This window comes from Dermabacter sp. p3-SID358 (assembly GCF_025147465.1).
Classification (GTDB): domain Bacteria; phylum Actinomycetota; class Actinomycetes; order Actinomycetales; family Dermabacteraceae; genus Dermabacter.
In genome coordinates, this window is the sequence record NZ_JALXOZ010000012.1 from 1 (window position 1) to 57671 (window position 57671).

Genomic DNA, 57671 nt, shown 5'->3' on the forward strand with positions numbered 1-57671 from the left:
TCCGGGGCGCTTTTCTTTAACTCTGCAGGCTATGCAGCGTCAGATCACTTGATGATCTTGGTGACGCGGCCCGAGCCAACGGTGCGGCCACCCTCACGGATAGCGAAGCCGAGGCCCTCTTCCATAGCGATCGGCTGGATGAGCTCAACGGTCATCTCGGTCGAGTCGCCAGGCATGACCATCTCGGTGCCCTCGGGAAGGGTGATCACGCCGGTCACGTCGGTGGTGCGGAAGTAGAACTGCGGGCGGTAGTTCGAGTAGAACGGGTTGTGGCGGCCCCCCTCGTCCTTCGAAAGGATGTAGACCTGGCCCTCGAAGTCGGTGTGCGGGGTGATCGAACCCGGCTTCACGACAACCTGGCCGCGCTCCACGTCTTCACGCTTGGTACCACGGAGAAGGAGACCACAGTTCTCGCCTGCCCAAGCCTCGTCCATCTGCTTGTGGAACATCTCGATACCGGTAACGGTGGTCTTCTGAGCCTCGCGGATACCCACGATCTCAACCTCCGAGTTGATGGCAAGCTTGCCACGCTCGACCTTACCGGTCACAACGGTGCCACGGCCGGTAATGGTGAAGACGTCCTCGATAGGCATGAGGAACGGCTTGTCCATGTCACGAACCGGATCCGGGATCGACTCGTCGACAGCGGCCATGAGGTCCTGAACCGACTTAACCCACTTCTCGTCGCCCTCGAGCGCCTTGAACGCCGAAACGCGGACAACGGGGGCGTCCTCGTCGAATTCCTGCGAAGCGAGAAGCTCGCGAACCTCCATCTCGACGAGCTCGAGGATTTCCTCATCGTCGACCATGTCGCACTTATTGAGTGCAACGAGGAGGTAGGGAACGCCAACCTGGCGAGCGAGAAGAACGTGCTCGCGGGTCTGCGCCATGGGGCCGTCGGTAGCGGCAACCACGAGGATTGCGCCGTCCATCTGAGCAGCGCCGGTAATCATGTTCTTGATGTAGTCGGCGTGGCCGGGAGCGTCAACGTGAGCGTAGTGACGCTTGTCGGTCTGGTACTCGATGTGGGAGATGTTGATCGTAATGCCGCGCTGCTTTTCCTCAGGGGCGTTGTCGATCGTATCGAAGTTACGCTGCTCGTTGAGGTCGGGGTACTGATCGTACAGAACCTTCGAGATGGCAGCGGTAAGCGTGGTCTTGCCGTGGTCAACGTGACCGATGGTGCCGATGTTGACGTGCGGCTTGCTACGCTCGAACTTGGCCTTAGCCATAGTGTGTCCTCCTAGGACTTTTGGTTGGGTGTACTTCTTTAGAACGGGTGGGGTGCCCCGAAGGGGACAACCCGAGCGGTCCGAGAACTAGCGAACAGATCCACTCTACCCGCTAATCCTCATAAGGCTTACTCGCCCCGCGTCTTCGCGATGATCTCTTCCGAAATGTTCTTCGGGACCTCCGCGTAGCTGTCGAACTGCATCGTGTACATCGCGCGGCCCTGCGTGAAAGAACGCAGATCGCCAATGTACCCGAACATTTCGGACAGCGGGACGAGAGCACGGATAATCTTCACACCGCTCGCGTCCTCCATCGACGAAACTGAACCGCGTCGCTTGTTCAGGTCGCCGATGACATCTCCCATGTACTCCTCGGGAGTACGAACCTCAACGTTCATGATCGGCTCGAGGAGGATCGGGTGGGCCTTCTTGAGTGCCTCACGCGTCGCCATCGAACCGGCGATCTTGAACGCCATTTCCGAGGAGTCCACGTCGTGGTAAGCACCGTCGATAAGCGATGCCTTGACGTTCACCACCGGGTAACCGGCGAGAACGCCGGACTGAAGCGCATCCTGAATACCCGCGTCAACACTCGGGATGTATTCGCGCGGGATACGGCCACCGGTGACGAGGTTTTCGAATTCGTAGAACACGCCGTCTTCGGCGTCGGTAAGGGGCTCGTACGTGATCTGAACCTTACCGAACTGACCGGAACCGCCGGTCTGCTTCTTGTGGGTGTAATCGAACTTCTCAACGGTCTTCTTGATCGACTCGCGGTAGGCCACCTGCGGTGAGCCCACGTTGGCCTCGACCTTGAACTCACGGCGCATACGATCCACGAGCACGTCGAGCTGGAGCTCGCCCATGCCTCTGATGACCGTCTGGCCAGTTTCCTCGTCAAGCTGAACCTGGAACGTCGGGTCTTCCTTCGCGAGGCGCTGAATAGCGATACCGAGCTTCTCCTGGTCGCCCTTGGTCTTCGGCTCGATAGCCATCGAGATCACGGGCTCGGGGAAGGACATCGACTCGAGAGCGATCGGGTGCTGCGCATCGCACAGCGTGTCGCCCGTGGTCGTGTCCTTGAGGCCGATGAACGCGTAGATGTGCCCGGCGAACGCCTCCTCGACGGGGTTCTCCTGGTTGGAGTGCATCTGGAAAAGCTTGCCGACGCGCTCTTTCTTGCCCGTGTTGGCGTTGAGCACCTGAGCACCGGTCTCGACGTGGCCGGAGTACACGCGCACATAGGTAAGCGAACCGAAGAACGGGTGCGACGCCACCTTGAAGGCAAGCGCCGAGAACGGCTCGTCCGTCGAGGGCTTACGGGTGAGCTCCTTCTCCTCGTCGTTGACGTCATGACCGATCATCGGTGGAACGTCGAGCGGCGACGGGAGGAAGTCGATCACGGCATTGAGCATGGGCTGCACGCCCTTGTTCTTGAATGCCGAACCACAGAACACCGGGTACGCCTGCGAGTTGATCGTGAGCTCACGGATGCCCTTCTTAAGGTCCTCAATCGAGAGGTCGCCTTCTTCGAGGTATTTTTCCATGAGCTCTTCGGTCGCCTCGGCGACGTCCTCAACGAGCTTCTCGCGATACTCCTCAGCCTTGGCCTGAAGGTCTTCCGGAATCGGAATTTCCTTCTGGAACTGACCGAGCGCGGCATCGCCCTTCTTCTTGTTGAACTCAGGGGCGTCCTCTTCGAATGCTTCCGGCCATTCGTAGGCCTTCATCTCGAGGAGATCGATAACGCCGCGGAAGTCGGCCTCGGCACCAATCGGCACCTGCATGACGAGCGGCTTTGCCTTGAGGCGGTCAACAATGGTGCCGACGGTGAAGAAGAAGTCCGCACCCATCTTGTCCATCTTGTTGACGAAGCAGATGCGCGGCACGTTGTACTTATCGGCCTGGCGCCACACGGTCTCCGACTGCGGCTCGACACCTTCCTTGCCGTCGAACACGGCAACGGCACCGTCGAGAACGCGCAGCGAGCGCTCCACCTCAACGGTGAAGTCGACGTGGCCGGGCGTGTCGATGATGTTGATCTGGTTGTCGTGCCAGTAGCAGGTCGTCGCCGCGGACGTGATGGTGATACCGCGTTCCTTTTCCTGCTCCATCCAGTCCATGGTGCCGGCACCATCGTGGGTTTCGCCAAGCTTGTAGTTGACGCCGGTGTAGTACAGGATGCGCTCGGTAGTGGTGGTCTTACCAGCATCGATGTGAGCCATGATGCCGATGTTGCGAACCTTCTTGAGGTCCTTAAGCACTGCAAGTGCCACGGGCTATGCCTTTCTGCGCTTCGGTTCGAGGACCGCCGGCGATTACCAGCGGTAGTGAGCGAAGGCCTTGTTGGACTCCGCCATCTTGTGGGTGTCTTCGCGGCGCTTCACAGCGGCACCGAGGCCGTTCGAAGCGTCGAGGATCTCGTTCATCAGACGCTCGGTCATCGTGTGCTCACGGCGAGCACGCGAGTAACCGACGAGCCAGCGCAGCGCGAGGGTCGTCGAACGACCGGCACGCACCTCGACGGGCACCTGATAGGTGGCGCCACCAACGCGGCGGGAGCGAACCTCGAGCGAAGGGCGAATGTTGTCCAGAGCCTTCTTGAGGGTCGCAACCGGGTCCTGACCGTTCTTTTCACGGCAGCCCTCGAGCGCACCGTAAACGATGCGCTCGGCGACGGTCTTCTTACCGTCGAGGAGGACCTTGTTGATGAGCTGAGTGACGATGGGCGAGCCGTAAACCGGGTCGACCACGAGCTGACGCTTGGGAGCTGCACCTTTACGTGGCATTACTTCTTCTCCTTCTTCGCGCCGTACCGCGAACGCGCCTGCTGGCGGCCCTTCACGGCCTGGGTATCGAGCGAACCACGAACGACCTTGTAGCGGACGCCCGGGAGGTCCTTCACACGGCCGCCGCGAACGAGGACGATCGAGTGCTCCTGGAGGTTGTGGCCTTCACCGGGAATGTAGGCCGTAACTTCGACACCGGAGGAGAGGCGAACGCGCGCGATCTTGCGGAGCGCCGAGTTCGGCTTTTTGGGAGTGGTGGTGTACACACGGGTGCACACGCCGCGGCGCTGGGGCGAGCCCTTGAGCGCGGGCGTGCTCGAGGCGACAGGCTTGTCCTGGCGACCCTTGCGCACCAACTGCTGAATAGTAGGCACTTGTTCTCTTTCTGTCGCTAGCCGCGCTCTTCACGCGGCCAGATCACCTTCTTTGCCCACAGGCGCCGAAGCACCGGTTCCACGGGCGTGGAGTGGGCCGCGACCCAAGACCGACCCCCGCGTTCGGGTGTGTCGATCTCGACCCGCACGAGCCTCGGATGAGGCCCGGTGGCTGAAGTACCGTACCCCCGCTCATTGCACTCGCACTAAGCGATACCGCGAGAGGGCATAGGGCACCCAGGCACAGTTCCTCAGTCTACGTTGCGCGATTTATTTCGGTCAAAGGGGTGAGCATAGTTCGTTGTACATCACATGCTCGGATACTTTGAGGTGTCGCGCAGGCAACATCAAAGAAAACGGGCCGACGGTTGCGCAGTACCGTCGGCCCGAATTGCACGAGTGATGACCTACTCGACAATCTGCCAGTCGACGCGCGCCACACCGGAGCTCACGCCGCCGATGCTCTTCATCGCCGCATAGGAGAGGTCAAGGCAGCGACCCCCCACGTAGGGTCCACGGTCGTTAATGCGTACAACAACGCTGCGACCGTTTGCCTTGTTGGTGACACGCACGCGCGTGCCGAACGGGAGACTCTTGTGCGCTGCGGTGTACGCGTGCGTATTGAAACGCTCGCCGCTCGCAGTGGGGCCGCCGTCAGTTCCATCGCCGTTACCGTAGAACGACGCGCCGCACGAGCGCACGCCACTCACAGCCTTGCCCCCCTGGGACTCGGATTTGTTTGCGGCCTTATCATTCGACTCGTTGCCGCCCGACTTTTTCCCGTCGTTCGACCTCTTGGACTCGCCCTCGTTTTTATCCGCGGATTCATTCTCTCCAGAAGCAGAATTCTCGCGCTTCTTCGTTCCCTTTGCCACGACCTGCTTGACCGGTTCTTTCGTGACTTCTTCTTTCACGACCTCTTCGCCCACGGCCTTGCCATCAGTGGTCGTGATTTTCTTGATGATCGTCTTTTCGCCCTTTTCACCCTTCGTGACCACGCGTGTTTCGCCTTCGTAGATCGAGTCATCCTCACGGGTCTCGGTCTCGTAGTCGATCGCCACCTTTTCCGTCTTCTCCTCGGAATTGTGGCGCACAAGGTGAATGGTGTCGCCGTCCTTGAGCACCGTGTCACGAGCGGGCGTGACCTCGTCATCGGCATCGACCGAATCGGCGAAATACTTATCGAGAAGGTCCTGCACCGTGCGAGTAGTCGTACCCTCCGCAACCCAGGAACCGTTCATGCCGGTCACGGTGATGTCCTTAGCGCTCGTGACGTTCACGGCGCCGTCGAGCTCCTCGAGCTTGGTTTCGGGCGCGGGGCTAATCTCAGCACCCTCGACATTCACTCCAGCTTTCTCGAGTGCGTCAGCAACGGTGTCGCCATCCACGAGAACGGTCTTCTCGTCACCGTCCACGTTGATCTTGACCTCGCTACGCTCAACGACGACGATCTTGTCACCCGAGTCGATTGTTTCGCCAAGGCCGGGCTTGACGAGATCGGTGTGGGTAACATCCACGCCGTGCGCCTGAAGGATGTCGGATACCTGCGAATCGAAAGTGCGGAAAGTTGCCACGCGACCGTAGGCGTTCACGGTCACCTCGCTCGACATCGCGTAGGCAGCGCCACCTCCACCGCCCGCAAAAACGGTCGCGAGGGCGGCTGCGGCAATGATCGGAGTCTTCTTCTTCACGAGTTTCCTTCGCATTGACGAGTGCACGGGAAGTGTCGCGCGCGGGTGGCGCGAGTGCGAGTTTCGGATGTGTCCATCTTGGCGCGCTCTTCTTTGCATTCGGGCGCCCAAAACCAACCCTTAAGGCAAGAAAAACCGCGACTTTGCCATTGCTTGACGTTCGTCGCGGCGTGCTTCACAGGGCTATCGCACGCTTGGGAACGACATCACTTCACGCGCGTGGCACGCACAGCGGCGCATGCTTTTCCCGGTTGCGACACGACGGAGGGCCGATTCTCCCACGCGGGGAAAATCGGCCCTCCAGTTGGGCGCCTTGGGCGCGAGCCTCAGTGGCGAATCAGTGGAAGTCCGTGTTGAACGGATCCGAGTAGCTGAAGTCGTCGAGGTTCAGATTGGAACCGGCGCCGCTGAAGTCGGCGAGACCGAAGTCGTCATAACCGGGAACCGTGTACATCTGCGCCTTGGCCTCGTCAGTCGGCTCCACATCGAAGTTGCGGAAGCGGGGAAGGCCCGTGCCCGCGGGGATGAGCTTACCGATGATGACGTTCTCCTTGAGACCCATGAGCTTGTCACTCTTCGAGCTGAGCGCAGCCTCGGTGAGCACTCGAGTTGTCTCCTGGAACGACGCAGCTGAAAGCCACGATTCGGTCGCAAGCGACGCCTTGGTGATGCCCATAAGCTCGGGGCGACCCTGTGCAGGCTCCCCACCTTCGGCAAGGACAGCACGGTTCGCTTCGATGAACGCGGCGTTCTCCACGAGATCGCCCGGGAGGAGCTTCGTGTCACCCGAGGCCACGATAGTCACGCGGCGCAGCATCTGACGCACGATGACCTCGATGTGCTTCGCGTGAATGTCCACACCCTGGCTCACGTACACCTTCTGAACTTCGTCCACGAGGTGCTTTTGCACGGCGCGCGGGCCGAGGATGCGAAGCACCTGCTTCGGGTCCACAGAGCCTGGCGAGAGCTGCTGGCCAACCTCGACGTGGTCGCCGTCAAACACAAGCGGGCTCACGCGGCGCGAGAGCGTGTAGGTCACGGGCTCGCTGCCGTCATCAGGGGTGACGGTGAGCTTGCGCTGCTTGTCGGTCTCGTCGATGCTCACGCGGCCCGCAATCTCGGTGATCGGAGCGAAGCCAGCCGGGGTGCGAGCTTCGAAGAGCTCCTGCACACGCGGAAGACCGTGCGTGATGTCGCCCTCTGCCGAAGCGACACCGCCGGAGTGGAAGGTACGCATCGTGAGCTGGGTACCGGGCTCGCCGATCGACTGGGCTGCGACGATGCCGACGGCCTCGCCGATGTCAACGAGCTGGCCGGTTGCGAGCGAGCGCCCGTAGCACTGCGCACACGTCCCCACGGCGGAGTCACACGTGAGTACCGAGCGAACCTTGACCTCGGTGACACCCGCGGCAATGAGCTTCTCGATGAGCACGTCACCGACGTCCTCGCCGGCGGAGGCCAGTACGGTGCCGTCTTCGCCAGCGACGTCCTGCGCGAGGGTACGACCGTAGGCCGTGATCTCGACGTTGTCGGCGGGAACGATGGTGCCGTCGATGTCCTCCTGGCCGATCGCCATTGTGAATCCCTTGGAGGTTCCACAATCGCCCTCGCGGACGATGACATCCTGGGAAACATCCACGAGACGACGCGTCAGGTAACCCGACTGCGCGGTCTTAAGCGCGGTATCGGCAAGGCCCTTACGCGAACCGTGCGACGCGATGAAGTACTCGAGCACCGAAAGACCCTCGCGATAGTTCGAGAGGATCGGGCGAGGAATGATCTCGCCCTTCGGGTTGTTCACGAGACCACGCATACCGGCGATCTGACGGATCTGCATCCAGTTACCGCGAGCGCCCGAGTGAACCATGCGATAAATGGTGTTGTCGAGCGGGAAGTTCGCCTTCATCGCCTCGGCAACCTCGTTGGTCGCCTCGGTCCAAATATCGATGAGCTCGCTGCTGCGCTCAGCCTCTGACACGAGACCGAGGTCGCGGTTCTCCTCGACCTGTGCGGCCTTCGCCTCGTACTTCTGGATGATCTCGGCCTTGTTCGGCGGAGCAACGACGTCGCTGAACGCGAACGTCACACCCGAATAGGTCGACCACGAGAAGCCGTACGACTTGAGCGCGTCGAGCGAGGCCGAAACCTGACCCTTGTCGTAGCGCTCGGCGAGCGCATTGACAATCCCACCGAGACGCTTCTTGCCGACCTGGCCTTCAACGTACGGGAAATCCTCGGGGAGGGTCTCGTTGAAGTAGTAGGCACCGAGCGTGGTTTCGAGCGTGATCGGGTCACCCTCGCTCCAGCCCTCGGGAGCCTTCCAGTCCGACGGCGGCACAACATCGGTGAAGCGCACGTTGATCGGTGCGTTCAGATCGACCTCGTTGTTGTCGTAGGCCATGATCGCCTCGGCAATCGAGGAGAACGTGCGGCCGTGGCCGAGCGCTTCGGGCTTCGGAGTTGTCAGGTGGTAGAGGCCGATGACCATGTCCTGCGCGGGCATCGTCACGGGACGGCCGTCCGAAGGCTTGAGAATGTTGTTCGAGGAGAGCATGAGGATGCGCGCCTCAGCCTGCGCCTCGGGCGAAAGCGGGAGGTGCACAGCCATCTGGTCACCGTCGAAGTCGGCGTTGAAGGCGCCACACACGAGCGGGTGCAAGTGAATGGCCTTACCTTCGACGAGCTTCGGCTCAAACGCCTGAATACCGAGGCGGTGGAGCGTAGGTGCACGGTTGAGCAGCACGGGATGCTCGGTGATGACCTCTTCGAGGACGTCCCACACTTCTGGGCGCGAACGCTCGACCATGCGCTTGGCGGCCTTGACGTTCTGCGCGAGCGAGAGGTCCACGAGGCGCTTCATGACGAACGGCTTGAACAGCTCGAGCGCCATCCCCTTCGGGAGGCCACACTGGTGGAGGTGAAGTTCCGGACCGTTCACGATGACCGAGCGGCCCGAGTAGTCCACGCGCTTACCGAGCAGGTTCGCACGGAAGCGGCCCTGCTTGCCCTTGAGCATGTCGGAAAGCGACTTGAGCGGGCGATTTCCGGGGCCCGTCACGGGACGACCGCGGCGGCCGTTGTCGAACAGCGAGTCCACCGATTCCTGGAGCATGCGCTTTTCGTTGTTCACGATGATCTCGGGAGCGCCGAGATCAATGAGGCGCTTGAGGCGGTTGTTGCGGTTGATCACGCGGCGGTAGAGGTCGTTGAGGTCGGAGGTCGCGAAGCGGCCACCGTCGAGCTGCACCATGGGGCGAAGATCCGGCGGAATGACGGGGATGCAGTCAAGCACCATGCCCGCGGGCGAGTTCGTCGTCTGCTGGAACGCCGACACGACCTTGAGGCGCTTGAGGGCACGGGCTTTCCTCTGGCCCTTGCCGTTCGCGATCACATCGCGAAGCTTCTCCGCCTCCGAGTCGAGGTCGAAGTCGAGCAGGCGCTGCTGCACGGCCTCGGCACCCATACCGCCCTCGAAGTAGTGGCCGTAGCGGAGCTTCATCGCACGGTAAAGCTGCTCATCGCCCTCGAGGTCGGCAACCTCGAGATTCTTGAAGCGCTCCCACACGTTCTGCACGCGCGTGATCTCCGCGTCGTACTTCTTGCGAATCTGGGCTTGCTCACGCTCTGCGGAGTCGCGAACTTTGCGTTTTGCGTCGGCCTTCGCGCCTTCTTCCTCGAGCTGCGCGAGGTCCTTTTCCGCCGTGACTGCGCGGTCATTGATCGCGGCGTCACGCTCGTTCTCGAGTTCACGAATCTCGAGGTCGTGGCGGCTCTGGAGCTCGGGCATGTCGGCGTGACGTGCCTCGTCGTCGACCTTCGTGATCATGTATGCCGCGAAGTAGATGACCTTTTCGAGGTCCTTCGGCGCAAGGTCGAGCAGGTAGCCGAGCCGGCTCGGCACGCCCTTGAAGTACCAGATGTGGGTCACGGGAGCGGCAAGCTCAATGTGTCCCATGCGCTCACGGCGCACGGAGGATTTGGTGACCTCCACGCCACAGCGCTCACACACGATTCCCTTGAATCGCACGCGCTTGTACTTGCCGCAGTAGCACTCCCAGTCGCGGGTCGGGCCGAAGATGCGCTCACAGAAGAGGCCGTCCATCTCGGGCTTGAGGGTGCGATAGTTGATGGTTTCGGGCTTCTTTACTTCCCCGAATGACCAGGAACGGATGTCGTCGGCCGTGGCGAGGCCGATCTTGAGCTCGTCAAAGTGGTTGACGTCGAGCACGTGTGTCCTTCTCTCGTCTAGAAAGTCGTCAAGGTCTGAATGAGTGGGGCTGAGATCTCCGGGGCGAGAGGGTCCGACGGTCGCTCGGCAAGCGTCGGCCCCTCCCCCGATGATCGATCAGACCTCTTCGATGTTGATCGCGCCCTCGTTCGGGCGGCTCGACAGGTTGATTCCAAGTTCCTCCGCGCTGCGGAAGATGTCCTCGTCGCGGTCGCGCACCTCGAGGTTCTGGCCGTCGGCGCCGAGCACTTCGACGTTCAGGCACAGAGACTGCATTTCCTTGAGGAGCACGCGGAACGACTCGGGGATGCCCGGTTCGGGAATGTTGTCGCCCTTGACGATCGCCTCGTAGACCTTCACGCGTCCCGTGATGTCATCCGACTTGATCGTGAGGAGCTCCTGGAGAGCGTAGGCGGCACCGTAGGCTTCGAGCGCCCACACCTCCATCTCGCCGAAGCGCTGGCCACCGAACTGCGCCTTACCACCGAGCGGCTGCTGGGTGATCATCGAGTACGGGCCGGTCGAACGCGCGTGAAGCTTGTCGTCAACGAGGTGGTGCAGCTTGAGGATGTACATGTAGCCGACCGAGATCTCGTGCGGGAACGGCTCGCCGGAGCGGCCGTCGAACAGACGCGCTTTGCCGTTCGGGCGGATCATTCGATCACCGTCACGGTTCGGCGTGTAATTCTCGACGAGGGCACCGAGCTCGGTATCGCTCAGACCATCGAACACTGGAACGGCAACGGGGGTGCCGGGTTCGCCGTGCAGTGCTTCCTTCGGGAGGTCTTTCGCGGCGGGGTTCGATGCCTCGATATCCCAACCAGATTTCGCGACCCAGCCGAGGTGGGTTTCCATCACCTGGCCGATATTCATACGGCCCGGCACGCCCATCGGGTTGAGGATGATGTCGATCGGGGTACCGTCCTCGAGGAACGGCATATCCTCGACGGGCAGGATCTTCGCGATGACACCCTTGTTGCCGTGGCGGCCGGCGAGCTTGTCGCCGTCGGTGATCTTACGCTTCTGCGCAATGTACACGCGCACCATCTCGTTGACGCCGGTCGGAAGAATATCGGAATCCTCTTCCGAGTCGAACACACGAACTCCGATCACGGTGCCGGATTCGCCGTGGGGAACGCGCAGCGAAGTGTCGCGTACTTCGCGTGCCTTCTCACCGAAGATCGCGCGAAGGAGGCGCTCCTCCGGGGTCAGTTCGGTCTCGCCCTTCGGGGTGACCTTGCCGACGAGGATGTCACCGGGAACAACCTCGGCGCCGATGCGAATAATGCCGCGCTCATCGAGGTCGGCGAGGACATCTTCGCCTACGTTCGGGATGTCGCGCGTGATCTCTTCCTTACCGAGCTTCGTGTCACGGGCGTCGACCTCGTGCTCCTCAATGTGGATCGACGTGAGCACGTCATCCTGGACGAGGCGCGAGGAGAGGATGATGCCGTCCTCGTAGTTATGGCCGTGCCACGACATGAACGCCACGAGAAGGTTCTTGCCGAGCGAGAGCTCGCCGTCGTCGGTCGAGGGGCCATCGGCGAGAACCGAGCCCGCCTCGACGCGATCGCCCTCGTCGAAGAGCACGCGGTGGTTGTAGCAGTTACCGGCGTTCGAACGCTGGAACTTATCGATGCGGTATGTCTGGTTCGTGCCGTCGTCCGCAGCAACCGTGATGAGGTCGGCAGAAAGCTCGGTGATCACACCGGCCTTCTCCGCAACGACGACGTCGCCGGCATCGACAGCCGCACGGCGCTCCATGCCGGTGCCAACGAGCGGCATCTCGGTGCGCAGAAGCGGAACGGCCTGGCGCTGCATGTTCGATCCCATGAGCGCACGGTTGGCATCGTCGTGCTCGAGGAACGGAATCATCGCGGTCGCAACCGACACCATCTGACGCGCAGAGACGTCCATGTAGGTCACGTCGCTCGGGTCAATGAGTTCAGGCTCGCCGCCCGGCATACGCGAGAGCACCTGCTCCTCAAGGAACTTGCCGTTCTCATCAATCTTCGCGTTCGCCTGGGCGATGATGTGGCGGTCTTCGTCGTCAGCCGTGAGGTAGACGATCTCGTCGGTCACGACGCCAGCCTCAACCTTGCGGTACGGGGTCTCGACGAAGCCGAACGGGTTGATGCGCGCGAACGTTGCGAGCGAGCCGATAAGGCCGATGTTTGGACCCTCGGGGGTCTCGATCGGGCACATGCGGCCGTAGTGTGACGGGTGAACGTCACGAACTTCCATACCCGCGCGGTCGCGCGAGAGACCACCCGGGCCGAGCGCCGAGAGGCGGCGCTTGTGGGTCAGGCCCGAAAGTGGGTTGTTCTGGTCCATGAACTGCGAGAGCTGCGACGTTCCGAAGAACTCCTTGATCGCCGCGGTCACAGGGCGGATGTTGATGAGCGTGAGCGGCGTGATCGCTTCGACGTCCTGGGTCGTCATGCGCTCGCGCACGACGCGCTCCATGCGCGAAAGGCCCGTGCGTACCTGGTTCTGAATGAGCTCACCCACAGCACGGATGCGACGGTTGCCGAAGTGGTCGATATCGTCGGTCTCGACGCGAATCTCGGTACCGAAGCTGTTCTCCATGCTGTCCATGCCTGCGTGGAGCGCAACGATGTACTTGATCGTCGCGATGACGTCCTCGAGGTTGAGCACGCTTTCGCTGAGCGGACCTTCGAGACCAAGCTTCTTGTTGATCTTGTAGCGACCAACCTTCGCGAGGTCGTAACGCTTGTCGTTGAAGTAGAGGTTGTTGAGCATCGTCTCGCCGGCATCGCGGCTGGGCGGCTCGCCCGGGCGCTGCTTGCGGTAGATATCCATGAGCGCCTCGTCCTGCGACTCAATCTTGTCCTTCTCGAGCGTGGCGCGCATCGATTCGAATTCGCCAAACTCTTCGAGGATGTCGCTCTTGGACATGCCGAGAGCCTGAAGGAGCGTCGTCACGGACTGCTTGCGCTTGCGGTCGATGCGCACGCCAACCTGATCGCGCTTGTCAACCTCGAACTCGAGCCATGCACCGCGCGAGGGAATGACCTTAGCGCTGAAGACGTGCTTATCGCTCGTCTTGTCGATGCTCTCTTCGAAATACACGCCGGGCGAACGCACGAGCTGCGACACGACGACACGCTCGGTGCCGTTGATAATGAACGTGCCCTTTTCGGTCATGAGCGGGAAGTCACCCATGAAGACCGTCTGGGTCTTGATCTCGCCGGTGTCGTTGTTCATGAATTCCGCCGTGACGTACAGCGGCGCGGCGTAGGTGAGGTCCTTTTCCTTGCACTCCTCAACCGAGTAGTTCGGCTCTTCGAAGGAGTGGTTCCTAAAGGACAGCGACATGTTGCCACCGAGATCCTCGATCGGAGAGATCTCTTCGAAAATGTCGGCGAGGCCGGAGGTTTGCGGGACGTCTTCGCGGCCAGCTGCTTCCGCTTCAGCGGCGCGCTCTTGCCAGCGCTCGTTGCCGAGTAGCCAGTCGAACGAGCTTGTTTGCAGCGAGAGAAGGTCCGGAACTTCGAGTGGGTCGCCAAGCTTCGCGAAGGTGACGCGGGGCGAGGCGGTGCGCAGTGCGGTGGTGTGAGAATCGGTGCTCGAGGCAGCCAAGGGTAATCCTTCCACGGGATGAGGACTCGTACACGCTTCGATAGACTCGATGTGCTTCGCGCCCTCAATCACGACCAACCCCGCTATATGAGTCGAATGAGTTGAAAAAGGGCGCACGAAACACGGGCGCTAAGTTTCAAGAGTATGCGAGAGCGGCTGCACCCTCAAGACCTCGAAAGAAAAAACTGGCGAGACTGTGGTCACGTCAGCAGTCGAACCGTCCCGCGCGGGCAAGTCGTATCGACTCGACAACCGCGCACCTCGCCTCGGTGGAACATTTCGCCCGGATGCACGTGCGGGGTTCCTTACGCCGCTTCACGCTTTAGTTTTTCGATCTGCGCTTTGATGAACGGAGCACTGCCCGGAGCGTCGATGCTCTCGGCCCGAATGAGAATATGGCTCTTTCCTTGGGACACCACGCCGATGTAGGAGGTCACATGCATATCTTCAGCATCGGAAAAGTGCATGTACACATACGTGTCGAAATCTTCGCCGCCGGGGTGATGCATTCGTAGAAGCTCGGCCTATCCCCTCGCTCGTCGGAACTTCCCCACTGGACGCGAAAGACCTCCATGATGCTCGCGTCCTCGTCGGTCTGGAACGCGATGACCCGAGCCTTCGGGGTTCACCCATACTCTCTTGACAGTCGAGGTCTATCGCATTCTCAGCCGTCACGCCTATGTGCACGCCCGTTTGCGGCGCCTGCATCGCTTCCACCGCCGCTTTGCATTCTTTTCGATAGCCGGAATCAAAGTAGCCCGGGTCGGAGATTTCAATAGGGAAAGTTGCTTGCTTATCAGTTGGCCGCGCCGCCTTAATCTCGACCTCGGTAAGGATCATCAACTCGCCCGCATCCTCTGGCGTGAGAAGCCACTTGACGGGGGCTCACCCAACGGCTCTTCGGGAGACTCTTGGTCCGACGGCTGCGAGCTCAACAGGACGCTCGTGGGCGCAGTTTGAGCATCTTTTCCCGCGCACCCAAAGTCGGCACGTCACGTACCTACCCGGCAGAGCCCACTGATCGGTCGAAAAGGTCCACCTGAGCCTTGATGAAGGCGACCGCTTGGGATTCTTCGACGCCCTGAACATAGAGGAATAGTTGCGCTTTGCCGGCGGAGCGCCCGCCTATGTAAAAGTGTTTGCCAACGGCCTCGATATGAACAACGTCAAGGTCATAGACCTGCTCGACGCTCACGTCAAATTTCCCGCCGATATCGCCGCACGCTTTCGCCGCCTCGCTATAAAGCGTCATCACGTCAGTCTCCTCGTCAAGGATGACCGCTGCGGCATTGATTTTCACGTCCTCACCGGGTGTCACAGGATCGATGTCACCCTTATACGTCGCGACCGCACCTTGAGCGATTGTGCCGTGAAAGCTGTCAATTTTCTGCGAAACTTCGGCGCACTCAGGGATCTGTGCGGCTTCGTCTCCGAGTGCAAATTGCAGAGTGAAGTCTCGATCGCTTGAGTCTTCAATCGAGGTCTTGAGGTCGTAATCGTCGACGCCATCGATGAAAGTGTTTTCGGGCCTCAGAATCCACGTCGCGGGATCGTTCACGTCTCCCGTCTCTTGCTCACCGGGTCTCCCGGCTGGGGCCTTGCCCGTTCCGCCCCTGCTGGAGGAACCGGGGTTTTCTGCGCCCGCCGAAGAGTCAGCGGAAGTGGAGGAAGCGTCGGACTTTTCCTGTTCCCTCGCACTGAGCGCGCCGCACCCGCCCAGAGCGCCCACAAGGGCAAGTGCGGCGAGGCCCGAAACCCACGTGCGCGGGCGGAACAGGGGAACAGTCGAGGTTGGACGGGTCATGAGCGCTCCTGGAGACTATCAGGTGGCGTTTGCCACGGAACGGTTGAACAGGTCGATTTGGGCGTCCATGTACGTCTTTGCCTGTGCGGGATCGACGTTCGCGAGGATCATCCAAATGTGGCGGTTGCCGTGAGATTTGCCTGCGATGATCAAATCTGCGTTTCCAAGCTGAACATGGATGCCCTCGTGATCGGGAAGCTTTTCGACGACCGCTTTTGGCTCTCCGGGGGTATTCGCACATTGGGCGAGAATGTCGTTGTACTTGTCCATGAGGTTGAAATCCTCATTGCTGCGCACCGCAGCTGCCTGGATCGTTGGGTCCGCCAACGAAGGATCGATTGCCTTGAAACTTCCTTCGTATTTCGCCACCGACATTTGTTGGATGGGAATCTCAGCCTCATTGAGTGCGGTCACGGCGTCCTTACACCCTTGCGAAGCATTCGGGTGGTCGAACGTGAAACTCAACGTAAAGGTGTTTCCGGAGGGAGAGCCTCCATGCACGCCTTCGACGCTCACGCTGTCGATGCCCTCAAGGGGAACGTACGGGGTGTTCGCGAGCCAGGTTGCCGGAGCATCTGGTTCGCCTGCTGGCTGCTCCTCCCCCTTGGCTGCCGGGGTCGTTTCCTCGGAACCGGGCGAAGCGGAAGTATCGGTGCTCGGCGTCGGGCTCGCCGCGTCGCTCGCCTCGCCAGTGGACTCACTATCGCCCGGGCCAGACGTCTCACCGCTCGAAGCTGAAGTGGTGGCGGAAGGCGATGCGCTTTCGCGTTCCTTTGAGCCCGCGCTGCTGAGTGCACCGCAACCCGCAAGCGAGGCAGCGAAAAGAAGTGCGGTTACGCCACTCGCGACGCGGGTAAGTATGGGGCGTGTGTGCGTCATAATAGGTCCTCGCGGGAGTGGGGTCAGGAACGTCGCACACCATACCAAGTGCTATTGAGAGGCGCCTCACACCAGCAGAGAGGTAGCGAAAAGGCCGCCCCAATCGGGACGACCTTCTCGGCAATGAAGTGCGCTTAGAGCGCCAAAATCACTTGAGGGTGACGGTCGCGCCAGCGCCCTCGAGCTGCTCCTTGGCCTTCTCGGCGTCTTCCTTCGAGGCAGCCTCGAGAACCGGCTTCGGAGCGCCATCAACGAGGTCCTTCGCCTCCTTGAGGCCGAGACCCGTGAGAGCGCGCACCTCCTTGATGACGGCGATCTTGGCCGAACCGACCGATTCGAGGATGACGTCGAATTCGTCCTTCTCCTCAGCGGCGGGGGCATCGCCACCGGCAGCGCCGCCAGCAGCGGCAACGGCAACGGGGGCAGCAGCGGTCACGTCGAAGACCTCTTCGAACTGCTTCACGAACTCGGAGAGCTCGATGAGGGTCATTTCCTTGAAAGCTTCAATGAGCTCGTCGTTGGTGAGCTTAGCCATGGGGCTAGTCCTTCCTGTCAAGCGGCACCCACGGGTGCCTGGCGCACATGCGCCGGGTGTATGTGTAAAAGGTTGTGCCGAGCGCGTGCATCACGCCTCGGGATGAGACTCGACGCCTCAGCCCTCGTTCTTGGCACGCAGGGCGTCCACGGTGCGCGCAGCCTTGGTGAGCGGCGCAGCGAGAACGAAAACAGCCTTCGACATCGATGCCTTGATGACACCGGCAGTCTTGGCAAGAAGAACCTCGCGCGATTCGAGATCGGCAAGCTTCTCAACGTCGTCAGCCGTGAGGGGGCTGCCCTCAAAGTAACCGGACTTGACGACCAGCATGGGGTTGTCCTTGGCAAAGTCACGCAGGGCCTTGGCCGGCTCAACCGGCTCCCCCTTAATGAACGCAATCGCGGTGGGGCCGTTCAGATCACCCTCAAGGGAGTCAATCCCGGCTTCCTTAGCCGCGATGGCGGCAAGCGTGTTCTTTACCACGGCGTAGGTAGTATCGGCACCGAGCGAACGACGCAGCGTCTTGAGCTGATCAACGCTCAGCCCGCGGTACTCGGTCAGAATTGCCGCGTTCGACTCACGGAACAGTTCCGTGAGTTCGGCAACGGCAGCTGCCTTGTCAGGCCTCGCCATGGCCCTCCTTCCAGAGGTCTCGAGGCCGGCCTGAAAACTTCCGCCATGAAAAAAGCCCTGACCGCAGGGGTCAAGGCTTGAACGCGCAAACGTGCGCGTATCGTTTCTTGAGCACCTGCGCAGGTCGCTTCACCACGGTGAAAGCTTTCGGTCCCCCTGATGGCAGGGCGACGACCGGCGGTCTTCGGTGACACCAACTCTACTCTCGCGCTCCCCGCGGGGAAACCCCGGAAGTGGTGATCCCTCCCACAGAGACGCGAGCGATAACGGGCACGTGAATCAGGCCACACTTGCGAAAAGGGGACCAATATCCCCGCAGCAGGCGTCGGATCCCGAAAGCCCTGTTACCAAGGCGCCAATCTCACCTTCACGCACTCCCCCGAAGTCCAACTTTTCCCAGGATTTATGGTCTCAACAAAGGTGCAGGTCAAACGAGGACCTTATACCCCTAGGGCGCTAGACTCAGTCTTGTGACTGAGCCCGACGCTCGTCACGCCACCCCGGATACAATCCCGCAAGCCAAGCATTCGTCAAGCGATACGAATCCGCTTTGACCAGCAGTTTTACCGAATCTTGATTCGTATCGACCACGGTTGAGTGCCTCACATTGGCCACATAAGTTTGAGTCACAACGACGTACTTGACCTATTCACTCCACCCGCCAGAAAAGGATGGACACGCTCATGGCCGATGCCCAAGCTACGCCCGACGTCGACACGCAAGCGATGATCGACGCCCTCGCCGACAAAGGCGCTACCGCGCTCAAGGAGTTCCGCGACTTCACTCAGGAGCAGGTCGACCACATCGTGCACCAGGCAGCACTCGCCGCGCTCGATCAGCACATGGCGATCGCCAAGCACGCTGTCGACGAAACCGGTCGCGGTGTGTACGAAGACAAGATCATCAAGAACATTTTCGCTTCCGAATACATCTGGAACTCGATCAAGCACAACAAGACTGTTGGCATCCTCCACGAAGACAAGACTCGCGGCGTGATCGAAGTTGCCGAGCCCGTGGGCGTGATCGCGGGTGTGACCCCGACGACCAACCCCACCTCGACCACGATCTTCAAGTCGCTCATTGCGCTCAAGACCCGCAACCCGATCATCTTCGCGTTCCACCCGAGCGCGCAGGAAAGCTCCGCCCACGCCGCGCGCGTGGTTTACGAGGCAGCGATCGAGGCCGGCGCCCCCGAGAATTGCGTGCAGTGGATCGAAACTCCTTCGCTTGAAGCGACGGGCCTGCTCATGAACCACGACAAGGTCGCCCTCGTGCTCGCGACCGGTGGCTCGGGCATGGTCAAGGCAGCGTACTCAACGGGAAAGCCCGCCCTCGGTGTGGGTCCCGGTAACGTTCCCGTGTACGTAGACAAGACCGCGAAGATCTCGCGCACCGTCAACGACCTTCTCCTCTCGAAGACGTTCGACTCGGGCATGATCTGCGCTTCTGAGCAGACCGTGCTTGTGCACGCCGAGGCCAACAAGGAATTCGTCGCTGAGTTCGAAAAGTACGGCGGCTACTTCCTGAACAAGACCGAGCGCACGAAGCTCGAGAAGTACATGATCACCGACAAGGGCGGCGTGAACCCCACACTCGTTGGCTCGAGCGCTCTCAAGATCGCGGAAGGGGCCGGCCTCAAGGTTCCCGCCTACACGAAGGTGCTCCTCGTGCCGATCGACGGCGTGGGCAAGGACCACCCCTTTAGCCAGGAAAAACTCATGCCGGTTCTCGGCTACAAGGTCGTGAAAAACGCCGACGAAGGCTTCGACCTCGCCGATCAGCTCCTCGAGCACGGCGGCCTCGGCCACACGGCCGTGATCCACACAAGCGATGAGAAGCAAGAACGCGAATACGGTATCGCCATGCGCGCGTGCCGCATCGTCGTGAACTCCCCGAGCTCGCAGGGCGGCATCGGCGACATTTACAACGGCCTCATTCCCTCGCTCACCCTCGGCTGCGGTTCCTACGGCCACAACTCGGTGTCGCGAAACGTGTCGGCCATCGATCTCATCAACATCAAGCGAATTGCGGAGCGTCGTAACAACATGCAGTGGTTCAAGGTTCCGAAGACCTACTTCGAGCGCTACTCCACCCAGTACTTGCGCGACATGGAAGGTATCAACCGCGCCTTCATCGTGACCGACCCGGGTATGGTGCAGTTCGGCTACGTCGACATCGTTCTCGAGCAGCTCCGCGAGCGCCGCAACCCCATCCAGTACCAAATCTTCTCGGATGTGGAGCCGAACCCGAGCTCTGACACCGTGTTCCGCGGCGTCGAGCAGATGAACCAGTTCAAGCCCGACACGATCATCGCGCTTGGCGGCGGCTCGGCCATGGACGCCGCGAAGGGCATGTGGATGTTCTACGAGGATGGCAATGCCTCCTACTTCGGCATGAAGCAGAAGTTCCTCGATATTCGCAAGCGCACCTACACGTTCCCGAAGCTCGGCGAAAAGGCTCGCTTCGTGGCGATCCCGACCACCTCGGGCACCGGCTCGGAGTGCACGCCGTTTGCTGTCATCACCGACTCCGAAAACCACGTGAAGTACCCGATCGCCGACTACGCGATCCTTCCCGACATCGCGATCGCCGACGCGCAATTCGTTGACACCGTTCCCGCGCGAACCGCCGCGGACTCGGGCATGGACGCGCTTACCCACGCGATCGAGTCGTACGTTTCGACCATGGCCTCGGACTACACGAAGGGGCTCTCGCTGCGTGCGATCCAGATGATCTTCGCGAACCTCCGCAAGTCTGTTCTCGAGAACGACCGCGAGGCCAAGGAGAATATGCACAATGCCTCGACGATGGCAGGCATCGCGTTCGCGAACGCGTTCCTCGGCATCGTGCACTCGCTCTCTCACAAGGTCGGCGCGGAGTTCAACCTCGCGCACGGCCGCACGAACGCGATCTTCCTCCCGCACGTCATCAACTACAACGCGAAAAAGCCCGTCAAGCACGCGCTCTTCCCGAAGTACGAGTCTTTCCGTGCCGACGAGGACTTCGCCGAGATCGCTCGCGCGCTCAACCTCCCGGCAAAGACCACGGAGGAAGGTGTCGCCTCGCTCGTCAAGGCCGTGACCGAGCTCGCTGAGGACATCGGCATCGACATGTCCCTCAAGGCAAACGGTGCGACGCTCGAGCACCTCGAGGAGACGATCGATACCCTCGCCGATCGCGCTTACGAGGATCAGTGCACGACCGCCAACCCGAAGCAGCCGCTCGTGAGCGAACTCAAGGCGCTCATCCGCGACGCCTTCGAAGGCGAGGTCGACTACAGCGAGAAAAACGCGAAGTAAGGCAGACTCACTGTCTTGAGCGCGAAGGGAGCGGCTCCGTACAGCGGAGGCGCTCCCTTGCTCTATGGGGGTCTTGTGCCCTAAGCCTGGCCCGAATCAAAGTACGCGCGTAGCCCCGCGGGCACGGGAGGAACCTCCATCATTCGGCCATTCGCGCGGATCGAAAGGGCGCCGTAGACGCCCGTGGCAACTGCCTCGCGAGCGGCGATCACGGACACATCGGTGCGACCCCCGTTACGGGCGAACTCGAGAAACTCCTTGACTAATCGCGGGTCGGCTCCCCCGTGGCCGCCGTCGGCTCTGCGGATCACCTCTACCTCATCCGGGCGGCCCGCGCCCGAGCGGCGAGAATTCCACAGGTAGATCTGGTCTCCGGCGCTATCGCCCATGTTTTCGATGCGCCCCTCGTCCCCGATGACCGTGTAATTGCGCCAATAGTCAGGGGTGAAGTGGCACTGCTGGTACGAGGCGTACACTCCGTTATCGAGGGTCATCTGCACCATCGAAATGTCCTCGACGTCGATCACGGGATTCAGTTCCCTTTGCTTCGACGGTGGGAAGACATCCGCATCGAACCAATCCCACATGAGCCGGTCTGAATTGTCTCGCCGATCCGGGATATCGCCGTACACCTCAAGGCCCCCGATGCCCGATACCCGGCGAGTGTACCCGCCAGCGAGCCAGTGGATGACGTCGATATCGTGCGCACCCTTTTGCAAAAGAAGCGAGAATGCGCGTTCGCGTTCGGCATGCCAATCCTTGAAGTAGAAGTCGCCGCCGGATCCCACGAAGTGTCGACACCAAATGGCACGCACGCGACCAATTTTGCCTGCGTCAATCATGCTTTTCATTTGGCGAATGACCGGCATGTGGCGCATGTTGTGGCCAACGTACAGGCGCGTGCGCTTTTCGAAGGCGAGGCTCAACATCGCATCCGCATCCTCAACCGAAATCGCCATCGGTTTCTCCGTAAATGTCGGGATGCCAGCCGCAAGCGTTGTGCGGGCAATCGATGCGTGCATGTCGTCGGGCGCGAGGATCATGACGGCATCCACATCACAACCTTCGAGAAGTTCCTCGACCGAGTCGACTGTACGGACATCCTCGCCAATGACTTCTCTGGCCCTGCGCTTCCCCCGTTCGGTGGGATCCGCGACGATCGTGACGGCGGCCCCCTCCCCCGGTTTGTGCGCGTGACGCGCGAGACCCCCTCGAGCGCCGAACCCGACGACTCCCACGCGAAGATCAGCTTTCTCGGTCATCGCCTTATCCTTTCAATTCCGCAACGTGGGGCGACCCACTCACGCTCCGCGGTCACCCTGTTGTTCCGGTTCATCCGATCATATGAACATGATGTGGCATGGGTTCAGCGCTGTGCCCACGGTTGCTTCAGCTCTTGGCCGTCAGTCTTCCGTGCCCTAGGTCCCTACTCCTCTTACCGATCCGGACAACCGGATCGGTAGTTGCCGCGATCACGTTTTCACTGATTTCTGACCCCGGTGTGGGCACCCGAGGTCTGATGTCATGGATGAAACGAGGCGCCCACCCCGCGCCAGCCCCGGCCACCACCCGTGCGCCGGTCATCCCTCACCCGCTATACGCGGATTAAAGGAACGACACAGCAAGGATTCATCGATGACGACCAATCCGCCAGCACAAGACTCAGCTCTATACAAATACCGACCCGCGCAATTGCGCACGGGCCCTTCCAAGAATGATAAATCCTTCATCGGCCATCCGGGAGGGCTGCCCTGGATGCTTCAGGTCGAGATGTGGGAGCGCTTCAGCTGGTTCGGCATGCGCGCCATCCTGCTGTACTTCCTCACCGATGTTGCCGCGAACCAAGGCCTCGGCCTTTCCGACACCGCGGGCCAGGTCGTCGTTTCCGCCTACGGTGCCGCGGTTCTCCTCATGACGATCCCGGGCGGCATCATCGCCGACCGTATCCTTGGACCGTGGATCTCGGGCCTCATCGGAGGCTCGGTCATCATGTTCGGCCACGTCCTACTCGCGTTTCCCGCCGCGATTACATCGTGGTCGGGCCTCATATGCATTGCGATTGGTACGGGCCTCATCAAGCCTAACCTCGCAACGATCGTCGGTGGCCTCTACGATGAGGATGATCCGCGGCGTGACGCGGGCTTCCAGTACTTCTACATGTCGGTCAACGTCGGCTCTCTCATCGCCCCGCTCGTCGTGGGCTTCCTCCGCAACCACTTCGGCTACCACGTGGGTTTCCTCGCCGCTGCGATCGGCATGGCGCTCGCCCTCGTCTCGTTCTTCTACGGCCGCCACAAGCTCGGAGAGTTCGCCTATCGCATTCCGAACCCACTCCAGAAGGGCGAGGGGACGCGGCTCGCACTTGGCGGCGTTGGTGTTGCCGTGATCGCGACTCTCCTCGTTCTCGGCTTCAACGCGCTTCTCGGTCAGCTCACCTCGGCGATCGCCTACTCGCTTTTCGCCTTCGCCCTCGCGATGAGCGCCTACTACTTCTTCACGATGTTCAAGAGCCCCAAGGTCACCGCGCAAGAACGCACACACCTCGGCGCGTTCCTGCCGCTGTGGGTTGGTCAGGTTCTCTTCGTCGTCATTTTCGAGCAGGCCGCGGGCAAAATGGCCTTCTTTGCCGAAAACAATACGGACCGCTCAATCGGCGGTCTGCACCTTTCCCCCGAGTTTTACCAGTCGATCAACCCCGCCGCGGTGCTTCTGCTCTCGCCCGTGATCGCGTGGATCTTCACTCGCAGGAAGGGCAAGTTCCCGAACACTGCCTCAAAGTTCGCACTTTCGCTCGTCATCATCGCTCTTTCGGCAATGCTCATGGGCTATGGCTTTGGGACGTGGCCGGGGGCAAAGCTTCTCGCCCCGTTCTGGTACCTCGGTCTCGTGTTTGTTGTGCAGACGGTTGCCGAGCTTTGCATGAACCCCGTGGGGCTTTCGGTGACCACGAAGCTCGCACCCAAGCAGTTTGCTTCGCAGACCATGACCCTGTGGTACCTCGCCCCGAGCGTGGGCATGGGCCTCACGTCGGTCATCATCGACCAGGTTGACAAGGCCAATCTTGGCGACTCGGTGTACTACTACGGCCTCGGAGCCGTGACCATCGTGGTGGCGGTCGTCATGTTCCTGATCGCGCCGTGGGTCCAGTCAAAGATGGACGACGTCGACCAGCGCGAACTCAGCGGCGCACGCGAGGTCGGCGTCAAGGTCGCCAAGTAAGACACGCAACCGCATAGAAAAATCGGGCCCCGCTTCGTGCGGGGCCCGATTTTTATGCTGTCCCTTCCGGGAGCCGTGAGGCTCAGGCCTCGTCGGTTTCCTCGGTGAGATTACGCGTACGGTTCACGTCGATCGGGACGCCAGGACCGAAGGTCGTGGACATCGTGATCTTCGAGATGTAGCGGCCCTTCGAGCTCGCCGGCTTGAGGCGCAGGATCTCTTCGAGCGCTGCGACGTAGTTCTCGACGAGCTGCTGCTCGCTGAACGACGCCTTGCCGATGATGAAGTGAAGGTTTGCGGCGCGGTCAACACGGAAGTCAATCTTGCCGCCCTTAATGTCACCAACAGCCTTCGCAGTGTCCATCGTGACGGTGCCGGTCTTGGGGTTAGGCATGAGGCCACGGGGACCGAGTACACGACCGAGGCGGCCCACCTTACCCATGAGGTTCGGGGTTGCAACGGCGGTGTCGAAGTCAGTCCAGCCGCTGGCGACCTTCTCGATGAGGTCGTCGTCGCCAACCTCGTCGGCACCTGCGGCACGTGCGGCCTCGGCCTGCGGGCCGGTGGCGAACACGATGACGCGAGCGGTCTTACCGGTTCCGTGCGGGAGGTTAACGGTGCCGCGCACCATCTGATCCGCCTTGCGGGGATCAACGCTCAGACGCATCGCGACCTCGACGGTCGAGTCGGTCTTCTTGGAGCCGGACTTCTTGACAATGCGCACGGCGTCGAGAGGCGCGTAGAAACGGCCTTCCTCGATGAGTGCTGCGGCGTCCTTGAATGCCTTGGATTTCGTTGCCATGTTGGATCAGCCCTCCACCGTGATGCCCATGGAACGCGCGGTTCCAGCCACGATTTTCGCGGCGGCGTCAATATCGTTTGCGTTGAGATCGGGCATCTTGGTCTGCGCGATCTCCTTAACCTGCTCCATGGTCACCTTGCCCACCTTCTGGGTGTGGGGCACGGGCGAACCCTTGTCAAGGCCTGCGGCCTTGAGGAGGAGGCGTGCGGCGGGCGGGGTCTTCGTGATGAACGTGAACGAGCGGTCCTCGTACACGGTGATCTCAACCGGGATGATGTTGCCGCGCTGGCTTTCGGTAGCGGCGTTGTAGGCCTTGGTGAACTCAACGATGTTCACACCGGCGGCACCGAGTGCCGGGCCGATCGGCGGAGCAGGCGTTGCCTGTCCGGCCTGGATCTGGAGCTTGATAATGCTCGCGACCTTTTTCTTGGGAGCCATTGCTCTTCCTTCTTGTCGTGGTTCGGGCGGATGCCGTTCGGCACCCTCCCACTACGGTCCCGCAGATGCGGGTGGGCGTTTTCAGATCTTGGCGACCTGCTCGAAGCCCAGCTCGAGCGGGGTCTCGCGGCCGAAGATTGACACGAGAACCCGAAGTTTCTGGTTGGTGTTGTCGATGTCCGCGATGGTCGCGGGCATCGTTTCGAAGGGGCCGTCCATAACGGTGACGGACTCGCCCACCTCGAACGCCGGGATAGCCTTTTCCTTGGCCTTCGAAGAGGAGGACTTCTTCTTCTCGGGAAGGTTGACCGACGGCGCCAATAGAGAGTAAATCTCATCGAACGAGAGAGGTACAGGATCGGTGCTGTTTCCCACAAAGCCGGTCACGCCAGGAGTGTCGCGTACCACGCGCCACGAGGCCTCGGTGAGATCCATGCGCACGTACACGTACCCGGGGATGCGCACGCGACGAACGATCTTCTTCTGGCCGTTCTTGACCTCGGTCGCATCCTCCATCGGCACCTCCACCTGGAAGATGTAATCCTCCATGTCCTGGGTTTCGGTGCGCGTGAGAAGCTGAGTCTTCACGCGGTTTTCGTGGCCCGAGTAGGAGTGGATGACGTACCACTCGCCGGGGGCGGAACGTAGGTGACGCTTGAGTGCAACGACGGGATCTTCGACCGTGGTCTCGGAGTTTTCGTCGAGCGGGGCGGGGGCCTCGGTGCCCTCGGCAATTTCGGAAGCTTCGGAGCTTTCGGGGGTGTCAGCCGTTTCCGGGCTCGTCTCAAGCGCCTCGTTTGCGAGGTCGTCGTTCATGTCTTCTGCCACGCGTATCGTTTCCTTACTCTCGAAAATCTCAGTGCGCCGTGAACAGAGCGCGCGTGAGGGAGCCAAACACGAAGTCCATGCCAAACACGAGAAGGATCATGAACACCACGAACGCGACAACCGCGAGAGTGTAGGTGACCATCTCGCGGCCGGTCGGAGTGACAACCTTGCGCAGCTCAGCGAAGACCTGCTGAAGGAAGATCCAGCACGCCTTAAACGGATTTTTCGTGCCGATGTTCGACTCTTGCTCGAAATCGCCACGAGTAGGGTCGGTCTCGGGGTGAACGCTCATCGTTTTCCTTCTCCATCTCGACGTCGGCGACGTGTCGATCGGGCGCTGGGGATTACCGCTTAAAGAAAAAGCAGGGCAGACAGGACTCGAACCTGCAACCTACGGTTTTGGAGACCGTTGCGCTACCAATTGCGCCACTGCCCTGTGCTTCACGAGCACTGCCCGAGGAGCGAGACCCTCAAAAAGGGCCAGGTACGATCATAAGCGAATCGCACGCCAAGGTCTAGTCTCGAGTGCCTTTGATCCGATTGTGTGACGCACTCGGCTCGAAACGACTCGACGTCGAGCACCCGGCCCCTCAAATCGTGCTTCACTTGTGGCGGTTTTACGCGGCACCCTGGTTTTTCTGACAAGATCGAGACTATGAGCTTCGATGTTGCCACTCCCCCCCAGCACGAACGACGCCTATCCTCGCGCCTCTCCTCGATCGCGGAATCGGCAACGCTCGCCGTCGATGCTAAGGCTAAAGCACTAGCCGCAAGCGGTGAGGACGTGATCGGCTTCGGCGCCGGCGAACCGGACTTCCCCACGCCCGAGCACATCGTCGAGGCCGCCATTGCTGCAGCGCGCGACCCCAAGAATCACCGCTACTCGCCCGCAACGGGCCTTCCCGAGCTCAAGGAAGCGATCGCGCACGCGACTTTCGAGATGGACAACCTCGAGGTCGAGCCCTCGCGGATCGTCGTCACGAACGGCGGCAAGCAGGCCGTCTACGAGGCTTTCGCGGCCCTTCTCGACCCGGGCGACGAAGTCATCCTGCCCGCACCGTATTGGACGACCTATCCGGAGGCGATCCGCCTCGCGGGCGGCGTTCCCGTCACGGTCCGCGCGGGCGCTGACCAGGGCTACATCCCCGCCCCCGAGCAGCTCGAGGCCGCACGCACGCCCCGCACCAAGGTTGTGCTCCTGTGCTCGCCTTCAAACCCCACGGGCGCGGTCATGAGCCGCCCACAGCTCGAGGAGTTTGGCCGCTGGGCCCTCGAGAACAACCTGTGGGTTCTCTCCGACGAGATTTACCAGCACCTCACGTACGACGATGCCCAGTTCCACTCGATCCTCGACGTCGTTCCCGAGCTCGAAGATCGCACGGTCCTCCTCAACGGCGTAGCCAAAACGTTCGCGATGACGGGTTGGCGCGTCGGCTGGCTCATCGCGCCCACCGATATCGCGAAGGGCGTCGCTCGACTCCAAAGCCACTTGACCTCGAACGTCAACAACATCGCGCAGCGCGCCGCGATCGCCGCCCTCACGGGCCCCACTGAACCTCTCGACGAGATGCGAACCGCGTTCGATCGCCGCCGCCGCACCATGTGCGACATGCTCGCGAAAATCGAGGGCCTCACACTCCCCACCCCGCGCGGCGCGTTCTACGCCTTCCCCGACGTCACCGGCCTCCTCGGCCGTGGCATTGATGGGACCGCGGTCGAAAGCTCCGCCGAACTCGCCTCGCTCATCCTCGAGCGCGCGAAGGTCGCGCTAGTCCCCGGGGAAGCGTTCGATGCGCCGGGCCACCTCCGCCTCAGCTATGCACTTTCCGACGACGACTTGGCCGAGGGTGTGTCCCGACTTCAAAAGGTGCTCGGCTAGGCCATGGCAAGCGTCGGAACTCGAAACCCCGAGCGCGAAGGCAAACGTGACCTGCGCGCGCTCCCGAAAGCCCACTTACACTTGCACTTCACGGGCTCGATGCGCCACGACACACTTCAGGAGCTCGCAGCTGCACAGCACTTGCGGCTTCCCCGCACCCTCACGGAGCAAACGGCGCTCAAGGTCGAGCCGAGCGCACGCGGCTGGTTCCGTTTCCAGCGCTTCTACGACGCGGCGCGCAAAGTCGTGAACTCCGAGGCCATCATGCGTCGACTCTTGCGCGAGGCAGCCGAGGATGACCTCGCCGAGGGCTCCGTTCGGCTCGAGCTCCAAATCGACCCCACGAGCTACGCACCTTTCGTGGGCGGCATCACTCCCGCGATCGAGATCATCGTGGACGAGGCCCGCGCGATCGAGCGCGAACTCGGCATTTCGATGGGGATCATCGTCGCGGCGAGCCGAATGCGCCACCCACTCGATGCGCGCATTCTCGCGCGCCTCGCCGTGCAGTACGCGGGCACCGTGATCGGTTTTGGACTCTCCAACGACGAGCGCCGCGGCGATACGCGCGCGTTCGCGCCCGCATTCAGGATCGCCCGCAACGGCGGTCTGGCCGCGATGCCCCACGGGGGCGAGCTCCTCGGCCCGCCCCACATTCACGAGGTCGTCGATTCGCTCGAGCCCACGCGCCTCGGCCACGGCGTGCGGTCGATCGAGGACCCGCGCTTGCTCGAAACGCTCATCGAACGCGGCATCGCTCTCGAGGTGTGCCCAGCGTCAAACGTGTCGCTCGGTGTCTATCGAGACATAGGCGACGTGCCCGTCCCCCAGCTCGCGCGCCACGGCGCGACCATCGCGCTAAGCGCGGACGACCCGCTCCTCTTCGGCTCACGGCTCCTTGCCCAGTACGAAGCCGTGCGGGCGATGGGCATGAGCGACCGCGAAATCGCGGACCTCGCCGCGGGTTCGATCCGCGCCTCGCGCATGGGCGACACCGAAAAGGCGATGCAGCTCGCACGCGTACGCGATTGGTACGAGAACGAAGCTTAGAATCCTCTAGCGGTCACGGCCGGCGCCGCGGCTCGGCGCCGCGAGGAAGAACACCGGCTCGGCAAGCGCACGCTTGGCAAAGGCGCTCTGGACCGCACTCGCAACGTCTTCGACCATCTCCGCATCGACGAGCGCAATGACGCTCCCGCCAAATCCACCGCCCGTCATGCGCGCACCGTGCGCGCCCGCTTCGCGCGCCGCGTCCACGGCAACATCAAGTTCGGGAACGCTGACCTCATAGTCATCGCGAAGCGAATCGTGCGAGGCATTGAGCAGCTCGGCGATGCGCTCGAGGCCCTCGCGGATCGAGCCCGCCTCGAGAATCTCGGCGAATTCGCGCACGCGCTCGATCTCGCCGATGATATGGCGGCTGCGCTTGTGGACCACGGGATCGCTGATGCCCTGGCAAGCGTCGGAAGCCCCCTCGAACGGGACATCCCGCAAGCTCTCCACTCCGAGCGTACGCGCCCCCGCTTCGGCCTGCGCCCGGCGCTCCGCGTACTCGCCGCCCACGAGGCTGTGAGGTGCACGCGTGTCGATGATGAGTAGTTCGAGACCCTGGCCAGCGAGATCCCACGGAACCGATACCGTCGAAAAATCCCGGCAGTCGAGAAGAATGGCATGGCCCTCTTCGCACAGAATCGACGCGGACTGGTCAAGCCCACCCGTCGCCGCACCTGCAAACTCCGTCTCCGCCTTGATTGCCGCTCGAATACGCTCGTGGGCACTCGTACCAAGCTCACAAAGCTCATCGACCGCCGCCGCGACCGCGCATTCGAGGGCAGCGCTCGAGCTGAGGCCCGCGCCGAGCGGAACATAGCCGTCGATCAGAAGGTCAAAGCCGCACGGGGCGCCACCTTCGAATCGATCCGCGAGCGCCCAGAGGACCCCCGCGACATAGGAGGCCCAGCCATCGACGGCGCCGGGTTCGAGCCCCTCGACGGGCGCCTCAACCGTCTCACCGGATTGCACGGAACGCATCCGGACCACGCCCGTGTCGGTGCGGCGCGCCGCGACGAAGCAGCGGTGCGAAATCGCCATCGGCAGGCACAGACCCTGTTGATAGTCAACGTGCTCGCCGATGATGTTTACGCGGCCAGGCGCAGAAAACATGCCCTCCGGTTCGGCCCCGAAGGTCTCGCGGAACTCGCGGGCGGCCTTTTCGATGGCATCGGTGTCTACGGGAGCGGCGTGCAGTTCAGTCATACTCTCTAGTCTACGGGCGCTCGTTGGCCTGCGGGTCCCCCGCCGCGTCTTCGTCGGCGCGGATCGCAGGCATGTCGATCTTCTCGGGATCCATCTCGACGATCTCGAAACCTGATTCGCGAGTATCAGGCTGAAGGTTATCAAGGTCCTCTCGCCAGTCGGGGCCGGCTTCGAGATCAATCGTGGGATCGAGCTCGTCCGGGTCGAGGTGAACGACGGGGATCGCGGTCGTGAGCGCACCCGGCCTACGGCGGCGCCTAAAGGTCACCATTCGGCGGTGACGGTTCGTGCTGAACGGCTGTGAAATGGCGGGCACGCGCACACGGCCGCTCGCAAGAAGTGTCACGGTGTGGCTCGCGACGAATTCGCCGAGAATGACGCCTGCCGAGATCGCAATCGCGATCTCACACGCGAGTAGGAGATAGCTCGCCCCCGTGTTGCTGCCATCGCTGAACCCCAAAAGGCCGCGGTAAATCACGGAACCGGGCACCATCGTGATGATCGCGGGAGCGATGAGGATGTTTACGTACGCCTTCGTTCGCTGCGAGATCACGACCGAAAGCACGCCAACGAAGAACGCTGTGATGCCCGTTGCCCACGCTCGTTCGAGCCCCGCTACTTCGATCACAAAGGCCGAGGTCGCCGTGAAACCGGGCAAGATCGTCACCCAGAGCAAAAGCCGCGGCGGTACCTGGAAACCCACCGCGTAGCCGAGCCCAACGAGCGCCCCAGCAATAGCGACAACGAGGGTCGAGATGAGAGTCGCCGGGATCGTCGACGTAATCGAGATGTCGGCACCCACCCACTCGGCGACGAGCATCCCGCCGCGAATGCCAATCACGGCACCCACCGTGAGCATGAACGTCTCGAGCAAACGCCCCGCCGCGGTGACGTACCACCCAGTGATTGCATCCTGCATCGCGCCGACAGATGTCGAGCCCGCGAGCACCATCACGAGGCACGCGACGACGACGAGTGAGGAGTTCGCCGCTGGATCGAGCCGGTTCACGATCAGAGAAATAAGCACGACGATGAAACCACCCGCGATCTGCGCATAGAACACGGGAAAACGTAACTTGTCGAAGAGGATATAGACCTGCCACAGCACGCCCGCAGCAAGGGCCGCGAAAGTCGTCACGAGAATGCCGGCGCCGAAAAACATTGCGCACGCGCCGCCCATGAGCACCCAGGCGAGAGTTGTCACGATCGGGCCGTAATAGCGCTTCATCGACCGCACGCGATCGACTGCGAGAAGCGCCTCGTGAAGGTCCATTTCACCCTTCACATACTTGGTCGTGATCTGATCGACCCGATCGAGCTTCGTAAAGTCGTACGTGTAGCCACCCGCGGTGCGAATGCGCGTAAACGGCGCCGATTGCGTGTCCTGGTAGTAGGAGACTGAGACTTCCGTCAGTGTCGTCTGTACCGACACATTTCGAATGCCGGATGACGCGGTGACGCGTAGCATTGTCGCGGTCACGTCGGCCGCCGCAGCACCGTTGGAAATCATGACTTCGCCAATGCGCATGGCAAGTTCGAACACCTGGTGCAGGCGGGTTAAAGAAGTGCTCACACCACCATCGTGGCACACGCTCGGCACACCGTGCATGGAAAGGATCATTCAATGGCACACACCTCAATCGACGCCCGCGAATCGCTCGCGCGGCTGCGCGAAGGCAACGGCCGATTCTCGAGCGGGACGACCCGCCACCCCCACAGCGACGAGGACCGTCGCCTTGACCTTTCCTCGGGACAAGAGCCGTTCGCCGCAGTCCTCTCATGTGCCGATTCGCGCGTGCCGCCCGAGATCGTCTTCGATTGCGGACTCGGCGACCTCTTCGTTGTGCGTTCGGCCGGCCAAATGGTGGAAAACGCCATTCTCGCCTCGCTCGAATTCGCCGTTCACGAACTCTCAGTTCCGCTCATTCTCGTGCTCGGCCACGAAGGATGCGGCGCCGTCGCCGCAGCCGAGTCCCTCACGAAACAGCGCACTTCGGGAACGCCGCTTGCTCTCCTTCCGGGGCACCTCAACGCGCTCGCCGAGCAGATCTCGCGGCGTTTGGGATCGGGCGGTGGCGAGGCACACGTCGGAACCTCTTCCCTTTCCGGTGAACCCGAGCCCGCCTCCCAGGCCGCCGTGAATGCCGCAGCCGCGAGGGCGGAAGTGAGCGCGCGCTCCCCTCTCATTCGCGCGGCGCACGAAGCCGGGGAGTTAGCGCTTGCCCATGCCGTATACGACCTCGAGACGGGGCACGTCACGTTCGCGGTGGAGAAAACCACAACAGCCCCGTCGAATTCGGAGTTGGCCGATCATCCTCCTCACACCTGGATTAAAGCCCGGGGCTAGAGGCGAGCACGAAAATAAGGATCGCAAGGACAAGTATCGTCGCGACATCGACCGACCGGCGCCTCACGACGAGCGCACCGAGCGCGTCCACCGGCAGGATGAGTCGTACAACCGCCAGAGCGAAAAGAAACGCAGAAAGCGTGTATCCGGCCGTCGGGACGGAGAAAAAAAGCCCAACGGGGAGGACCACAAAAAAGACTATCCCCAGCGTCACGAGCAAAAGCCGCTGCCGATGCACTGCGGCGCCAAGGGAGTAGGGCGATCGATTCACGGAACCATGGTAGCCCGAGGTGGTTAGGCTAGTAGTGCCGCGATATTCGTGGCGCTACGCAGCCCCACCTGCCCCACCACAAGGACGTGAACCACGATATGACCGACGTGCGCATCGAACACGACCTGCTCGGAGACCGCGAAGTCCCCGCCGATGCCCTCTACGGCGTGCAGACCCTCAGGGCCCTCGAAAACTTCCGCATCTCGGATGTCCGCCTGCATCACTTTCCCTCGCTCGTGCAGGCACTCGCGTACGTCAAGCACGCCGCGGCACGGACGAATCAGCGCCTAGGCGGTTTGGATAAGACCAAAGCCGATGCGATCGCGAAAGCGTGTGCAGAGATCGAAAACGGCGAGCACCACGAGCATTTCGTCGTCGATCTCATCCAGGGCGGCGCGGGCACAAGCACGAATATGAACGCGAATGAGGTCATCGCGAATCGCGGCCTCGAAATTCTCGGGCACCGACGTGGCGAGTACGAATTCCTCCACCCCAACAACGACGTAAATTTCGGTCAATCCACGAACGACGTCTACCCAACCGCGGTGCGCCTCGCGATGCTCCTGAGCTTCCCCGATCTTGCCGATGCCATGCGCGGATTGATCGACGCGCTTCGAGCGAAAGGCGAGGAATTCGAGCACATCCTCAAGATGGGCCGCACCCAAATGCAAGACGCGGTCCCCATGACCGTGGGCCAGGAGTTCCACGCGTGGGCGACAACAATCAGCGAGGACGTCGAGCGGCTTACACGCACCGCTCGCTTCTTTCAAGAAATCAACATGGGGGCAACGGCGATCGGCACGGGCATCACCACTGACCCAAAATACGCCTCCCTCGTCGTCGAGGAACTCACCCGCATCACGGGCAAGGAGTTCACGCTCGCCGCCGACCTCGTCGAGGCGACGAGCGACACGGGCGCGTTCGTGACGTTTTCGAGCGTGCTCAAGCGCATCGCCGTGAAAATTTCAAAGATCTGCAACGACCTGAGGCTTCTTTCCTCCGGCCCCCGCGCAGGTTTCAACGAAATTAACCTACCTGCGGTTCAGCCGGGCAGCTCGATCATGCCGGGCAAGGTCAATCCCGTGATTCCCGAGGTCGTGAACCAAGTGGCATTCCAGGTCATTGGCAACGATCTCACCGTCACGCTCGCTGCCGAAGGCGGTCAGCTTCAGCTCAACGCGTTCGAGCCCGTGATCGCGTACAACATTCTCGATTCGACCCGCATTATGACCCGCGCGATGCGTACGCTCCGCACGCACTGTATCGAGGGCATCACGGTGAACGAAGACGTTCTTGCTGGCAATCTCGAACGCTCGATCGGAATCATCACGGCGCTCGTGCCCGTCATTGGCTACGCGGCGTCGACGGAGATCGCCTCACAGGCCCTCCACACGGGCAAGCCCGTGCGCGACATTGTGCGTGAAAGAGGCCTCGTGAGCGAGGGGCACCTCGACGAAATCCTCACGCCGGCCCGCATGACCCAGCCGTATCGGGCCACGGCAACGGGTGCGATCCCCGCGCTCGACAGCTCTGACCCGATCGCGGAGAGCGACCTCGAGCATTAGCCCGGGCCGGCCCGCGCGTCGAGGCTACTCGTCGGCTGCTTCGTTCTTGCCACGCATCACGAGAAGCGGATCGGGAGTACCGACAACCGCGTGATCCTTGCCCTCGTATTCAAATTGCGAGAGGAAGTACTTCATCGCGTTGATGCGTGCGCGCTTCTTGTCGTTGGAGCGGATGATCGTCCACGGCGCGTACTTCTTGTCGGTGCGGCGGAACATCTCTTCCTTCGCCGCGCCGTACGCCTCCCACCGATCGAGGGATTCGAGATCCATGGGCGATAACTTCCACTGGCGAACCGGATCGAGCTGCCGAATCGCGAAACGTGTACGCTGCTCCTTTTGCGAGACCGAGAACCAGAACTTGGTCACGTGGATGCCGGAATCAACGAGCATGCGTTCGAAGTGCGGAACCTGGTCCATGAAGGTCTCGTACTCTTCGTCGGTTGCAAAACCCATGACGCGTTCGACCCCTGCACGGTTGTACCAGGAGCGATCGAACAGCACCATTTCGCCCTCGGTCGGGAGATGCTCGACGTAGCGCTGGAAGTACCACTGCCCCTTCTCTCGCTCCGTGGGCTTATTGAGCGCAACGACGCGTGCCATTCGAGGATTGAGGTGTTCGGTAAAGCGTTTGATCGTACCGCCCTTACCGGCCGCGTCGCGCCCCTCGAAGATGATGATCGCCTTCTTTTTCGCGTCCTCGAGCCAGTATTGGAGCTTGAGCAGCTCAACCTGGAGGAAGTACTTCTCGCGCTCGTACTCGTCGCGCTCCATACGAGTGGGGTACGGGTAGCCTTCCTGCCATGTGTACACGGGGTTGCCGTGCGGGTCAATCAGGTCGGGATCGGGTGAGTGACCATCGGCAACCGTGTACCCGAGTTCACGCAGGTGCTCGATGAATTCGCGAAGGTTGCTGCTGTGGGGCAGTTCGCCGTTAAGGTCGAGTTCGGGCACGGATTGCTTCTTGCCTTTTTTCATCGCTCGTCTTTCGCTCGTGGGGGCGGGGGTTGGATCCTCATGAGTGGGTTCGGCTGATGCGGTCGCGGGGTTCGGGGTGAGGCCCGACGCTTGCGCAGCCTCGGTTTGTTTGCCAAAAAGCCGCTTGAGGAAGGCGATCAGTGCGCGAAGTGGCGAGTTCCCGTGACGTACATCGTGATTCCTGCTTTCTCGCACGTGCCGATCACCTCCTCATCGCGAACGGAGCCGCCGGGTTGCACGATGGCCGTGACTCCTGCGGCAATAAGTTCTTCAGGGCCGTCGGCAAAGGGGAAGAAGGCGTCGGATGCCGCGACCGCACCGCGTGCACGCTCCTCGCCATTTTTACCGAGCGTGTTGGCACGCTCGACCGCGAGTCGACACGCGTCCACCCGATTGACCTGTCCCATGCCAACGCCCACGGCCGCGCCATTCTTCGCTAGAAGAATCGCGTTCGAGCGGGGTGCGCGCACGGCGCGCCATGCGAAGGCCAGGTCCGCGAGGGTATCTTCCGACGCCCGCTCACCGCACACGAGTTCCCAGTTCGCCGGGTCGTCGCCAGGTGCCTGGTAGCGATCGGGCTCTTGGTAGAGCACGCCGCCCCAGATTTCACGGCCGTCGAATGCGGAATCCGTGCGGGGCGCGCCTGAGATCTCGAGGATCCGCAGGTTCTTCTTCGTTTGAAGTAGCTCGAGCGCACCTTCTTCATAGCCTGGAGCAACGATGACCTCGGTGAACACCTTGGTGATGCGCTTTGCCATGTCGAGGCTCACGGGGCGGTTGGTGGCGATCACCCCGCCGAACGCCGAAACGGGATCGGTCGCGTGAGCCTTGGTGTAGGCCTCGGCAATATCAGTTCCTTCAGGCGCGATCGCGATGCCGCAGGGGTTGTTGTGCTTGATAATCGCGACGCACGGCTCGGGGTGATCAAACGCTGCGCGCAGGGCGGCGTCGGCATCGACGTAGTTGTTGTAACTCATGGCCTTGCCATTCAGCAGCTCGGCCTCGGCCAGGGTCGTTGAATCCTCGAAAAGTGAGCGGCTCGCGTCGAGGAAGGCCTGCTGGTGAGAGTTTTCGCCGTAGCGAAGCGGGGTGAGGTCTTGCTCTTCGGGGTCGATGCCGAGGGCCTCGTCTGCGCGATCCGCGACCCACTCTTCGATCGCGGCATCGTATTCGGCGATGCGCGAGAAGGCATCGGCGGCGAGAACGAGACGCTCATCGCGTGTGAAACCGCCGTTCGCCACCGCCCCCTCGACGAGGTCGTACTGTTCGATGCTCGTGACGACAGCACACGAGTTGAAGTTTTTTGCGGCGCTGCGCACCATCGCGGGGCCGCCAATGTCGATCTTCTCAACGATTTCCTCGAACGAAGCGCCGCTCGCGACGGTCTCTTCGAATGGATAGAGGTTGCACACGAGAAGGTCGATTGGGGCGATCTCATGTTCGTCAAGCGCCTCGAGGTGCGCGGGCTTGTCACGGTCTGCGAGGAGGCCGCCGTGAATCTTCGGGTGGAGGGTCTTCACGCGTCCGTCAAGGATTTCGGGGAAGCCCGTCACGCTCTCGACCGCCTGCACGGGAATCCTTGCCTCGGCAATGGCCTTCGCCGTGGAGCCGGTCGAAACGATCTCGACACCGCTCTTGTGCAGGGCGGTCACGAGTTCGATAAGACCGGTCTTGTCATAGACCGAGACCAGGGCGCGCGTGACGGCACGCTTCAGCATGCGGAGCTCCTTCGTCGTCGATGATCGTGGGGTAGACCCCTTAAACCTATCGCGTTCAGGTGAACTCGATGTGACGAGGAGCAGGCCGGTGGGCTATTCGTTGCGGGAACGGCGCGCAATCACATCGACGAGCATCTCGCGCTCAATGACCTTGATTCGCTCGTGGAGATCCTCTTCGCTTTCCCCCGGCAGCACGGTGAGGGCGCGCTGATCGATAATCGAGCCCGTGTCCACGCCCTCGTCGATCTCGATCACGGTCGCCCCCGTGACTTTCACGCCGTAGCTCAGGGCATCACGCACACCGTGGGCTCCGGGAAATGCCGGAAGAAGCGCGGGATGAGTATTGATAATTCGACCTCCGAAAGCCTCGAGCATGGGGTGACCGAGTAACCGCATGAAGCCCGCGAGCACCACGAGGTCGGGTTGGTATCGAGCCGTGCAGGTCGCCAGTGCCCGATCCCAATCTGCGCGCGAAGGAAAATCAGCAAGGGGAATGACGTGCGCGGGGATCCCCCACTCCCGTGCAAAGGCGAGCCCGGGGGCGTCGACGTCGGAGACCACCGCCGCGACCCGCACCCCCGCGAGCGCGCCCGTGTCGATAGCCTCGAGGATCGCGCGGAGATTACTCCCCGTTCCGGAGATGAACACGACGCACGTAAATTCGTTCATGGTCCCACAGTAGCGGGCATCAAGCACGCCGATTGCTCAAGGCCGTTCGGTGCGCATGCGGCACAATGGAGTCCGTGACTTTCGAACCGAACCCCCGTCAAGACCAGCCCACTTTCTCGCCCGAGCGCCAGAAGGCATTTAGCCGCACCCTGCTGTTTGCCGCGCTGTGCATGATCGTCGCGTGGGGAGCAACGCTCCTCCCCTTGCCGTTCAGCCTTGTCGCGGGCATCGCCGGCGTGGGCGCGCTCGTGTTCCTTGTGAGGCTCATGATGATCGCGTGGCCTACACCAGCTCGGCGCTCGGCGAGTGTCACGGCGGCGTTTGGCATCCCCGCCTCGATCATCGTGATCGGTCTTACGCTTCTTTCGCTCGTGTTCTATGGGCCGATGTTCGCCTACCAGGAATGCCTCGATTCGGCACTCACTGACGAGGCAGTATCCTCGTGCGGCAATGACCTGCCTGGCGCGATCCTCGAGTGGTTGCCGTTCTAGTCTGATTCGCGCACGGGCGCGGCTTCCTTCTCACGCTCACGTTCGCCGCTACGCGAATGCGCGCTATCTTCATCCGGATCCGAAACGTCGGCAGGGTCTTCGGGATCGTCATCCTTCTCGATCTCGGATTCCTCGATAGCCGCAGCATCGCCTTCCTCACACTCGACCTCCTCTCCGCCGTCATCGCTCGCAGCGACCTTCGCCTCCGCGTCTTCCACGCGGGCACGAAGCGCCGCTGTTCGGTCGAGAACGCGAGAGCGGCCCGCCCGGAGCTTCGCAAACACCCACGCGTCGAGACCCGTTTGACTCCACCCCGCGATGAGAGCCGCGGGCACGAGAACCAGGAGCGCCACGGGAAGAATGAGGGACGGCAGCTGCGGGCCCACGTGCGCGAGCTGCGCCGTGCCGATGCTCCCGCTCGCGAGCATAAAGCCGAGCATGAGCACGATGAGTGCCCCGATGGCGTAAGTCAACCACGAGGCGACCTTGCCTCGCCCGTCGAAGTCACGCGTGCGGAAGGCGAGGAAAATCGCGGCTCCTATCGAGGCAAGTGCCGGGATCGCGATAAGCGCCCACACCCACGGCGAAAAATGCCCTGGTTCGGGCAGAGCACCAAGAATCGGAAACGCGGGAAGCACCCCCGTGAGCGAGCCTTCGAAGGAAATATGCGTGTTCGAACCCACCGTGACCGATCCCGCGCACACGAAAGCAGCCGCCCATACGACCATGGTCGGGAAGAATACAAGACCCGCGAGAACAAGCACTATAGTTCCGAAGAGGTCGGGTTCAAGCGCGCGATGAAGAGCGAAGATGGCATCGTGGCGAACCACCATCCATACCGTGAGAGCCACGGCTGCGCCGCCGAACACCCCGAGTACAAGAACTCCGATCGCACGCAGCGCCGCTGCATACTGATCGGGTACAAGCGCGAGCAAGCCAACTCGAGGCGCATCCTCACTCGAACGCCGTACGAGCGAAGCCATGAGACCCGCGGCACCGGCGATCACCGATAGTACGAGGGCGCTTACCCCCGCACTCACCGTCACGGGTTGCACGCCGGGCGTACGGGCAAGAAGCGAAGCAACCGTCGCCATGAGGGCATAGGAAATACCGAAACCCCCAAGAATGAGGCCGAGTGCTGTCAACGCCCCTCGCTTGAGGGCTCCCGACGGTTCTGTGAGAGTCATCGAACGCCCCGTGCGCAGCATCGCCGCGCCGCACACGAGCGCAAACAGGAAGGTCAGCCCGAGCGGCGGGAGCACTGCGGTTCCATCGATCCCGACCCGCTCAAACGACATCGCGCCACCATGACCAAGCACCACGAGGCAAAGCGAGACGATCACGGCATCAAGAGTGCTTGCTTGCGTGAGCGTATTGAAACCATGAGCAACGAGCACGGGCACCGCAACGATCGCGACGTTGATCGTGAACGCGATTGCGGCGGCCGTGACCCCAAGGAAGATCGGGGTGGCATCGTTTCGCTTCACAGCACACTCTCCGCGGCAAGGGCAACCGAGGCGGGAGCGAGGTCAAAGCTGGCGGTGCGCAATAATGTGGACATCATGCCCATCTTATTCACGAGCACTCACCACCCCGCGGAAAACCACCCCCGTGTTCTTGTGCGATCGATCCGGCTCGATACTCCCCTCTCGATCACCGATCACATTCCAGAAGCACCTAGCGCGCTGTGGCTTCACGAATCGGGCGGGCTTATCGGCATCGGTGCAGCCGCGCGGATCGAGGCCACGGGTGCCGGTCGCTTCGACGACCTTGCGCACGCCTTTCGCGCCGTGAGTGAGAGTGCCGAAGTCGAGGATTATGCGGATCTTCGAGGCAGCGGCCTCGTCGCGTTCACCTCGTTCTCCTACTCCCCCAATTCTTCCCGGCCCTCGCGCCTCGTGATCCCCCGCTACCTCCTTGGATCCGTGGAGGGCTGCGCCTTTCTCACGAGCGTGCGCACCGAAGCCGAACCTGGCGTCGGAAATCTCCTCACCAAACCCGAGGAGATCCTCGAACTCTTCGCGCCGAACAGCATTCCGACGGTTGCCCCGCGCGCGATGCAGCCCGCGCACTCCGGCGAGACCTACAGGGACCTCGTCAAAGACGCCGTCCAGGACATTGACGACGGCGTCGCCGAGAAGATCGTGCTTTCCGAACGATTTGAGATCGACCTCGGCGCACTCGAAGCAAAACGGCTCGTACCGGCACTCGCGGCGCAACTGCACCGCCGCTATCCAACGGCGTGGACATTCGCGCTCGACGACATCGTGGGAGCCTCACCGGAAATGCTTGTGCGCACCGAGGGATCGCACGTGTTTTCTCGCGTGCTCGCGGGCTCGCGACCGGTGAGCGGGGATGACGAGCTGAGCGTCGAAGACCGCCACGCGTTCCTTCACGATCCCAAAGAACGTTCGGAGCATGAATTTGCGGAGCGTTCTGTGCGCGAACCTCTCGAAGAGCTCGGCGTGCACCTGTCACCGCCCGGACCGCCCTTCGTCCTTCACCTGCCGGGGATAGAACACCTCGCGACCGACATTCGCGGGATCACGCCCGAAGGCCTCGGGATTCTCGAGATCGCGGGAGCACTGCACCCTTCCGCAGCGGTCTCGGGAACGCCACTCGCAGCCGCCAACGAAGTGATTGCTCGCCTCGAGGGAGTCGATCGCGCGGGATATGCCTCCCCCGTGGGGTGGATCGGTGCAGATGGCGATGGCGAGCTCGCCATCGCGCTACGCATGGCTCACGTTCACGGCAATACGCTCACCATCCAGGCAGGCGGTGGGCTCGTGAGCGACTCAGATCCCCTCACCGAGCACGCCGAGGCACTCGCGAAAACCCGCCCGATCGCCCGGGCCCTCAGCGCCCTTAGTTCCCCTGAAGAGTGACGTCGACCGCCTGCTCTTTGCCGCCGCGATACACGGTAAACGTGTGAGTACTTCCCACCTCGAGGCTGCGCACATAAGCCGTGAGGGCGGATGACGAGCCAATCTGCACGTCGTCTACCTTCGTCACGAGATCGTCATTGCCGATGCCAGCTTTGGCCGCGGAGCTATCCGGCGTCACCTCCACAACGTGCGCGCCCTTGATTGTGGCTGAGCCCGTGTCGGTCTCCCCGTCCTTAATACGCACGCCAAGGAAAGCGTGCTGCGCTTTTCCATTTTCCGCGAGCTGACCGGCGATGAGCTTGACCGTGTTTGCGGGGATTGCAAAACCGAGTCCAATGCTCCCTGCTCCGTCACTCTTGGACGCGTTCGAGGCGATAGACGAGTTAATCCCGATAACCTCACCCGCGCGGTTCACGAGCGGTCCGCCGGAGTTGCCGGGATTAACCGAGGCGTCGGTCTGGATCGCCGAGGTGTAAGACGCCGTCGACGGATCCTGATTCTCGCTGCGTTCAGGGCGTGTCACAACGGGGCGGTTGAGTGCTGAGACGATGCCGGTCGTCGCGGTGTTCGCGAGGCCTAGCGGTGTACCGACCGCCATGACATCCTGGCCGACCGTGAGTTTCGAGGAATCCGCAAATATTGCCGGTTTGAGATCCTTCGGAGGATTCGTGAGGCGCACGAGTGCGATATCGGTGCTCTCGTCGGAGCCGATGAGCTTCGCATCGAAGGTTCGGCCATCCGCGGTAGTCACGTCGATAAGAATGGCGCCAGCGACAACGTGGGCGTTCGTGACGATCGTTCCCTTGTCGTCGTACACGATTCCCGTGCCCTCTGATCCACCGTTGCCGGTATCGACGCGAATAGAGACTGCGCTCGGCGAAATCACGCGCGCGGTATCGACCCACGAGTCCTCGACAACGTCGCCGCCGTGGCCAACGTTCTCGGCCGGGTTCGAGGAATGCGGGTTGCTTGTGGAGGCTTCGCCCGGTGCTCCCCACAACAGGAGGCCGAGGCCGGACGCGGCGCCGATCGTAAAGACCGACGAAATACACATGCCGACGATGACGAGGGTGGCGGTCGCGAGCCACGAGGGTGATTTCTTCATAGGCGTGATCTAAGCCCCGCTTCCTGAAAGATCGCTTCCGATTTCCACAAAAAATACCCGGCGGCGCGCATTTTGTGAGGGGGAAGACAGCCGCTCTGAGAGTTTGCCGGGAGAGCATCGCTCCACCTGAACGCCGAGACCCTCGATCGCTGCGGCGAGATCAATCCCGTGGGGGGTCGTGAAGAATCGTTCGAGAACCGGGCGAGGTGCCTCTCTATGCTCCAGACCCGAGAAGATGCGCCCACCGTTGTCGTCCACGATCACGATGTCGAGATTGGGCTCACGTTCGCTAGGGCCAATGAGAAACCCCGTGAGGTCGTGGATCGCGCTCACGTCGCCAAGGAGCACGCGCGTGCGTGCGCGGCCTGCGAGGGCGATTCCGGTCGCCATGGAGACGGTGCCGTCGATCCCGGCGAGCCCGCGGTTCGCATGCACACGGGCATGACTCTCGCCCGCGTGCCGTTCGAGGTCGCGAATGAGCGCGCTCGCACCGAGCACGAGGGGCGATCGATCCCTCGCGCAGGACTCCCACGCCGCGAGCGCTGCCTCGGCCTGCGGGGAGAGATCCGCACGGCTTTGCGCCTCGAGGTCGGATCCACGTTGCTTCCACTCCTCGAGGAATCCAGGCTTCTCTTCCGTGAGGGTCGAGTTTTCCACATCGATGAGGGGGACGATGCGCGCGGCATTGCGAGGCGCATCGGGCCATTCGAGGCGATCGCTTTCGAGCGTGATCTCGATGTCGCTCGCGCCGAGCAGCTGCCGGAGGACGGGCCGCGAGAGCGTCGCGTGCCCAAATACGATCGCCGCGTCGGGGCGAAGGGCGTGACCCGGCTTTCCCATGACCTGCGCGATGCCCTCCGGGTAGCACGGCACGAGGGTGTCTGCATTCTCGCGGGCATTGCTGCTGGGCTCGGCGAAGAGTGGGAGGCGAAGGCGCGCCGCGAGCGTGGCAGCCCGGTGACCGGATTCGTATCCGTCGCCAGCAACGATGACGGTGCGCGCGGGGAGCGCGGTGAGAGGCGTGCCCGTGCGGGGCTCGGGAACGGCGTGCTCGGCGATGCGGAGTGTGCTCGCGGCTCCCCTCTCGGGCGGATGGGTAGCCGCGAGCGGGTCGCGGAAGCCTAAGTTGAGGTGTACCGGGCCGGGTGCGTGCAGCGCAGCGCTCGCGGCGCGCGCCGCGGTGTCGGCTGCGAGGCGCAGCTCGGTCTCGCTCGCTTCATTCGCTCCCGGCGCCGGAAGATCAGCGCTCATCGCTGCGAACGGCGCGTAGAGCTCCGCTTGGTACGTCGTTTGGTTCGCCCCGGTTCCGCGCAACTCGACCGGGCGATCTGCGGTGAGGAGCACGAGCGGGATCCCGCTGTGGTGGGCCTCCATCGCGGCGGCGAGCAGATGCGCGGTTGCGGTCCCACTCGTGGTGCCGACGGCCGCCAGCTCACCCGCGCGACTCAGGCCAAGCGCCGTGAACGCCGCGGCGCGCTCGTCGTGGCGCACGTGTACCTCGAAGACTCCCTTGCCACTCTCGACGAGAGCGCTCGCCGCATAGGCGAGGGGCGCCGAACGCGAGCCGGGTGCGAGCACGAGGTGGCGAAGCCCGCATGCGATGAAGGATTCAAGCAGCGCATGCGCGGATTCGAGCGCTCCCGAGCCAGTGCGGGGCGGGGCGGAAATATGCATGCGCCAAGCCTACCGGGGCCGGTAGCCTCGCGCTTCGAGAACCTCGGCAGCCTCGGCGATCCGCGCGTGCCACCAGCGCGTACGCTCGGCGGGGGCGCGATGCTGCTCGATCAGCTCCTCGGACGCCTCAACACGCCCCGCGGGAAGAGCGCCGTTCTCACTCACGAGGGGCGAAGTCGCGACATCTCCTTCGAGAAGTCGAGCGGTGCCGAGTCCGCACGCATGCGAGAGCTCCGGCAGTGCCGCCGCGAACGCGAGGCCCGCGCTAAGCCCCACCGACGTTTCGAGCGCACTCGAGACGACGACGGGAAGGCCCGCCTGTTCCGCGAGCGCGAGGGCTCGGCGCACTCCACCGAGTGGTTGCGCCTTCATCACGAGGATGTCGGCGGCTTTGGCACGCGCAACCGCAAGAGGATCTTCGGCTTTGCGCACCGATTCATCCGCGGCAATTTTCACGTGCACCTCGCGGCGCACGTCGGCGAGCTCGCGCACGCTCACGCACGGCTGCTCGACATACTCGAGGCCCCCTGCCGAGCGGTCGAGCTCCCGAATCTTCTCGATCGCCTCGCGCACGCCCCACGCCGCATTGGCATCGACGCGAATGTGCGCCTCATCGCCGAGGGCCTCCCGCACGGCGGCAACGCGTGCCAGATCATCGCCGTGGGCGGAGGAGGCGTCGGAAACCTTCACCTTCGCGGTGGTGGAGCCAAACGACCGGGCGAGCGCGTACGCCCGTTCGGGGCTTACGACCGGAATGGTCGCGTTGATGGGGATGCGGGTGCGCGCGAATGTGGGGAAGGGAAGTGTGGCCTGCTCGAGTGCGGCGGAGAGCCACGCTGCCGCTTCCTCGGGGCCATACTCGAGAAATGGCGAGAATTCGCCCCAGCCCGCGGGGCCGAGAAGGAGGGCGGCCTCGCGCACGTCGATGCCGCGAAATCGCGTGCGCATGGGGATGCGGACGACCTCGATCCGCTCAATCAGCTCCGTGAATTCCATAGACGTTGTGGGGGTAATTCTCGAAATTGCATAAAGGTTGTGGGGGTAATGCACGCTGCAAAACCCCCACAGACCCTATGCAATCGACGGGAGAGACGTGGGGCTACTCGTTGTCGCCACCTGTCACGTTCACGGCCTCGCTCGCGATCGCCGCGTCGTGCTGGGAGTCATCCCACACCCAGTTCGCGACCTCGGGAATGTCCGCGCCATGCGTGAACGCGTACTGGCGGGCGCGAATGCGCTCGTCCGCCATGCGCTGACGCAGGCCCGCGTAACGCGTGCCGAGCGAATCGACGTGGTCGATCACGTCCATCACAAGGTGGAAGCGGTCGATGTCGTTACGCATGAGCATGTCGAACGGCGTGGTCGTCGTGCCCTCTTCCTTGTAGCCGCGCACGTGAATACGCGCGTTCGGATCGTGGCGGTAGGCAAGGCGGTGGATGAGCCACGGGTAGCCGTGGTAGGCGAACACCACGGGGATGTCCTTGCCGAACAGGCCGTCGAAGTCCTTCTCGGAGAGGCCGTGCGGGTGCTCGCGCTCGTGCTGGAGGCGCATGAGGTCCACGACGTTCACGACGCGTACGCGCAGATCCGGGATCTCCTCGCGGAGGATCTTCGCGGCCGCAAGGGTCTCGATTGTCGGGATATCACCGGCACAGCCGAGCACGACGTCGACGCCTTCGCCGTCGACCTCCGTCCCGGCCCACTCCCAAATGCCGATGCCGCGCGTGCAGTGCACGATCGCCTCGTCCATCGTGAGCCAGTTCGGGTTCGGCTGCTTACCAGCCACAACCACGTTGATGTACTGGCGCGAGCGCAAACAGTGGTCGTAGGTGGAAAGGAGCGTATTCGCGTCCGGCGGAAGGTATACGCGCACAACTTCGCTCTTCTTGTTCACCACGTGATCGATGAATCCCGGATCCTGGTGGCTGAAGCCGTTGTGGTCCTGGCGCCACACGTGCGAGGAGAGCAGATAATTGAGCGAGGCGATGGGCCTGCGCCACTCAATCTCGTTCGTCACCTTGAGCCACTTGGCGTGCTGGTTCACCATCGAATCGACGATGTGGATGAACGCTTCGTAGCTCGAGAACAGGCCGTGGCGGCCGGTCAAGAGGTACCCCTCGAGCCAGCCCTGCATCTGGTGCTCGGAAAGCATCTCCATGACGCGGCCCTCGTTCGCGAGGTTTTCATTCGCGTCGTGCTCTTCGAACTCACCGTTCCACTGCTTACCCGAGACCTCGTAGATCGCCTGGAGGCGGTTCGACGCGGTCTCATCGGGGCCAAACACGCGGAAGCTGTGCATGTTGTTCTTCACGACGTCGCGAAGCCACGTGCCGAGCACGCGGGTCGCCTCGGCGTTGCTACCGCCGTGGTTCGGAACGTCCACCCCGTACTCGCGGAAGTCGGGAAGCACGAGGTCGTGAAGCACCTCGCCGCCATTCGTGATGGGATTCGCGCTCATGCGCTTCTCACCCGCGGGCGCAGCCTCGACGATCTCGTCGATGAACGCGCCTTCCTCGTTCACGAGCTCGTCGATCTTGTACGACTCAAGCCATTCGCGCAGATCGTTCAGGTGCTCGTCGGTGTCGCGCGCGCTCGCGAGCGGCACCTGGTGGCTGCGCCACGAACCCTCGGTCTTCTTGCCGTCGATCTCCTTCGGGCCGGTCCAGCCCTTCGGGGTGCGGAACACGATCATCGGCCACATGGGGCGCTCGATGTCACCCTCGGCGGCACGCTTCTTGATGTCGGCGATCATGTCGAGCACCTCGTCAAGGAGGGCCGCGAAACGCTTGTGCGTTTCTTCGATCGGCTCATCGTCGAAGCCGCCCTCAAAGAAGAACGGGGTGTGGCCGTACCCCACCATGAGGGAGCGCAGTTCGTCATCGCTGATGCGCGCGAGAACGGTGGGGTTCGCGATCTTGTACCCGTTGAGGTGGAGGATCGGCAGAACAACGCCGTCGTTCTTGGGGTTGATGAATTTGTTGGAGTGCCAGCTCGTGGCGAGCGGGCCGGTCTCGGCCTCACCATCCCCCACAACGGTGAAGGCGATCTGGTCGGGATTGTCGAGCACAGCACCGTAGGCGTGCGAGAGGGCGTAGCCGAGCTCGCCACCCTCGTGGATCGACCCGGGGGTTTCCGGCGCGACGTGCGAGGGAATGCCACCCGGGAAGGAGAACTGCGTGAAGAGCTTCTTGAGGCCGCGCTCATCCTTCGTGATGGCCGGGTAGGTCTCGGTGTACGTGCCTTCGAGGTAGCTCGCGGCGACGAGGCCCGGGCCGCCGTGGCCGGGACCCGTTACGTAGAACGCGTTGAGGCCGCGCTGCTTGATCGCGCGGTTCGCGTGCGCGTAGAGGAACGTGAGGCCCGGGGTCGTTCCCCAGTGGCCGAGAAGGCGAGGCTTCACGTCGTCGCGCGAAAGAGGTTCGCGCAGAAGCGGGTTGTTCATGAGGTAGATCTGGCCTACCGAAAGATAGTTCGCGGCGCGCCACCACGAGTTAATTTGATGGGCCTCTTCGGCGGTGAGTGGATGGGACGGCTCGTTGGGCCATTCGTGTGCGGAGCTCATGTCTCTCCCCTGCCCTTTTTCGGGACTTGCACTAGTGGTGTGGCAAGGAGCGGAGCGGCAGGGCCGCTCATGCGCCAATGCCGATTACGGAATGTAGTCTACGCCTCATTTTTGTGTACCTCCTCGGTACTTTCGGCCCCGGGAAGGCGCACTTTCACCACGAGCCTTTAAACTTGTGGGCATGACTTGCGCTCCCCTGCCTGCCTCCGTGTCCGCGACCTTTGACCCGCAACGTTGGCGGGATATCGACGAGGCAGAACTCGGCTCGGCACCGTTTACGGACATCACCTATCACCGAGCCGTCGAACGCACGCGCGGCGAATCCGGCGAGGAACAGTGTCGAGACCTCAACGCCGTGCGCATCGCTTTCGATCGCCCCGAAGTGCGCAACGCTTTTCGCCCGCATACCGTCGACGAGCTTTACCGCGCGCTCGATCATGCGCGCCTCGACCCGAGCGTGGGCGTCATCATCCTCACGGGTAACGGGCCCGCCCCGAAGGATGGCGTGTGGGCGTTTTGCTCGGGCGGGGATCAGCGGATTCGCTCGCGCAGCGGGTACCGGTATGCCGACGGCGACACTGCGGAGTCGATCCGCCCCGAGAACGCGGGTCGCCTCCACATCCTCGAGGTCCAGCGCCTTATTCGCACGATGGGCAAGGTTGTTATCTCCGCGGTCAACGGCTGGGCTGCCGGCGGCGGCCATTCCCTTCACGTCGTCGCGGACCTCTCGATTGCGAGCCGCGAGCACGCGCGCTTCAAGCAAACGGATGCGAACGTCGGCAGCTTCGACGGCGGCTACGGAAGCGCGTACCTCGCGAAGCAGGTCGGCCAAAAGCGCGCGCGGGAGATCTTCTTCCTCGCCGAGGAGTACTCAGCGCAGGACGCTTATGACTGGGGCGCCGTCAACCGCGTCGTGCCGCATGACGAGCTCGAAAACGAAGCACTGCGCATGGCCCGCGTGATCGGCTCGAAGTCCCCGCAAGCGATCCGCATGCTCAAGTTTGCGTTCAATCTCGCTGACGACGGCCTCATGGGACAGCAAGTGTTTGCAGGAGAGGCGACGCGCCTCGCCTACATGACCGATGAAGCGGTCGAGGGGCGCGATGCGTTCCTCGAAAAGCGCGATCCCGATTGGTCGGCGTTCCCTCACCCGCAGGGTTAAGGTCCGACGGTCGCCCTGCAAACGTCGGAACACAACTTTCCCCAGAAAGGAGCACGCGTGAACACCCCAAGCGCGCCATCGCACGAGTCGTTGCCGTGGCTGTCCCCCGGACCCTTCGATGGGACCGTGGCGTCGCAAGCGGAATACGCGTGCGCGATCGGTAAGGCCCTCGCCGGCAATGCACGCGTGTGGCTCGGCACGCACGAGCGTCCAAAACTCATTGGCCCGCTCGACTGCGGCACGCCTCGCGAGAATGCGTGTGCCGGTTGCACGTGTGCGCGTTCGAATGCGGGCGTACGCGAGCCCGACCCAAACGACGTCGCGCTCGTCGTTCCCACCTCGGGTTCGACGGGCACGCCGAAGTCGGTCGCACATTCGGTCAAGACTCTCAAGGCCTCGATCCACTCGACCGCGTACGAGCTTGGCTCCCACGGTGCGTGGATGCTGTTTCTTCCTCCTACACACATCGCGGGCGTGCAGGTGATAGCGCGCGCGAGCGTGGCAGGCACCCTTCTTGGACTCGACGAGCAGGACGGCCTGCCGGGTGCCCTCGCCCCACTCGTGGATCTTTCGGGACATTTCGACGCGAGCGTGTTCGTGGGCGCGTTTGAGCGCTGGGACGCACGCGTGCGCAGCGATCATGCGCTTTCCGATCTGCCGCTTTTCACGTCATTTGTCCCCACTCAGCTCGAGCGGATTGTGAGCGCCGCCGAGGACGGGGACGAGGCTGTGGGCCGCGCACTCGCGCGTTTCGAGGCGATCCTCGTGGGAGGCGCCGCGACTCCGCCCGCGCTCCTCGATCGTGCACGCTCGCTCGGTGCACGGATCGTCACGACCTACGGCTCGAGCGAGACCGCGGGCGGCTGCGTGTACAACGCCCTTCCGCTTCAGGGGGTAGAGCTCAAGGTCAACGACGACGACCAGCTCATGATCACGGGCCCCTCGATCGCGCTCGGATACATCTATGAGACCGGGGCGTTCACGAATGTCGACGGCAATGATGCCGACACGCGCCGCCGTTTTTTCTCCACCCCCGAACTCGCGACCACGCGCGTGCTACTCACGAGTGACCTCGCGCGCCTCACACGCGACGAAGCAACGGGCCTCACCCGCCTCACGGTGCTTGGCCGAGCCGACGACGTCATCATCTCCGGCGGCCGCAAGATCGTGCCGCAAGCTCTCGAGCGCGCGCTCGAGGGCACGGGGGAGTTCCGCGAGGTTCTCGTTGTGCCCGTTGAGTCGAAAGAGTGGGGCGAAAAAGCCGTTGCACTGACAGTTCCGAAACTCGAGGGCGCGCTCCCCACGCAGACGTGGACTGCGGACCTCCACACCCAGCTCACGATTGCGACCGCACTCGCCGACGCGGGCTTTGCACGCCACGAGATGCCCCGCGCAATCCTCACTACGGGCCCCCTCCCCCGCCTCGCGAGCGGCAAGGTGGACCGCAAGGCCGCATCGGAGCTCGCGCACGAGGCGCTCCTCAACATCGAGGCCTTCGACTACGCAAAAAGCCTCGGCACGCGATTTTCGGAAGGCGGCCATCACGAGCTCGAGTTCGGCGGGCCCGGCGAAGAGGAGACCGAGTAGATGGCAAGCGCAGCACAGTGGATCGAGGGCGCACGCCCCCGCACGCTTCCCGCGGCGATCGCCCCAGTTGCGGCGGGAACGGGACTCGCGCTCATGCACGCCGGCTACCAGGAAGGCGTCACACTCCCCCGGGCTCTGCTCGCGCTTGTACTCGCGCTCGCCCTGCAAGTGGGCGTCAATTACGCGAATGACTATTCCGACGGTATCCGCGGAACCGACGACGACCGCGTCGGCCCGTTCCGTCTCACCGGCTCGGGAGCAGCGAGGCCCATCGCCGTTAAGCGTGCGGCGTTTGCATCGTTTGGCGTAGGCGGCCTCGCGGGCCTCGTTCTCGTGATCCTCGCGGGCGCCTGGTGGATGCTTCTCGTGGGCATCGTGTGCATCCTTGCCGCGTGGTTCTATACGGGCGGAAAGCACCCTTACGGGTACTTGGGGCTCGGCGAGGTCATGGTGTTCGTGTTCTTTGGTCTTGTTGCCGTCATGGGCACAAGCTACCTGCTCTCGGGACACACTGGGCTCGATGACTTTCTCGTCGCGAGTGCCGTCGGGCTATGGGCATGCGCGGTCATGCTGACAAACAATCTCCGCGACATTCCCTCCGATCGCGTTTCGGGCAAGCGCACAATCGCGGTTCGGCTTGGCGACGGGGCCACGCGCGTGGTTTATGCCGCGATGATTCTCGTGCCGTTCCTCTTGCTCATTCCGGTGGTTCCGCACGCGCCGATCGTCGCGCTCACGTTCCTCGCGTTGCCGCTCGCGATGGTGCCCGTGAGGCGCGTCATCGAGCAGCGCGCCGCGGGGCGCGATCTCATTCCCGTTCTTGCGGCGACGGGCAAGCTCGAGCTTGTTGCCTCGCTTCTTATGCTCACAGGCTTCGCGCTGAGCACCGCGCTTCTCTAGGGCGAGGTGCGCCCCTTATTTTGCTGGTGCCCTACTCGCCTCGGTCGAGGAGGGAATCCTCCTCCTCGGCATCGAGCTCCGCATCGGTTTTCGTGCCACGTCTTTTCTCTCGGCGCTCCTCGACCGAGTGCTCGAGGTTTGTGGCAACCCCCTGGCGGAGCCTGCCGAGCGCAAGAATCGAGATGAGCATCGCGATCACGGCCGCGAGGATGCCCGTGAAGAACCAGTGCACACCGGGCATGAGGAAATACAGGAGCGCCCACGTCCCTCCGAAGAGGGCGAGCCGGATGATCGAGTAAAGCACGTAGTTTCGCATTGTCTCCATTATCCCCCGTCATGAAAGAATGACGGGTATGCCTCGCTTGATCCTGGTCCTCGCCTACGTAGCCCTCACGGTGTATGCCATCGCTGATGTCACGAATACACCCGAGTCACGCTCGAAGGGGCTGCCGAAACTCGGGTGGATCTTCGTGATCGTGTTCGTGCCCTTCCTCGGGGCGTTTTTGTGGCTCCTCCTCGGCAAGGGCAACATTTCCGGGCCGCGCTCGCCTCGCAAATCTCGCGCGCGCGGGCCCCAGCGCCCGCTCGCCCCGGACGACGATCCCGCGTTCCTCGCAAAGCTCGAGCAGGAGAACCGCGCGCGCCGTCGCGAGCAGATTCAAGAGGAGATGCGTCGCAAAAAGCGCGAGGCCGCGGAGGGTGGAAGCTCCGCGGGCGAATCGAGGCCGCGCCCGGCCACGCCGCGTCCTCCCGCACCGAAAGACGACTCCTCCATCACACCAGGGAAGGGCCCACGCGACTACACCGTTCGCGACTATGAACGCCCCGAAGACAAGCGCACGGGCGATCTCGAGGGTCCGGACGACGACGGCGCACGCCGCTAAAATTCAATTTGCTTTGCAGGCTCCCCGGGATCGGAAACGATCGTGACCGCGGAACGATGAGGGTATTTCACCTCGTAATCATGCTCCCACTGCTGCGCAAAAGTCGCGGCATCAGCATGCGACACGAGCGCCCACACGCTTCCACCGAAGCCTGCGCCGAAGGCAGAAGCCGCACGCGCCCCGAGTGCTCGAGCTGAGCGAGCAAGGTCGATGGTTTCGGGTACCTGGTTACCGAGCTTGCGTTCGGCGAGGTCTTGCGAACGCCCAACGATTGCCGAAAACGCGTCAAAGTCTCCGCGAGCGAGGGCCGCGGCAGCTTCGGGCACAAGAACTTCGGATTCCTCAATGAACTGCTCGAGTCTCGCGCTCGCATACCCGTCGGGCGTCACACGCCTGAGCGCATCGAGCTCACGCGAAAAACGGTCCACGGGCTGCGCAGGGTCAGCAATCCCGGTGAGGTCACGCACGACGCGGTGAAGCGAAGAGTCCTCGCGACCCGTGCGCTCGTTCCACGCCTCGAGCACAGCCCCGAGTGCGGCGGGCCCGCGATTGTAGGCCTCGCGCGCGGCGCCCGTCTTTTCCGCGAGCACCCCGCTCACGGCGACCACGAACGTGAGGTCCTCAGGAAGTGACGCGGTGCCGAGAACCGTCGGAGGATCAAAAACCACGTGGCTAAGCGAACCGGGCTCGGTTGCGAGCATGCCCGTGTGATCGAGCGAGCCGCCCGAGGTCCCCACGCCGGCGAGTCCCGCAAAGTTCTTGAACCGCTTGCCGTTCTCGATCGAGGCGGCATATCCGGCGAGGTCAACGCGGTCCTTGATACCTTGCTTCCATTCCTCGCGCGAGGGGAGGTCGTTGAGGTCGGCAAGAGTGAGCGCGACTGCGGTGAGCACCGCGGAAGAGCTACTCATACCCGAGGCAGGCGGCAGATCGGAATCGATAGTGAGTTCGGCCGGGGCGAGAGGGCCGAAATTCGTCGTGAGCCGGTCGAGAACGGTCTGGACGTAGCGCGCCCAGTGTCCTTTCGACAGGCGAGGGTCCTGCAGCGGCACGAGGTCGGCTCGTTCACCGCCCAGGGAAGTGCGAATCGAGAAGGGCGAGGAGGCGTCGGACTTGTTTCGCCCGCGCACGCTCACGGACCGCTCCACCGCCGACACAAGCACCTGCCCGCCCGCGTAATCGGTGTGTTTGCCGAGCACCTCGATGCGGCCCGGGACGCGCCAACCCTTCACAGACGCACGCTCACGTGCGCGAGGCGCCTCTCGACATCGGCAATATCGTCGCGGCGAGAAAGATCGAGAACGCCACCTGAAACGGGCACGACCTGGACATCCGCAAGCGCAAGAACAGCGTCGACGATCTCGTACTCGCCGCGTGCTGAGGGCACTATCGCCCGGCACGCCTCGAACACGGCCTTCTCGAATGCGAAAAGATTCATCGATACGGGTGCGTTCTCGCCGTATTTAGCACGTTCAGCTTCCGACGGTTTCTCAATCATGCCGGTCAGGTGGCGTTCGGAGTGCCGGATGAGCGCGAATGCGGCGATCCTCTCGGCGGGGATGTTGCTGTTCTCCACGAGCGACATGCGCTCAAAGCCCGCGATCGCATTGCCCGTGACTCGCGTCATCGCCTCGAGAGCCTCGTGCGGGTAGAGGTTATCGCCGTTGAGCATGAGGAACGGCTCCTCCCCCACGGCCTTTTCGGCACTCGCGAGGGCATTCGCCGTGCCGAGCGCCTCCTGTTGGACCGCGAAGTCGATCCGCATCCGCTTGGGAGCACGTGTGCGCGCATGCTCTCGGAACGCTTCGTGCTCGGGCGCCACGACGATGATCGCCCTCGTGATCCCCACATCGGCGAGGGAGCTGAGCGAGTAGTCGATGAGGCGATGCTCGCCGATCGGCATGAGGGCTTTGTAACCGAGGCTCGCGGCGGCGGCCTGTTCGGCGCTCAAACTCGCGGTTTCACCTTCGGCGCGCATGCGTGTGCCGAGGCCACGCGCGAGAATCACGGCGGTGTTGATCACGGGTCTCTCCGAACGATGGGGCATGCACAAGCGCTTCCCAATTCTAGACGTAGCGCCTCGCGATCTCGAGCGCCTCGCGGGCGTAGCCTCCGCCGAAGAGCGCGGCGTGCAAAAGCACGAGGTGCAAAGAGTGAAGGGGGACCAGATCGCGCCAACCATGCGAGAAAGAGTGCGCAGATGCGTAGCCTTCGATGATGCGCGCGAGGTGCGGCGCGCCGAAAAGAGTAAGGGCCGCGAGGTCATCGAGTCGATGCCCCGAATACGCCGTGGGGTCGATCAGCACGGCGCCCTTGGCGTCAAAAAGCACGTTGCCGGCCCACAGGTCGCCGTGCACGCGTGCGGGCGGCTCGTCATCGTCGAACACCCCATCGCGAAGCCGCGCCACGAGCCGCCCGAAAAGCGCGCGGTCGTCCGCGTCGAAGAGGTCTCCCGACGCACGCACGAGAGGAGCGACGCGAAGCTCACCAAACATCGGGCCCCACGACGTGTACTCCCCCTCGTGTGCAAGCGGGAGAGCGAGCTGCTCGCCCGCGGGCCCCTGAAGGCCATCGCCCTCGAACGCCTTTCCCGAGGCATCGATCGGGCCGAGCCCGAAGCTCATTCGCCCGTCGTCAGTGTCGCGTCCCGTTCCAGCTCCGTGCGTCAGGGCAAGCGCCGCGCCAAACTCGCGCGCCATCTTCGCACTCGGTGCGACCTGAGAAATCTGCTCGATGCACAGCTGGGAAGCGTCGGACCCCACGATCCCGACCACCCGGGCCCCGCCGCCCGCGGCCGCCGAGGCGAGCCACTCGAGGCCCGCGCGCTCCCACTGGACGGCGCGCGCCGTGCCAGCTTTGCGAAAAACTCCCGGATTGCGCTCCATTGTTTAGAGTCCCGAGTAGGAGTGGAGGCTGTTGATGACGGTGTTCACGATCGTGTAGTTGAAGATCACGCATACGAAACCCGCGATGCAAAAATACGCAGCGGGCTTCCCGCGAAAGCCCACCGTCGCACGCGCGTGGAGGTAGGCGGCGTAGACGACCCAAATGATGAACGTCCACGTTTCCTTCGGGTCCCAATTCCAGTAGCGGCCCCACGCGTAGTTCGCCCAGATTGCCCCGAAGATGAGCGTGAAGGTCCACATCACGAAGCCCACGGCAGTCGTTTGGAAGGCGATTTGCTCGAGGCGTTTCGAGGAAGGAAGGCGCTCAAGAACCCGATCGAGGAGCGCGAAACGAGGCTGCTCCCCCGCCTCAACGCGGCTCTCGCGTGCGTGTTGGAAGAGCTGAAGCACCGCGACCACCGCCGAGATCGAAAAGAGAGCCATCGAAAGAACCGCAACAATCACGTGGACCACGAGCCACGGAGAATTCTGGAGGCTGGGCGTGAGGTGCGCAGCTGGCAGGTACCACGACGTGTACGCGATGACCATGATGAACAGCACCGGCGTGAGCACGAAGAGGCCAAGCCTTCTCATGTCCCGCACGCGAGAAGCGAGCAACAGGAACACCGCCATGATGACCGCAGCGCCCGTCATCGAAAATTCGTACATGTTGCCCCACGGGACGCGCTGAGTCGCAACGCCGCGCGCCACGACTCCGAGAAGCTGGAAGCCCGTCGCGAGCGCAGCGGCACCGAGCGCGAAGGAAAGCGGATTCATGCCGTTCGTACCCGCGGGCTCCGTGGTCTCACCTGCAGGGCCGGAACGCTCGGGCTGTGCGGAGGGTGCTGGGCCGTGAAGTTCAGGGCTCGCCGCGGCGCCGACGGTTACCAGCTCACGCTCGTGCACTTTCTTTTCTAGGCGCGCATCCGAATGCACACGCACCGCTCTCGCAATGTCGATGGCGAAGGCGACGAAGGCCATCATGTACACGACCATCGCGAGCAAAATGAAAAAGTCCGATGCTGCGGCGAGCTGCTGGAGATTCACTTTTCAGTCCTCATTCTCGTGAGTCGGTGGAGGCTGACGTAGGCGCGAGGCGATCGGCGAGGCGGGTCACGTCGTTTGCGAGGGCGAAATCCTCACTTCGCGCGAGACCCGCGACCTCAATTTCGCAGCCTTCGCGAGCGGGGGTTGCACGCACCCACACGCGGCGGCGCGGGATAAAGAGCGAAAGCATGAGACCGGCGGCCGCGACAAGCGCCATGACAAGCGTAAAGCCCTGCCAGGGGTCGTGTTTCACGTCAAAGGCAGCATAGCGCTTGATGTCGCGAAACTCGATACTCGAGCCGTCTGGAAGATCGAACTTCTCGCCAGGCGCAAGGGTCATGAGCAGGGGTTTTCCATTCTCGCCCACGATCTGCTCGAGCTTCGAAACATCGATCTGATAAGCATTTGTGGGCACGCCCTCGTCGAGGCCCAAGTCGCCCGTGTGTGCCGTGAGGAAGAGCTTCGGATCTACGAGGCCCGCGTAGCTCGAGTGCGGCCCGCGCTCGTCTATCACTGCGGTTGGCGCAAAAATTCCCACGAGAGCCATTTGCTTCGGGGAGGCGTCGGGCATCTTGAGCACGAGCTGGCCCGTGTAGTTCTTGTCGTTCGCAACAGTGCGCACGGGGCCATCGGCCACCACGTGCCCCTCCGGGTCGCGAACGGTGATGATGGGCGCGTATCCGTTGCCGAGGAGGAATGCGGTTGCGCCATCGACTTCGAGCGGCTCGTTCACACGCACGCGCTGCTTGTAGGTCTCGCGCCCGGGCGCATCGACGGTGAGGTCCGCTTCAAACTTCGTCGGCAGACCAAAGGCCTTCGGATTGGAGGAGTCTGTAGAGAACTCGGCCCGGAACTGCTCGAGCGTAAAGCGGAACGGCGGCAGGTCGTCGGGATTGAACCACGCGCCCGGTTCAAAAGAGTCGTAGCTCGTGAGGGAGTTCGCGAATCCTTCTCCTTCGACGACCGTGATCTGGCCGCGATACGACGTCAGGTAGCCGAGCCCGACACCGAGAAGCACGCCAAGAAGCGCGAGGTGGAACGCGAGGTTGCCGGCCTCGCGCAAATACCCGCGTTCGGCGCTCACGCTCAGCACACCCGATCCTTCTTCGAGTGTGCGGACCCGGTACCCCGACTTTTTGAGACGTTTCGCGGCGAGGGACTGAATCTGATTCGGGGTCGAACCCACAAGGCTTCTCGTCGTGTACCCCGTAAAGCGCTTAAGCCGGCGAGGCGTGCGGGGTGGTTTCGCAACAACCTGACGCGCGTACGTTGCACACCGCGGGAGCACACAGCCCACAAGGGAAATGAATAGGAGGAGGTAAATTGCACTAAACCACGGCGACGTGAACACATCGAAGAAGCCGGCCCAGTCCAGGAGCTCGCCCCCCCATCCGTTTTCAGCCAGGAACTGGTCCGTTTTTCCGGGGTTCACGGAACGCTGCGGAAGAAGCGAGC

At 62.6% G+C, this 57671-nt stretch carries 46 protein-coding genes and 1 tRNA gene (1 of these 47 running past the window's edge); 12 read left to right on the top strand and 35 right to left on the bottom strand.

Annotation, left to right across the window (positions count from 1 at the left end; genetic code table 11):
• Window positions 1–44 precede the first annotated feature (44 nt).
• The 12 genes from tuf to rplJ form a co-directional block, all read right to left on the bottom strand.
• Window positions 45–1232, bottom strand: a complete 1188-nt coding sequence (gene tuf, locus M3B90_RS06640) for an elongation factor Tu (protein ID WP_259889242.1) — start codon at window positions 1230–1232, stop codon at window positions 45–47.
• A gap of 128 nt (window positions 1233–1360) precedes the next feature.
• On the bottom strand, window positions 1361–3508 hold the full coding sequence (gene fusA / locus M3B90_RS06645; protein ID WP_259889243.1) for an elongation factor G: 2148 nt from the start codon (window positions 3506–3508) through the stop codon (window positions 1361–1363).
• A gap of 42 nt (window positions 3509–3550) precedes the next feature.
• The gene (gene rpsG / locus M3B90_RS06650) at window positions 3551–4021 is read right to left on the bottom strand and encodes a 30S ribosomal protein S7 (RefSeq protein WP_016664015.1); all 471 of its coding nucleotides are present in this window, start codon (window positions 4019–4021) and stop codon (window positions 3551–3553) included.
• Window positions 4021–4395, bottom strand: coding sequence for a 30S ribosomal protein S12 (rpsL, locus tag M3B90_RS06655; RefSeq protein ID WP_016664014.1), 375 nt, complete (start codon window positions 4393–4395; stop codon window positions 4021–4023). Before rpsL ends, rpsG begins: the two co-directional genes overlap by 1 nt.
• 407 nt (window positions 4396–4802) lie before the next feature.
• Window positions 4803–6086 (bottom strand): septal ring lytic transglycosylase RlpA family protein, encoded by a 1284-nt coding sequence (locus tag M3B90_RS06660; RefSeq protein WP_259889245.1) that lies wholly within the window; start codon window positions 6084–6086, stop codon window positions 4803–4805.
• A gap of 337 nt (window positions 6087–6423) precedes the next feature.
• Window positions 6424–10314 carry a DNA-directed RNA polymerase subunit beta' gene (locus tag M3B90_RS06665; protein WP_259889246.1) on the bottom strand — a complete coding sequence of 1297 codons (3891 nt, stop codon included), beginning with the start codon at window positions 10312–10314 and terminating at the stop codon, window positions 6424–6426.
• A gap of 117 nt (window positions 10315–10431) precedes the next feature.
• Window positions 10432–13917 (bottom strand): DNA-directed RNA polymerase subunit beta, encoded by a 3486-nt coding sequence (rpoB, locus tag M3B90_RS06670; protein WP_259889247.1) that lies wholly within the window; start codon window positions 13915–13917, stop codon window positions 10432–10434.
• A gap of 305 nt (window positions 13918–14222) precedes the next feature.
• Complete coding sequence (locus tag M3B90_RS06675; protein ID WP_259889248.1) at window positions 14223–14426, bottom strand: hypothetical protein; 204 nt, start codon at window positions 14424–14426, stop codon at window positions 14223–14225.
• Between the two features lie 491 nt (window positions 14427–14917).
• Complete coding sequence (locus M3B90_RS06680; RefSeq protein WP_259889250.1) at window positions 14918–15721, bottom strand: hypothetical protein; 804 nt, start codon at window positions 15719–15721, stop codon at window positions 14918–14920.
• Between the two features lie 18 nt (window positions 15722–15739).
• Window positions 15740–16600, bottom strand: a complete 861-nt coding sequence (locus M3B90_RS06685; protein ID WP_259889251.1) for a hypothetical protein — start codon at window positions 16598–16600, stop codon at window positions 15740–15742.
• A gap of 148 nt (window positions 16601–16748) precedes the next feature.
• The gene (rplL, locus tag M3B90_RS06690; RefSeq protein ID WP_259889252.1) at window positions 16749–17135 is read right to left on the bottom strand and encodes a 50S ribosomal protein L7/L12; all 387 of its coding nucleotides are present in this window, start codon (window positions 17133–17135) and stop codon (window positions 16749–16751) included.
• A gap of 117 nt (window positions 17136–17252) precedes the next feature.
• Complete coding sequence (gene rplJ, locus M3B90_RS06695; RefSeq protein WP_259889253.1) at window positions 17253–17768, bottom strand: 50S ribosomal protein L10; 516 nt, start codon at window positions 17766–17768, stop codon at window positions 17253–17255.
• 683 nt (window positions 17769–18451) lie between these two features.
• Between rplJ and adhE the strand changes: the two genes are divergently transcribed.
• A complete protein-coding gene (gene adhE / locus M3B90_RS06700; protein ID WP_259889254.1) occupies window positions 18452–21067 on the top strand; it encodes a bifunctional acetaldehyde-CoA/alcohol dehydrogenase in 2616 nt (871 codons plus the stop codon).
• An 80-nt stretch (window positions 21068–21147) separates the two neighbouring features.
• On the opposite strand, the gene M3B90_RS06705 is transcribed toward adhE, so the two are convergent.
• Window positions 21148–22329: a Gfo/Idh/MocA family protein gene (locus M3B90_RS06705; RefSeq protein ID WP_259889255.1), complete on the bottom strand. Its 1182-nt coding sequence runs from the start codon at window positions 22327–22329 to the stop codon at window positions 21148–21150.
• A gap of 373 nt (window positions 22330–22702) precedes the next feature.
• Here M3B90_RS06705 and M3B90_RS06710 point away from each other — a divergent pair, with 373 nt between their 5' ends.
• On the top strand, window positions 22703–24286 hold the full coding sequence (locus tag M3B90_RS06710) for a peptide MFS transporter (RefSeq protein WP_259889256.1): 1584 nt from the start codon (window positions 22703–22705) through the stop codon (window positions 24284–24286).
• Between the two features lie 82 nt (window positions 24287–24368).
• Here M3B90_RS06710 and rplA read toward each other — a convergent pair whose 3' ends face one another.
• The 5 genes from rplA to M3B90_RS06735 all read right to left on the bottom strand — a co-directional run bounded on the left by rplA (window position 24369) and on the right by M3B90_RS06735 (window position 26790).
• A complete protein-coding gene (gene rplA, locus M3B90_RS06715; RefSeq protein WP_259889257.1) occupies window positions 24369–25088 on the bottom strand; it encodes a 50S ribosomal protein L1 in 720 nt (239 codons plus the stop codon).
• A 6-nt stretch (window positions 25089–25094) separates the two neighbouring features.
• Window positions 25095–25526 (bottom strand): 50S ribosomal protein L11, encoded by a 432-nt coding sequence (gene rplK, locus M3B90_RS06720; RefSeq protein ID WP_055089313.1) that lies wholly within the window; start codon window positions 25524–25526, stop codon window positions 25095–25097.
• An 81-nt stretch (window positions 25527–25607) separates the two neighbouring features.
• Complete coding sequence (gene nusG, locus M3B90_RS06725) at window positions 25608–26354, bottom strand: transcription termination/antitermination protein NusG (protein WP_259889258.1); 747 nt, start codon at window positions 26352–26354, stop codon at window positions 25608–25610.
• A 28-nt stretch (window positions 26355–26382) separates the two neighbouring features.
• On the bottom strand, window positions 26383–26646 hold the full coding sequence (gene secE, locus M3B90_RS06730; protein WP_259889259.1) for a preprotein translocase subunit SecE: 264 nt from the start codon (window positions 26644–26646) through the stop codon (window positions 26383–26385).
• Window positions 26647–26717: 71 nt separating this feature from the next.
• A tRNA-Trp gene (locus M3B90_RS06735) sits at window positions 26718–26790 on the bottom strand.
• A 219-nt stretch (window positions 26791–27009) separates the two neighbouring features.
• On the opposite strand from M3B90_RS06735, the gene M3B90_RS06740 reads away from it, so the two are divergent.
• Together M3B90_RS06740 and M3B90_RS06745 are read left to right on the top strand one after the other, a co-directional pair.
• Window positions 27010–28233, top strand: a complete 1224-nt coding sequence (locus M3B90_RS06740; RefSeq protein ID WP_259889260.1) for a pyridoxal phosphate-dependent aminotransferase — start codon at window positions 27010–27012, stop codon at window positions 28231–28233.
• Between the two features lie 3 nt (window positions 28234–28236).
• Window positions 28237–29283 (top strand): adenosine deaminase, encoded by a 1047-nt coding sequence (locus M3B90_RS06745; protein ID WP_259889261.1) that lies wholly within the window; start codon window positions 28237–28239, stop codon window positions 29281–29283.
• A gap of 6 nt (window positions 29284–29289) precedes the next feature.
• Here M3B90_RS06745 and galK read toward each other — a convergent pair whose 3' ends face one another.
• Window positions 29290–30489: a galactokinase gene (gene galK, locus M3B90_RS06750; protein WP_259889262.1), complete on the bottom strand. Its 1200-nt coding sequence runs from the start codon at window positions 30487–30489 to the stop codon at window positions 29290–29292.
• Between the two features lie 10 nt (window positions 30490–30499).
• Window positions 30500–32062 carry a threonine/serine exporter ThrE family protein gene (locus M3B90_RS06755; RefSeq protein WP_259889263.1) on the bottom strand — a complete coding sequence of 521 codons (1563 nt, stop codon included), beginning with the start codon at window positions 32060–32062 and terminating at the stop codon, window positions 30500–30502.
• Window positions 32063–32113: 51 nt separating this feature from the next.
• Between M3B90_RS06755 and M3B90_RS06760 the strand changes: the two genes are divergently transcribed.
• Entirely contained in the window at window positions 32114–32836 is a 723-nt protein-coding gene (locus tag M3B90_RS06760) for a carbonic anhydrase (RefSeq protein ID WP_259889265.1), read from the top strand.
• On the opposite strand, the gene M3B90_RS06765 is transcribed toward M3B90_RS06760, so the two are convergent.
• Complete coding sequence (locus M3B90_RS06765; protein WP_259889266.1) at window positions 32820–33107, bottom strand: DUF3017 domain-containing protein; 288 nt, start codon at window positions 33105–33107, stop codon at window positions 32820–32822. The two genes, M3B90_RS06760 and M3B90_RS06765, sit on opposite strands and share 17 nt — an antisense overlap.
• A gap of 98 nt (window positions 33108–33205) precedes the next feature.
• On the opposite strand from M3B90_RS06765, the gene M3B90_RS06770 reads away from it, so the two are divergent.
• Window positions 33206–34672 carry an aspartate ammonia-lyase gene (locus M3B90_RS06770; protein ID WP_259889306.1) on the top strand — a complete coding sequence of 489 codons (1467 nt, stop codon included), beginning with the start codon at window positions 33206–33208 and terminating at the stop codon, window positions 34670–34672.
• A 24-nt stretch (window positions 34673–34696) separates the two neighbouring features.
• On the opposite strand, the gene ppk2 is transcribed toward M3B90_RS06770, so the two are convergent.
• The 3 genes from ppk2 to purN all read right to left on the bottom strand — a co-directional run bounded on the left by ppk2 (window position 34697) and on the right by purN (window position 38034).
• Window positions 34697–35647, bottom strand: coding sequence for a polyphosphate kinase 2 (gene ppk2, locus M3B90_RS06775; protein ID WP_259889307.1), 951 nt, complete (start codon window positions 35645–35647; stop codon window positions 34697–34699).
• Between the two features lie 137 nt (window positions 35648–35784).
• A complete protein-coding gene (gene purH / locus M3B90_RS06780; protein WP_259889267.1) occupies window positions 35785–37365 on the bottom strand; it encodes a bifunctional phosphoribosylaminoimidazolecarboxamide formyltransferase/IMP cyclohydrolase in 1581 nt (526 codons plus the stop codon).
• A gap of 93 nt (window positions 37366–37458) precedes the next feature.
• Window positions 37459–38034 (bottom strand): phosphoribosylglycinamide formyltransferase, encoded by a 576-nt coding sequence (gene purN, locus M3B90_RS06785; RefSeq protein ID WP_259889268.1) that lies wholly within the window; start codon window positions 38032–38034, stop codon window positions 37459–37461.
• Window positions 38035–38108: 74 nt separating this feature from the next.
• Between purN and M3B90_RS06790 the strand changes: the two genes are divergently transcribed.
• The gene (locus M3B90_RS06790; RefSeq protein WP_259889269.1) at window positions 38109–38525 is read left to right on the top strand and encodes a hypothetical protein; all 417 of its coding nucleotides are present in this window, start codon (window positions 38109–38111) and stop codon (window positions 38523–38525) included.
• Here the strand turns inward: M3B90_RS06790 and M3B90_RS06795 are convergent.
• Complete coding sequence (locus tag M3B90_RS06795; RefSeq protein ID WP_259889271.1) at window positions 38522–40012, bottom strand: DUF6350 family protein; 1491 nt, start codon at window positions 40010–40012, stop codon at window positions 38522–38524. The two genes, M3B90_RS06790 and M3B90_RS06795, sit on opposite strands and share 4 nt — an antisense overlap.
• A 75-nt stretch (window positions 40013–40087) precedes the next feature.
• Here M3B90_RS06795 and M3B90_RS06800 point away from each other — a divergent pair, with 75 nt between their 5' ends.
• Complete coding sequence (locus M3B90_RS06800) at window positions 40088–41410, top strand: isochorismate synthase MenF (RefSeq protein WP_259889272.1); 1323 nt, start codon at window positions 40088–40090, stop codon at window positions 41408–41410.
• On the opposite strand, the gene M3B90_RS06805 is transcribed toward M3B90_RS06800, so the two are convergent.
• The 4 genes from M3B90_RS06805 to M3B90_RS06820 all read right to left on the bottom strand — a co-directional run bounded on the left by M3B90_RS06805 (window position 41391) and on the right by M3B90_RS06820 (window position 47751).
• The gene (locus M3B90_RS06805) at window positions 41391–42515 is read right to left on the bottom strand and encodes a S1C family serine protease (RefSeq protein ID WP_259889273.1); all 1125 of its coding nucleotides are present in this window, start codon (window positions 42513–42515) and stop codon (window positions 41391–41393) included. The genes M3B90_RS06800 and M3B90_RS06805 overlap by 20 nt on opposite strands.
• 9 nt (window positions 42516–42524) lie before the next feature.
• The gene (gene menD / locus M3B90_RS06810; RefSeq protein WP_259889274.1) at window positions 42525–44189 is read right to left on the bottom strand and encodes a 2-succinyl-5-enolpyruvyl-6-hydroxy-3-cyclohexene-1-carboxylic-acid synthase; all 1665 of its coding nucleotides are present in this window, start codon (window positions 44187–44189) and stop codon (window positions 42525–42527) included.
• Between the two features lie 9 nt (window positions 44190–44198).
• Complete coding sequence (locus M3B90_RS06815) at window positions 44199–45185, bottom strand: o-succinylbenzoate synthase (RefSeq protein WP_259889276.1); 987 nt, start codon at window positions 45183–45185, stop codon at window positions 44199–44201.
• 103 nt (window positions 45186–45288) lie between these two features.
• Window positions 45289–47751: a phosphoketolase gene (locus M3B90_RS06820; RefSeq protein WP_259889277.1), complete on the bottom strand. Its 2463-nt coding sequence runs from the start codon at window positions 47749–47751 to the stop codon at window positions 45289–45291.
• A 181-nt stretch (window positions 47752–47932) separates the two neighbouring features.
• Here M3B90_RS06820 and M3B90_RS06825 point away from each other — a divergent pair, with 181 nt between their 5' ends.
• Genes M3B90_RS06825 through M3B90_RS06835 form a run of 3 tightly spaced genes read left to right on the top strand, consistent with a single transcriptional unit; the run spans window position 47933 to window position 51400 of the window.
• The gene (locus M3B90_RS06825; RefSeq protein ID WP_259889279.1) at window positions 47933–48913 is read left to right on the top strand and encodes a 1,4-dihydroxy-2-naphthoyl-CoA synthase; all 981 of its coding nucleotides are present in this window, start codon (window positions 47933–47935) and stop codon (window positions 48911–48913) included.
• A 57-nt stretch (window positions 48914–48970) separates the two neighbouring features.
• The gene (locus M3B90_RS06830; RefSeq protein WP_259889281.1) at window positions 48971–50500 is read left to right on the top strand and encodes an AMP-binding protein; all 1530 of its coding nucleotides are present in this window, start codon (window positions 48971–48973) and stop codon (window positions 50498–50500) included.
• The gene (locus M3B90_RS06835) at window positions 50501–51400 is read left to right on the top strand and encodes a 1,4-dihydroxy-2-naphthoate polyprenyltransferase (RefSeq protein ID WP_259889282.1); all 900 of its coding nucleotides are present in this window, start codon (window positions 50501–50503) and stop codon (window positions 51398–51400) included.
• A gap of 31 nt (window positions 51401–51431) precedes the next feature.
• On the opposite strand, the gene M3B90_RS06840 is transcribed toward M3B90_RS06835, so the two are convergent.
• Window positions 51432–51716 (bottom strand): DUF4229 domain-containing protein, encoded by a 285-nt coding sequence (locus tag M3B90_RS06840; protein ID WP_259889283.1) that lies wholly within the window; start codon window positions 51714–51716, stop codon window positions 51432–51434.
• Window positions 51717–51753: 37 nt separating this feature from the next.
• On the opposite strand from M3B90_RS06840, the gene M3B90_RS06845 reads away from it, so the two are divergent.
• Complete coding sequence (locus M3B90_RS06845; RefSeq protein ID WP_259889284.1) at window positions 51754–52284, top strand: PLD nuclease N-terminal domain-containing protein; 531 nt, start codon at window positions 51754–51756, stop codon at window positions 52282–52284.
• On the opposite strand, the gene M3B90_RS06850 is transcribed toward M3B90_RS06845, so the two are convergent.
• The 5 genes in view from M3B90_RS06850 to M3B90_RS06870 are tightly spaced (at most 43 nt apart) and all read right to left on the bottom strand, a layout consistent with a single transcriptional unit that may run on beyond the window.
• Window positions 52281–53516: a galactokinase family protein gene (locus M3B90_RS06850; protein WP_259889285.1), complete on the bottom strand. Its 1236-nt coding sequence runs from the start codon at window positions 53514–53516 to the stop codon at window positions 52281–52283. The genes M3B90_RS06845 and M3B90_RS06850 overlap by 4 nt on opposite strands.
• Window positions 53513–54307: a nucleotidyltransferase family protein gene (locus M3B90_RS06855; RefSeq protein ID WP_259889286.1), complete on the bottom strand. Its 795-nt coding sequence runs from the start codon at window positions 54305–54307 to the stop codon at window positions 53513–53515. The genes M3B90_RS06850 and M3B90_RS06855 overlap by 4 nt, the downstream gene beginning before the upstream one ends.
• 43 nt (window positions 54308–54350) lie before the next feature.
• The gene (locus tag M3B90_RS06860; RefSeq protein ID WP_259889287.1) at window positions 54351–55169 is read right to left on the bottom strand and encodes a fructosamine kinase family protein; all 819 of its coding nucleotides are present in this window, start codon (window positions 55167–55169) and stop codon (window positions 54351–54353) included.
• Between the two features lie 3 nt (window positions 55170–55172).
• Window positions 55173–56216 carry a c-type cytochrome biogenesis protein CcsB gene (gene ccsB / locus M3B90_RS06865; protein WP_259889289.1) on the bottom strand — a complete coding sequence of 348 codons (1044 nt, stop codon included), beginning with the start codon at window positions 56214–56216 and terminating at the stop codon, window positions 55173–55175.
• Between the two features lie 10 nt (window positions 56217–56226).
• A protein-coding gene (locus M3B90_RS06870) for a cytochrome c biogenesis protein ResB (protein ID WP_259889290.1) crosses the window boundary here: on the bottom strand, window positions 56227–57671 show its 3' portion. It continues 196 nt past the right edge of the window; only the last 1445 of its 1641 coding nucleotides appear in the window; the start codon falls outside the window, past its right edge; the stop codon is at window positions 56227–56229.

Excerpts from the sequence above, each read along its gene's own strand:
- tuf (WP_259889242.1), bottom strand. The coding sequence starts at position 1,232 with ATGGCTAAGGCCAAGTTCGAGCGTAGCAAGCCGCACGTCAACATCGGC.
- rpsG (WP_016664015.1), bottom strand. The coding sequence starts at position 4,021 with ATGCCACGTAAAGGTGCAGCTCCCAAGCGTCAGCTCGTGGTCGACCCG.
- M3B90_RS06675 (WP_259889248.1), bottom strand. The coding sequence starts at position 14,426 with ATGCATCACCCCGGCGGCGAAGATTTCGACACGTATGTGTACATGCAC.
- M3B90_RS06680 (WP_259889250.1), bottom strand. The coding sequence starts at position 15,721 with ATGACCCGTCCAACCTCGACTGTTCCCCTGTTCCGCCCGCGCACGTGG.
- M3B90_RS06685 (WP_259889251.1), bottom strand. The coding sequence starts at position 16,600 with ATGACGCACACACGCCCCATACTTACCCGCGTCGCGAGTGGCGTAACC.
- rplL (WP_259889252.1), bottom strand. The coding sequence starts at position 17,135 with ATGGCTAAGCTCACCAACGACGAGCTCATTGAAGCTTTCAAGGAAATG.
- rplJ (WP_259889253.1), bottom strand. The coding sequence starts at position 17,768 with ATGGCGAGGCCTGACAAGGCAGCTGCCGTTGCCGAACTCACGGAACTG.
- adhE (WP_259889254.1), top strand. The coding sequence starts at position 18,452 with ATGGCCGATGCCCAAGCTACGCCCGACGTCGACACGCAAGCGATGATC.
- M3B90_RS06705 (WP_259889255.1), bottom strand. The coding sequence starts at position 22,329 with ATGACCGAGAAAGCTGATCTTCGCGTGGGAGTCGTCGGGTTCGGCGCT.
- M3B90_RS06710 (WP_259889256.1), top strand. The coding sequence starts at position 22,703 with ATGACGACCAATCCGCCAGCACAAGACTCAGCTCTATACAAATACCGA.
- rplA (WP_259889257.1), bottom strand. The coding sequence starts at position 25,088 with ATGGCAACGAAATCCAAGGCATTCAAGGACGCCGCAGCACTCATCGAG.
- rplK (WP_055089313.1), bottom strand. The coding sequence starts at position 25,526 with ATGGCTCCCAAGAAAAAGGTCGCGAGCATTATCAAGCTCCAGATCCAG.
- secE (WP_259889259.1), bottom strand. The coding sequence starts at position 26,646 with ATGAGCGTTCACCCCGAGACCGACCCTACTCGTGGCGATTTCGAGCAA.
- M3B90_RS06740 (WP_259889260.1), top strand. The coding sequence starts at position 27,010 with ATGAGCTTCGATGTTGCCACTCCCCCCCAGCACGAACGACGCCTATCC.
- M3B90_RS06745 (WP_259889261.1), top strand. The coding sequence starts at position 28,237 with ATGGCAAGCGTCGGAACTCGAAACCCCGAGCGCGAAGGCAAACGTGAC.
- galK (WP_259889262.1), bottom strand. The coding sequence starts at position 30,489 with ATGACTGAACTGCACGCCGCTCCCGTAGACACCGATGCCATCGAAAAG.
- M3B90_RS06760 (WP_259889265.1), top strand. The coding sequence starts at position 32,114 with ATGGCACACACCTCAATCGACGCCCGCGAATCGCTCGCGCGGCTGCGC.
- M3B90_RS06770 (WP_259889306.1), top strand. The coding sequence starts at position 33,206 with ATGACCGACGTGCGCATCGAACACGACCTGCTCGGAGACCGCGAAGTC.
- ppk2 (WP_259889307.1), bottom strand. The coding sequence starts at position 35,647 with ATGAAAAAAGGCAAGAAGCAATCCGTGCCCGAACTCGACCTTAACGGC.
- purH (WP_259889267.1), bottom strand. The coding sequence starts at position 37,365 with ATGCTGAAGCGTGCCGTCACGCGCGCCCTGGTCTCGGTCTATGACAAG.
- purN (WP_259889268.1), bottom strand. The coding sequence starts at position 38,034 with ATGAACGAATTTACGTGCGTCGTGTTCATCTCCGGAACGGGGAGTAAT.
- M3B90_RS06800 (WP_259889272.1), top strand. The coding sequence starts at position 40,088 with ATGCCCATCTTATTCACGAGCACTCACCACCCCGCGGAAAACCACCCC.
- M3B90_RS06805 (WP_259889273.1), bottom strand. The coding sequence starts at position 42,515 with ATGAAGAAATCACCCTCGTGGCTCGCGACCGCCACCCTCGTCATCGTC.
- menD (WP_259889274.1), bottom strand. The coding sequence starts at position 44,189 with ATGCATATTTCCGCCCCGCCCCGCACTGGCTCGGGAGCGCTCGAATCC.
- M3B90_RS06815 (WP_259889276.1), bottom strand. The coding sequence starts at position 45,185 with ATGGAATTCACGGAGCTGATTGAGCGGATCGAGGTCGTCCGCATCCCC.
- M3B90_RS06820 (WP_259889277.1), bottom strand. The coding sequence starts at position 47,751 with ATGAGCTCCGCACACGAATGGCCCAACGAGCCGTCCCATCCACTCACC.
- M3B90_RS06825 (WP_259889279.1), top strand. The coding sequence starts at position 47,933 with ATGACTTGCGCTCCCCTGCCTGCCTCCGTGTCCGCGACCTTTGACCCG.
- M3B90_RS06835 (WP_259889282.1), top strand. The coding sequence starts at position 50,501 with ATGGCAAGCGCAGCACAGTGGATCGAGGGCGCACGCCCCCGCACGCTT.
- M3B90_RS06840 (WP_259889283.1), bottom strand. The coding sequence starts at position 51,716 with ATGCGAAACTACGTGCTTTACTCGATCATCCGGCTCGCCCTCTTCGGA.
- M3B90_RS06845 (WP_259889284.1), top strand. The coding sequence starts at position 51,754 with ATGCCTCGCTTGATCCTGGTCCTCGCCTACGTAGCCCTCACGGTGTAT.
- M3B90_RS06860 (WP_259889287.1), bottom strand. The coding sequence starts at position 55,169 with ATGGAGCGCAATCCGGGAGTTTTTCGCAAAGCTGGCACGGCGCGCGCC.